The sequence below is a fragment of the Streptomyces cyaneofuscatus genome (assembly GCF_042718795.1).
Lineage (GTDB): Bacteria > Actinomycetota > Actinomycetes > Streptomycetales > Streptomycetaceae > Streptomyces > Streptomyces cyaneofuscatus_A.
In genome coordinates, this window is record NZ_JBHXOX010000003.1 from 1 (window position 1) to 57671 (window position 57671).

43 protein-coding genes (1 of these 43 running past the window's edge) are annotated in these 57671 nt (G+C 72.7%); 21 read left to right on the top strand and 22 right to left on the bottom strand.

Translation table 11 applies throughout. The annotated features are described in order from the left end of the window. Positions 1 to 98: 98 nt before the first annotated feature. Together ACFWRT_RS03265 and ACFWRT_RS03270 are read right to left on the bottom strand one after the other, a co-directional pair. Positions 99 to 1841, bottom strand: coding sequence for an FAD-dependent monooxygenase (locus ACFWRT_RS03265; RefSeq protein WP_380952746.1), 1743 nt, complete (start codon positions 1839 to 1841; stop codon positions 99 to 101). Between the two features lie 295 nt (positions 1842 to 2136). Then, positions 2137 to 2586: an SRPBCC family protein gene (locus ACFWRT_RS03270; protein ID WP_380952747.1), complete on the bottom strand. Its 450-nt coding sequence runs from the start codon at positions 2584 to 2586 to the stop codon at positions 2137 to 2139. A 454-nt stretch (positions 2587 to 3040) separates the two neighbouring features. Here ACFWRT_RS03270 and ACFWRT_RS03275 point away from each other — a divergent pair, with 454 nt between their 5' ends. After that, positions 3041 to 3670, top strand: coding sequence for a TMEM175 family protein (locus ACFWRT_RS03275; RefSeq protein ID WP_380952748.1), 630 nt, complete (start codon positions 3041 to 3043; stop codon positions 3668 to 3670). Positions 3671 to 3708: 38 nt separating this feature from the next. On the opposite strand, the gene ACFWRT_RS03280 is transcribed toward ACFWRT_RS03275, so the two are convergent. Next, positions 3709 to 4290 (bottom strand): snapalysin family zinc-dependent metalloprotease, encoded by a 582-nt coding sequence (locus ACFWRT_RS03280; RefSeq protein ID WP_380952749.1) that lies wholly within the window; start codon positions 4288 to 4290, stop codon positions 3709 to 3711. A 349-nt stretch (positions 4291 to 4639) separates the two neighbouring features. On the opposite strand from ACFWRT_RS03280, the gene ACFWRT_RS03285 reads away from it, so the two are divergent. From ACFWRT_RS03285 to ACFWRT_RS03295, 3 genes are all read left to right on the top strand, one after another. Beyond that, complete coding sequence (locus ACFWRT_RS03285) at positions 4640 to 5545, top strand: NAD-dependent protein deacetylase (protein ID WP_380952750.1); 906 nt, start codon at positions 4640 to 4642, stop codon at positions 5543 to 5545. A gap of 128 nt (positions 5546 to 5673) precedes the next feature. Further along, entirely contained in the window at positions 5674 to 7089 is a 1416-nt protein-coding gene (locus ACFWRT_RS03290) for an NAD-dependent succinate-semialdehyde dehydrogenase (protein ID WP_380952751.1), read from the top strand. 187 nt (positions 7090 to 7276) lie between these two features. Further along, complete coding sequence (locus tag ACFWRT_RS03295) at positions 7277 to 8104, top strand: aldo/keto reductase (protein ID WP_380952752.1); 828 nt, start codon at positions 7277 to 7279, stop codon at positions 8102 to 8104. A 79-nt stretch (positions 8105 to 8183) separates the two neighbouring features. On the opposite strand, the gene ACFWRT_RS03300 is transcribed toward ACFWRT_RS03295, so the two are convergent. From ACFWRT_RS03300 to ACFWRT_RS03315, 4 genes are all read right to left on the bottom strand, one after another. Beyond that, positions 8184 to 9206, bottom strand: a complete 1023-nt coding sequence (locus tag ACFWRT_RS03300; protein WP_380952753.1) for an ABC transporter substrate-binding protein — start codon at positions 9204 to 9206, stop codon at positions 8184 to 8186. 15 nt (positions 9207 to 9221) lie between these two features. Continuing rightward, on the bottom strand, positions 9222 to 10007 hold the full coding sequence (locus ACFWRT_RS03305; RefSeq protein WP_380952754.1) for an ABC transporter ATP-binding protein: 786 nt from the start codon (positions 10005 to 10007) through the stop codon (positions 9222 to 9224). Then, positions 10007 to 11116, bottom strand: a complete 1110-nt coding sequence (locus ACFWRT_RS03310) for a FecCD family ABC transporter permease (protein WP_380952755.1) — start codon at positions 11114 to 11116, stop codon at positions 10007 to 10009. Before ACFWRT_RS03310 ends, ACFWRT_RS03305 begins: the two co-directional genes overlap by 1 nt. A 263-nt stretch (positions 11117 to 11379) precedes the next feature. After that, a complete protein-coding gene (locus ACFWRT_RS03315) occupies positions 11380 to 11622 on the bottom strand; it encodes a hypothetical protein (RefSeq protein ID WP_380952756.1) in 243 nt (80 codons plus the stop codon). Positions 11623 to 12110: 488 nt separating this feature from the next. Here ACFWRT_RS03315 and ACFWRT_RS03320 point away from each other — a divergent pair, with 488 nt between their 5' ends. Both ACFWRT_RS03320 and ACFWRT_RS03325 read left to right on the top strand, forming a co-directional pair. Next, positions 12111 to 12446 carry an antibiotic biosynthesis monooxygenase family protein gene (locus ACFWRT_RS03320; protein WP_380952757.1) on the top strand — a complete coding sequence of 112 codons (336 nt, stop codon included), beginning with the start codon at positions 12111 to 12113 and terminating at the stop codon, positions 12444 to 12446. 285 nt (positions 12447 to 12731) lie between these two features. Next, positions 12732 to 25013: an amino acid adenylation domain-containing protein gene (locus ACFWRT_RS03325; protein WP_463287513.1), complete on the top strand. Its 12282-nt coding sequence runs from the start codon at positions 12732 to 12734 to the stop codon at positions 25011 to 25013. Between the two features lie 241 nt (positions 25014 to 25254). Here ACFWRT_RS03325 and bla read toward each other — a convergent pair whose 3' ends face one another. Beyond that, entirely contained in the window at positions 25255 to 26214 is a 960-nt protein-coding gene (gene bla, locus ACFWRT_RS03330; RefSeq protein WP_380952759.1) for a class A beta-lactamase, read from the bottom strand. A gap of 175 nt (positions 26215 to 26389) precedes the next feature. Here bla and ACFWRT_RS03335 point away from each other — a divergent pair, with 175 nt between their 5' ends. The 3 genes from ACFWRT_RS03335 to ACFWRT_RS03345 are packed head-to-tail and all read left to right on the top strand — an operon-like array spanning position 26390 to position 28679. After that, positions 26390 to 27274 carry a LysR family transcriptional regulator gene (locus ACFWRT_RS03335; RefSeq protein ID WP_380952760.1) on the top strand — a complete coding sequence of 295 codons (885 nt, stop codon included), beginning with the start codon at positions 26390 to 26392 and terminating at the stop codon, positions 27272 to 27274. Further along, entirely contained in the window at positions 27271 to 28185 is a 915-nt protein-coding gene (locus ACFWRT_RS03340; RefSeq protein ID WP_380952762.1) for a serine hydrolase, read from the top strand. Before ACFWRT_RS03335 ends, ACFWRT_RS03340 begins: the two co-directional genes overlap by 4 nt. Before the next feature lie 50 nt (positions 28186 to 28235). Continuing rightward, on the top strand, positions 28236 to 28679 hold the full coding sequence (locus tag ACFWRT_RS03345) for a pyridoxamine 5'-phosphate oxidase family protein (protein WP_380952764.1): 444 nt from the start codon (positions 28236 to 28238) through the stop codon (positions 28677 to 28679). 92 nt (positions 28680 to 28771) lie between these two features. Here the strand turns inward: ACFWRT_RS03345 and ACFWRT_RS03350 are convergent, their stop codons facing one another. Beyond that, entirely contained in the window at positions 28772 to 29026 is a 255-nt protein-coding gene (locus tag ACFWRT_RS03350) for a hypothetical protein (RefSeq protein ID WP_018512755.1), read from the bottom strand. Positions 29027 to 29333: 307 nt separating this feature from the next. Here ACFWRT_RS03350 and ACFWRT_RS03355 point away from each other — a divergent pair, with 307 nt between their 5' ends. The 3 genes from ACFWRT_RS03355 (at position 29334) to ACFWRT_RS03365 (ending at position 33512) form a co-directional block, all read left to right on the top strand. Then, the gene (locus tag ACFWRT_RS03355) at positions 29334 to 31544 is read left to right on the top strand and encodes a HelD family protein (protein WP_380952829.1); all 2211 of its coding nucleotides are present in this window, start codon (positions 29334 to 29336) and stop codon (positions 31542 to 31544) included. Between the two features lie 190 nt (positions 31545 to 31734). Beyond that, positions 31735 to 32616 carry an SIS domain-containing protein gene (locus tag ACFWRT_RS03360; protein WP_380952766.1) on the top strand — a complete coding sequence of 294 codons (882 nt, stop codon included), beginning with the start codon at positions 31735 to 31737 and terminating at the stop codon, positions 32614 to 32616. Between the two features lie 23 nt (positions 32617 to 32639). Next, positions 32640 to 33512 (top strand): class II fructose-bisphosphate aldolase, encoded by an 873-nt coding sequence (locus ACFWRT_RS03365; RefSeq protein ID WP_380952767.1) that lies wholly within the window; start codon positions 32640 to 32642, stop codon positions 33510 to 33512. Here the strand turns inward: ACFWRT_RS03365 and ACFWRT_RS03370 are convergent. The 6 genes from ACFWRT_RS03370 to ACFWRT_RS03395 form a co-directional block, all read right to left on the bottom strand. Further along, positions 33509 to 34975 (bottom strand): HAD-IA family hydrolase, encoded by a 1467-nt coding sequence (locus ACFWRT_RS03370; RefSeq protein WP_380952768.1) that lies wholly within the window; start codon positions 34973 to 34975, stop codon positions 33509 to 33511. The genes ACFWRT_RS03365 and ACFWRT_RS03370 overlap by 4 nt on opposite strands. A gap of 20 nt (positions 34976 to 34995) precedes the next feature. Then, on the bottom strand, positions 34996 to 35982 hold the full coding sequence (locus ACFWRT_RS03375) for a hydroxyacid dehydrogenase (protein WP_380952830.1): 987 nt from the start codon (positions 35980 to 35982) through the stop codon (positions 34996 to 34998). Positions 35983 to 36038: 56 nt separating this feature from the next. Further along, positions 36039 to 36959: a carbohydrate ABC transporter permease gene (locus tag ACFWRT_RS03380; protein WP_380952769.1), complete on the bottom strand. Its 921-nt coding sequence runs from the start codon at positions 36957 to 36959 to the stop codon at positions 36039 to 36041. Next, positions 36956 to 37942: a carbohydrate ABC transporter permease gene (locus tag ACFWRT_RS03385; protein WP_380952770.1), complete on the bottom strand. Its 987-nt coding sequence runs from the start codon at positions 37940 to 37942 to the stop codon at positions 36956 to 36958. Before ACFWRT_RS03385 ends, ACFWRT_RS03380 begins: the two co-directional genes overlap by 4 nt. A 174-nt stretch (positions 37943 to 38116) precedes the next feature. Beyond that, on the bottom strand, positions 38117 to 39424 hold the full coding sequence (locus ACFWRT_RS03390) for an ABC transporter substrate-binding protein (protein ID WP_380952771.1): 1308 nt from the start codon (positions 39422 to 39424) through the stop codon (positions 38117 to 38119). 215 nt (positions 39425 to 39639) lie between these two features. Continuing rightward, entirely contained in the window at positions 39640 to 40740 is a 1101-nt protein-coding gene (locus tag ACFWRT_RS03395; protein WP_380952773.1) for a substrate-binding domain-containing protein, read from the bottom strand. A 265-nt stretch (positions 40741 to 41005) separates the two neighbouring features. Between ACFWRT_RS03395 and ACFWRT_RS03400 the strand changes: the two genes are divergently transcribed. The 3 genes from ACFWRT_RS03400 to ACFWRT_RS03410 all read left to right on the top strand — a co-directional run bounded on the left by ACFWRT_RS03400 (position 41006) and on the right by ACFWRT_RS03410 (position 44966). Beyond that, entirely contained in the window at positions 41006 to 43417 is a 2412-nt protein-coding gene (locus ACFWRT_RS03400) for a polysaccharide lyase 8 family protein (protein WP_380952774.1), read from the top strand. A 142-nt stretch (positions 43418 to 43559) separates the two neighbouring features. Further along, the gene (locus ACFWRT_RS03405) at positions 43560 to 44069 is read left to right on the top strand and encodes a DinB family protein (RefSeq protein ID WP_380952775.1); all 510 of its coding nucleotides are present in this window, start codon (positions 43560 to 43562) and stop codon (positions 44067 to 44069) included. Between the two features lie 141 nt (positions 44070 to 44210). Beyond that, positions 44211 to 44966 carry a transporter substrate-binding domain-containing protein gene (locus tag ACFWRT_RS03410; protein ID WP_380952777.1) on the top strand — a complete coding sequence of 252 codons (756 nt, stop codon included), beginning with the start codon at positions 44211 to 44213 and terminating at the stop codon, positions 44964 to 44966. 49 nt (positions 44967 to 45015) lie between these two features. On the opposite strand, the gene ACFWRT_RS03415 is transcribed toward ACFWRT_RS03410, so the two are convergent. The 5 genes from ACFWRT_RS03415 to ACFWRT_RS03435 all read right to left on the bottom strand — a co-directional run bounded on the left by ACFWRT_RS03415 (position 45016) and on the right by ACFWRT_RS03435 (position 47734). Beyond that, positions 45016 to 45183, bottom strand: coding sequence for a DUF6381 family protein (locus ACFWRT_RS03415; RefSeq protein ID WP_202546251.1), 168 nt, complete (start codon positions 45181 to 45183; stop codon positions 45016 to 45018). A gap of 168 nt (positions 45184 to 45351) precedes the next feature. Then, a complete protein-coding gene (locus ACFWRT_RS03420; protein WP_380952778.1) occupies positions 45352 to 46359 on the bottom strand; it encodes an iron-containing redox enzyme family protein in 1008 nt (335 codons plus the stop codon). Then, complete coding sequence (locus tag ACFWRT_RS03425) at positions 46359 to 46613, bottom strand: CDGSH iron-sulfur domain-containing protein (RefSeq protein ID WP_380952779.1); 255 nt, start codon at positions 46611 to 46613, stop codon at positions 46359 to 46361. The genes ACFWRT_RS03420 and ACFWRT_RS03425 overlap by 1 nt, the downstream gene beginning before the upstream one ends. Then, complete coding sequence (locus ACFWRT_RS03430; protein WP_380952780.1) at positions 46597 to 47286, bottom strand: HemK2/MTQ2 family protein methyltransferase; 690 nt, start codon at positions 47284 to 47286, stop codon at positions 46597 to 46599. Before ACFWRT_RS03430 ends, ACFWRT_RS03425 begins: the two co-directional genes overlap by 17 nt. Positions 47287 to 47554: 268 nt before the next feature. Next, positions 47555 to 47734: a hypothetical protein gene (locus ACFWRT_RS03435; protein ID WP_119827943.1), complete on the bottom strand. Its 180-nt coding sequence runs from the start codon at positions 47732 to 47734 to the stop codon at positions 47555 to 47557. Positions 47735 to 47969: 235 nt separating this feature from the next. Here ACFWRT_RS03435 and ACFWRT_RS03440 point away from each other — a divergent pair, with 235 nt between their 5' ends. The 4 genes from ACFWRT_RS03440 to ACFWRT_RS03455 are packed head-to-tail and all read left to right on the top strand — an operon-like array spanning position 47970 to position 52166. After that, positions 47970 to 48722 (top strand): (5-formylfuran-3-yl)methyl phosphate synthase, encoded by a 753-nt coding sequence (locus ACFWRT_RS03440; protein WP_380952781.1) that lies wholly within the window; start codon positions 47970 to 47972, stop codon positions 48720 to 48722. An 8-nt stretch (positions 48723 to 48730) separates the two neighbouring features. Beyond that, positions 48731 to 50134, top strand: a complete 1404-nt coding sequence (locus tag ACFWRT_RS03445) for an aldehyde dehydrogenase family protein (protein ID WP_380952782.1) — start codon at positions 48731 to 48733, stop codon at positions 50132 to 50134. After that, positions 50131 to 51219, top strand: a complete 1089-nt coding sequence (locus ACFWRT_RS03450; RefSeq protein WP_380952783.1) for an NAD(P)-dependent alcohol dehydrogenase — start codon at positions 50131 to 50133, stop codon at positions 51217 to 51219. Before ACFWRT_RS03445 ends, ACFWRT_RS03450 begins: the two co-directional genes overlap by 4 nt. 35 nt (positions 51220 to 51254) lie before the next feature. Then, positions 51255 to 52166: a class I SAM-dependent methyltransferase gene (locus ACFWRT_RS03455; RefSeq protein ID WP_380952784.1), complete on the top strand. Its 912-nt coding sequence runs from the start codon at positions 51255 to 51257 to the stop codon at positions 52164 to 52166. Positions 52167 to 52199: 33 nt separating this feature from the next. On the opposite strand, the gene ACFWRT_RS03460 is transcribed toward ACFWRT_RS03455, so the two are convergent. Together ACFWRT_RS03460 and ACFWRT_RS03465 are read right to left on the bottom strand one after the other, a co-directional pair. After that, on the bottom strand, positions 52200 to 53249 hold the full coding sequence (locus ACFWRT_RS03460) for a MerR family transcriptional regulator (RefSeq protein WP_380952786.1): 1050 nt from the start codon (positions 53247 to 53249) through the stop codon (positions 52200 to 52202). A 3-nt stretch (positions 53250 to 53252) separates the two neighbouring features. Continuing rightward, positions 53253 to 53927, bottom strand: coding sequence for a HEAT repeat domain-containing protein (locus tag ACFWRT_RS03465; protein WP_380952787.1), 675 nt, complete (start codon positions 53925 to 53927; stop codon positions 53253 to 53255). Positions 53928 to 54159: 232 nt separating this feature from the next. Here ACFWRT_RS03465 and ACFWRT_RS03470 point away from each other — a divergent pair, with 232 nt between their 5' ends. Continuing rightward, complete coding sequence (locus ACFWRT_RS03470) at positions 54160 to 56088, top strand: HtaA domain-containing protein (protein WP_380952788.1); 1929 nt, start codon at positions 54160 to 54162, stop codon at positions 56086 to 56088. 379 nt (positions 56089 to 56467) lie between these two features. Beyond that, positions 56468 to 57671 carry the 5' portion of a polyprenyl synthetase family protein gene (locus ACFWRT_RS03475; protein WP_380952789.1) on the top strand. The gene runs 56 nt beyond the window's last position, so the window shows 1204 of its 1260 coding nt (coding positions 1–1204); it begins with the start codon at positions 56468 to 56470; the stop codon falls past the right edge of the window.

The following is a 57671-nucleotide window of genomic DNA, read 5'->3' on the forward strand; positions in this document are numbered from 1 at the left end:
ATCCTCCCCACCATCACCCACCCCTCCACCCTCATCACCCTCACCCTCACCCCCGAACACGGCGCCACCATCCACACCCAAGCCACCACACCCACCACCTAGCCCCACCCCTGCACCCCCACCCCACCACCAGGCACGCACCAAAGATCCAGCACATCCTCCAGAGCGTCCCCGCCGTCATCAGCCCAGGCCACGTAACCATCAGGCCGCACCAGCAACGCCCCCACCCCGATTCCCGCCACCGGCTCGGCCCGCACCGTACGCACCCAACGCCCCCGGCCGGGCCCGGGCACACCCGCCCCACCACCGAGCCCCGGCCCGAATCTCAGCAGCAACATCCGGCCCTCCCGCAACAGGCCCACAAGATCCGCAGGCCCATCCTCCGTACGCAGAGCCACATTCCGCAGAAACCGGCCCTCCCACGACGAAGGCCTCGCGGACCGCGCCGGCACAACGGTGTCCTGCCCACTCACCATCAGAGCAAGGCGCTCCGCACCACCCGCCCCGCCCGCGGACAGCGCCTCCCGAGCAGCCCGGGCCGACGGCATCCGCATCAGCTCCACCTGCGCCCGCACACTCTCGACCACCCGGGCCGCCGCTGGCCGCCGCTCCGCGTCATACGAATCGAGCAGCCCCTCACCCGCCGTCTCCCGCACCGCCAGCGCGAGCTTCCACCCCAGATTCACCGCATCCAGCAAGCCGGTGCTCAACCCCTGCCCACCCACGGGGAAATGCACATGCGCGGCATCTCCGGCCAGCAGCACCCGCCCCGCACGGTACGTACACGCAAGCCGCGAGAAATCACTGAACCGGCCCAGCCACCGCGGCTGCACCATCCCGACCTCCCGCCCCAGGATCCGGGAGACCTCCCCCCGGAGCTCCTCCAGGCCCACCGGACGGCCACGGTCCGCCACCGGCCCCGAACCATCCACCGTCCGCACCAGAACCTTGCCGTTCTCCACGCCCTTCACCACCACCCACCCACGCGACGTCCGATGCCACCCCGGCACCAACACCCCCCGCCCCTCCACCCGCACCACACCGGTCAACGCCGACACCGACGCCGCCCTCGTCTCGCACCGCACACCAGCCAGCTCACGCACCGCACTACGAGCACCATCAGCACCCACCACAAACCCCGCCTTGAAGACCCGGCACCCCCCAGGCCCCTCAGCCACCACCCGCACACCCCCACCAAACTGCCGCAGCCCCACCACCCGACACCCCCGAACCACCCGCACCCCCACACCCAGCGCCCGTACCTCGAACTCCCGCTCCAACTGCGCCTGCGCACACTTCAGAACCGGAACCGGCTCACCCGCCGGAACCCCGATCACCAACCCCGCAACACCCCCGAAATGAAACGCACCCCCCACCCCACCACCCACCGGTGACCACGCCCCCGGCACATACCCCCTGCGCACCAGAGACTGCACCGCCCGCGCATGCACCGTCGTCGCCCTCGGCCGCCCCGAGCCCCCCACCCCCGCCTCCAACACGACCACCCTCACCCCGAACCCACCCAACTCCGCAGCAAGCAACAACCCCACCGGGCCCCCACCCACCACCACCACATCAACCCGACCCAGCACCACCAGCCCCCAACCCCCGACACCCCGACACACCCGGACAACACCCAAGGAGCCACGGCCCAACGGCCACTCAGGGCCCACAACCATACCGGCCAACTGGTTCTTTTTTGGCTTACCCTTTACGAAAACTTTTCTCCCACCAACACCAACACCCCGCCAACACCACCCCCCAACCAACACAACCACCCCGGAATATGGCGCCACCCACCCAAACAACCCGCAAAGAACAAACCCACTGCCCCAGCGCATCCTCCATCGCCTCCATCACCGCGAGTTGTTGAAGGAAGCGATGGTTGAACTGATCCGACCAACACCAAAGCGGCATAAACGCTCAAGATCATGCTCGACAGGGTGAGTTGAAGAAATTCACAGAACCGGTGACCGGGTCAGTCAGCGGGACTGACCGGACGAAGTCGTGCTTGTCCGCGGCGGAACCGGCCTTCGGTGTTCATCACAGGCCCGATTCGCCTACTCGACAAGGCGCGGAGCGCCGGAGAGGACGCCCACCGCATCACCTCGTTGATCTTGACTTCCGAACGCTTGGTCAGAGCGCGCGCTCGGCGGCGACCTTGATGCGCCGACCGAAGTCAGGGGCGTCCTTGCGTGACGCGCCACCCGCCAAGGGGAGCAGGAGTTTGCCGATGCCGTGGCCCTCGAGGACGTTGAAGAGGCGCACCCGGGTTCCGCCGCCGGGATCCGGCTCGAGGTCGTAGCCGCCTTCTCGCACAGTGATCGAGTTGTGGGAGGCCTCACGCCGGCGGATGCGTGTCGGGGTGGTCAACTCTGTTATCTCGAAGTCCCGATGGGTCTTCATTCCCGCGTCCTTGACGGTGCTGTGAAAGACGGTACCCGCCCCCGTCGCTCCGTCCGGACTCTTGTCGATCTTGAGCACTCGTGGGCTGAAGTCGGGGTCGTTCCGCCCGTCCGTCAAGTAGGTGAACACAGCGTCGATGGGGCGGTCGATGGTGACGGTGGCCTCGAACTCAGTACTCATACGCCTCTCCCGGAAAGCGTGGTACCGGCCGGGACCGCAGCAGGCGGTGGTCCGGACCGCGTACGTCGGCTCCGGCACGGTCGGCGTCGGTCGCGTGAGGGGGAGCACCCACCCAGATCCGAACTCATACATCGGCGTGGATCGCGTGACCATGCGGGTGCGGGGCGGCACCGGTCGCCGTCCCCCAAGGATACCGCCGACGCCTCTGAGCGGCAGGAATGAACGATACGGCGGACTTCACCCGCAGTGCCGACGGGTCTCCAGGTCTCCGGGAACACACATGCCCCGAGGTGCCCAACCCGGACCTGCCGACGTCCATCAGGGAATAGGGCACCAACCCTTCGCCCGTCGGCTCACGGGTCCGGCTTGACGGCCTGGGCCCGTGATCGGTGATCGGTGAGCGGCGTGCCCGCAGTCGGAGCAATTCGGCGTCGATCCCGGGCCAGGAGCCAGGGTGAGCCGGGTGAGTAACGGCAGCCACCCATCAGCACGCCCCGACCGCCTGATCACGTTGTCGGACGGCATCTTCGCGATCGCCATGACCCTGCTCGCCCTCGATGTGAGGGTCCCGCCCAACCTGGACTCCGAGCAGTTCCACGATGCCCTGCGCGAGAGCTCCCCGCAGCTCGCCGCCTACGCGCTGAGCTTCCTCATCCTGTGCGTCTTCTGGCGCGACCAGCGGCAGATCCTGCTGATGTCCGCGAAGACGGGCGGCCTTTCGCAGCATCTGGCCCTCGCGGTGCTCGGCATGATCGCGCTGGTCCCCTTCCCCACCTCCATCCTCGCCGAGTACGGGGCACGCGAGCCGTGGGCGGTGGTGATGTACGCCGCGACCATCTGCCTCATCGACCTGCTGCAGCTCGCCATGTTCGCGACGCTGAGGGGCCGGCACGGTGTCCGCGCCGTGGGCGAGTGGCGGGACACCGCGGCAGACCTGAGCGCGACGATCGCGGTGTTCGGAGCCTCCGTACCCATCGCCTTCTTCGCCCCGCAGGCGGCCATGTGGTGCTGGCTCGCCCTCTTCCCCGTCAAGGCCGCCCTCGGCCGGCAGGAGGGGCTCCGGAGCGCCCGGCAGGACGGCTGAGACCCGGTGCGATGGGTACGTGCTCGTCCGCCGCGCCGCTACGGCGCGTCCACCAGGATCCGTCCGTCGGCCGGGGTGCGCGAGGCGAGGCCGTTGGCGTAGAAGGATTCGACGCGGGACTGCTCCGTGGCGTTCGGGACCGCGTTCCTGCAGCTGGTTCCGGCGCTCGAGCCTGACATCAGCTGGGAGCACGGGCCGGGTTTGGTGTCCGGCAGGCCCAGGCTGTGGCCGATCTCGTGTGCGGTGATGCGGGTCTTGTCGTGCCCCTGGGAGACCGCCTGGCTGCCCAGCTCCACCCGGACCTGGCCGCCCGGTCGGACCGGGCCGAGTGTGGCCTGCGGCCAGCCGCTGGTGGCCACGATCTGGATCTCGGCGCGTGCGCCGGGCGCGGCCTCGACCAGCCTGACGTTGTCGACGTTCGCGTTCCACGAGGCGACCCCTGCCGCGATCGCCGCCTCCCAGCCGCCCGCGCGGCTGTCGTCGTAGCGGAGTGTCACCACGGCTGCCGCGCTTTCCGTGTCGTACCGAGACGGCGCCTGCGTGGCGCTCGCCGCCGTGACGGTGGTCAGGGTGATCGCCGCGGCGATACCGGCCGCCTTCAGCGCTGTCGATTTCAGCATTGCTGTCCCTTCACTCATGGGGGCTCGGCTCCGGGCGGAGCCGAGAGTGCGGGAGGACGACTGCCGCCAACCTGCCTTTCCGCAGGGCCGGTTGGCGAACCTCCGGGAGCCGCAGAACCTATGCCCACAGAGAGCTATCCGTCATGCCCCTGTCATGCGAGACAGGCCGGAAACAGGCGGTACGGATCGCAACGCGGCAGCACCTACCCGCGCCGGGCTGCAACCGCCGCGCATGGCTCTGGCCGGATAGCGCTGGTCTCCCACGGGTCAGGGGCCGGGACGGTGCGCCCGTGGCGCGGTGGCGGCGCCAGGTGCTGGGGGCCGGCGGCCCGTTCCGTACGCTGGGGGCATGCGCATGCGCCCCACCCTGAGCTGGACCCCCACCGAGGAGCTGTCGCCGGGCACCACCGATCTGGAGCCGGTCGCCGACGCGCTGAGCGATGGCGGTGTACTGGTGCTGAGCGGGGCGGGCATCTCCACCGAGTCGGGCATCCCCGACTACCGGGGCGAGGGCGGAAGCCTGAGCCGGCACACCCCGATGACGTACCAGGACTTCACCGCCGACCCCCAGGCCCGCCGCAGGTACTGGGCGCGCAGCCATCTCGGCTGGCGCACCTTCGGCAGCGCCCGCCCCAATGCCGGGCACCGGGCCGTGGCCTCGTTCGAACGGCACGGCATGCTCTCGGGCGTGATCACCCAGAACATCGACGGCCTGCACCAGGCCGCCGGCAGCGAGGAGGTCGTGGAGCTGCACGGGAGCCTGGACCGGGTGGTCTGTCTCTCCTGCGGCAGCCTCAGCCCGCGCCGCGAGCTCGCCCGGCGGCTGGAAGAGGCCAACGAGGGCTTCGCGCCCGTGGCCGCCGCGATCAACCCGGACGGCGACGCCGACCTCACCGACGAGCAGGTCGGGGACTTCCGCGTGGTGCCGTGCACCGTCTGCGGCGGCATCCTCAAACCCGACGTGGTGTTCTTCGGGGAGGCCGTGCCCGTGGAGCGGGTCGAGCACTGCCGCGCGCTGGTCCGCCAGGCCACGACGCTGCTCGTCCTGGGCTCCTCACTGACCGTGATGTCCGGGCTCCGGTTCGTCCGTCAGGCGGCCCGGTCCGGACAGCCCGTACTGATCATCAACCGGGATCACACACGGGGCGACCGCCACGCCGTCACCCGCGTCGCGCTCCCGCTGGGGACGGCCCTCACCACCCTGGCCGGCCGGCTGGGCATCCCCGCCGACGAGGGGTCGGCCGGGACCGGGTGAGGTCAGCCAGGGACGTGATCCCGATATGGATGCCTTTGGGTGAGTTTCCCGTGCGCTGAGTCGGGAACTCGCAGGGAGGCGGAGCGCAGGGTTCCGCCTCGTGCAGCACCCGTCGTTCTGGAGCTTTCATGTCAGAGCAGCGCAAGAGTCCGTTCGCCACCGTCAATCCGTACACCGGGGAGACCCTCGCGGAGTTCCCGGCCATCGAGGGCGCGGAGGTGGACGCCGTCCTGGAGACCGCCGGCGACGCCTTCGACGCGTGGCGGCAGCGGAGCATCGAGGAGCGTGCCGCGCTGGTCGGGCGCGTCGCCGGGCTGATGAAGGAGCGCAAGGAGACCTTGGCGCGCCTGATCACCCTGGAGATGGGCAAGCTGATCTCCGAAGCCCGCGGGGAGGTGGATCTCGCCGCGTCGATCCTCGCGTACTACGCGGAGCACGGCCCCGCGTTCGCGGCCAGGGAGCCGCTCGACGTCGAGGAGGGCGAGGCGTTCCTCGTCAGTGAGCCGCTCGGGGTCCTGCTCGGCGTCATGCCCTGGAACTTCCCGCTCTACCAGGTGGTGCGCTTCGCGGGGCCCAACCTGGTGCTGGGCAACACCGTTCTCGTCAAGCACGCCGGAATCTGCCCGCAGTCCGCGCTCGCCCTGGAGGTGCTGTTCCGCGACGCGGGCGCGCCCGAGGGCGTCTACACGAACCTGTTCGTGAGCCACGACGAGATCTCGCGCATCATCGACAGCCCGGTGGTGAAGGGCGCCTCGCTGACCGGCAGTGAGCGGGCCGGAGCCCAGGTCGCGGAACGGGCCGGGCGCAACATGAAGCCCAGCCTGCTGGAGCTGGGCGGCAGCGATGTCTTCATCGTGCTCGACGGTGAGAACCTGGAGCGTACGGTCGGCGCCGCGGTGGCCGGCCGGATGGCCAACACCGGGCAGAGCTGCGTGGCGTCGAAGCGGTTCATCGTGCTCGCGGAGGTCTACGACGACTTCGTCGAAGGGATGCGCGGCACGTTCGCGGCACTCACGCCCGGCGATCCGTCCGACGAGGCGACGACGCTGGGGCCGCTCTCCTCCGAGCAGGCCGCCTCCGACCTGGCCGAGCAGATCCGCGAGACCGTGGAGCAGGGGGCTGAGCTGCTGATCGGCGGCGGCCGGATCGACCGCCCCGGGGCCTTCGTCCAGCCGACGATCCTCACCGGCGTCAAGCCCGGCATGCGGGCGTACGCCGAGGAGCTCTTCGGGCCCGCCGCCGTGATCTACCGGGTGGAGGACGAGGACGAGGCCATCGCGCTCGCCAACGACAGCCAGTACGGCCTCGGCGGGTCCGTGTTCTGCTCGGACGTGGACCGGGGCCGCCGGGTGGCCGAGCGGGTGGAGACCGGCATGGTCTGGGTCAACCACCCGACCTCGACCCAGCCCGACCTGCCGTTCGGCGGGATCAAGCGCTCCGGCTACGGGCGGGAGCTCTCGAAGCTCGGCATGCAGGAGTTCGTCAACCGCAAGCTCGTGCGTGTGCTGCCGCCGGACGCCGAGCTGAGCGGCATCGCGGGCTGAGCGGCATCGCGGGCCGAGGAGTTCCCGGGCCCGTCCCGCGCCCGGCCCCCGGTCCGCCTTCCCGCCTTCCCGTCGGCCCGCCTTCCCGTCGGCCCGTCGTGCCCGTCCGCAGGCGGACCGGCACGGCCACCCATCCCGTACACACCCCTCTCAGCGCCTTCCGAGGCGTCGACACCAAGGAGTCACCGTGCCCGCAGTACCCGACATCACCCTCAACAACGGCGTGACGATCCCCCAGCTCGGCTTCGGGACCTTCCAGATCCCGCCGGAGGAGACCCGCGAGACCACGCTGGCCGCTCTGGAGACCGGTTACCGGCACATCGACACGGCCGAGATGTACGGCAACGAGAAGGAGGTCGGGCAGGCGGTCCGCGACTCCGGGCTCGACCGCGCCGACGTCTTCGTGACGAGCAAGCTGAACAACGACGCGCACCGGCACGACGAGGCGCTGCGGGCGTTCGACCGCAGCATGGAAGAGCTCGGTCTGGAGTACCTGGACCTCTTCCTCATCCACTGGCCCCTGCCGGGTTCGGGGGACTTCGTGGAGACCTGGAAGGCCATGGAGGAGATCTACCGGTCCGGCCGGGCCAAGGCGATCGGGGTCTCCAACTTCCAGCCGAACCACCTGCGCCGGCTCCTGGAGGGCAGCACGGTGGTGCCCGCCGTCAATCAGATCGAGGTGCACCCCTACCTCACGCAGGACGCCGTACGGGCCTTCGGCGCCGAGCACGACATCGCTACGGAGGCCTGGTCGCCCATCGCCCAGGGCAAGGTGCTCTCGGACCCGGCGATCACCCGGATCGCCGAGCGGGTGGGCCGCTCGGCCGCGCAGGTGGTGCTGCGCTGGCACCTGCAGCGCGGGGACATCGTCTTCCCGAAGTCGGTGACGCTGAAGCGGATCCAGGAGAACTTCGCGCTCTTCGACTTCGAGCTCACCGAAGGCGACATCGGTGAGATCTCCGCCCTCAACCGTGACGAGCGCACGGGGCCCGACCCGGACACGTTCAACGGCTGACCTGGACGTCAGGTGGTGTGCGAGGGCCCGGCCGCGGGGAGCGATCCCGGGGCCGGGCCCTCTCGTACCCATGGACGCGCTACGAGGCGGACTTCCGCAGGTCCGCCGCCAGCGAGCTGATGGCCGCGGGATTGCGCGGGCTCTCGACCAGGTCCACGTAGTCGAGGACGACGATCCGGTCGTTCTTGATCGCGGAGACGTTCGCGAGCGGCTTGTAGGACTTCAGGAACGTGCGCTTCTGCTCGGCTCTGGTGTCCCCGTAGTTGTTGATGACGATGACCTCGGGGTCGCGGTCGACCACCGTCTCCCAGCCCACCGTCGTCCAACTGTCCTTGAGGTCCTTCATGATGTGGTCGCCGCCGGCCTTGGTGATGATGTCGTGCGGTCCGGCGTACGCGCCCGAGGTCAGCGGCTTGTCCTTCCCGTCGTCGTACAGGAAGACGCGCGGGCGGTCACTCCCCTTCGGCGCCTTCGCCTGGGCGTCGGCGACCTGCTTCCGGAAGGACGCGATGAGGGTGTCCGCGCGGTCCTCCACGTCGAAGATCTTCCCGAGGTTCCCCAGGTCCGTGTAGAGCGCTTCGAGGGGCGGCATGACTCCGCGGGCCTTGCCCTGGCCGTTGCGGCACGATTCGCTCAGCAGGTACGAGTCGACGCCGACGCGCTTCAGCTCGGCGGGGGTGAAGCCCTCGCCCTCGTTGAAGCCGTAGTTCCAGCCGGCGAAGACCAGGTCGGCGCGGGCGCCGAGGACCAGTTCCTTGTTGATGCGCTCCTTGGAGAGCCACGTCGTCTTCTTGTAGCCGTCCTTCCACGGGACGGACGTCATGTCGCCCTTGTCGTCGGGCATCACGTATCCGGCCATGTGGTCCTCGAGTCCGAGGGCGAACATGATCTCGGTGATGCCGACGTCGTTGGTCACGACGCGCTGGGGCGCCTTGTCGTAGCTCTTCCTCTCTCCGCAGTTCTCGACGGTCACCGGGTAGTGCCGGTCGGCCTTCGCGCTGTCGTCCTTCCCGTCCGACTGCGGCGTGACGTCCGCTCCGCAGCCGGTGAGGGCCAGGGCGGCGGCGAGTACGAGGGCTGCGGGACGTATGCGGTTCTGCATGGTGGGCGGGGCTCCTCAGGGGGTGGCGGGGCGGGCTCGGGGGAGGTCGAAGAGCAGTTGCAGCGCGCCGGTCTCGGGGTGGGCGACGCGGTGCGCCCGTACGCCGAAGACCTCGGCCAGCAGCTCGGTGGTCAGGACGTCGTCCGGGGCTCCGGAGGCGACGATCCGGCCGCCGTCGATGACGTGGACCAGGTCGCAGTGGAGGGCGGCGAGGTTGAGGTCGTGCAGGGCGGTGAGCACGGTGAGGCCGCTGCCGCGGACCAGGGCGAGGATCTCCAACTGGTGGGCGATGTCGAGGTGGTTGGTGGGCTCGTCGAGCACCAGGACCCGGGGCTGTTGGGCGAGCGCGCGGGCGATGAGGACGCGTTGCCTCTCGCCGCCGGAGAGGGTGAGGAAGCCGCGTTCGGCCAGGTGGGCCGCGCCGACCCCGGCCAGTGCCTCGGCGCAGCGGCCGCGGTCCTCGTCGGTCACCCGGGCCATCGGGCCCTGGTGCGGCATACGCCCCATCGCCACGATCTCCGCCACGGTGAAGTCGAACTCCGCGACCGCGTCCTGCGGGAGCGCTGCCAGCCGCCGGGCGCCCTCCCGGGTGCTCAGGGCGTGGAAGTCGTCACCGCCGATGCGGACCGTGCCGGACGAGGGGCGCAGGGCCCGGTAGACGCAGCGCAGGAGCGTGGACTTCCCGCTTCCGTTGGGGCCGACCAGGCCGACGAGCTGCCCCTCCCCCGCCCCGAGGGTCACCTCGTCCACCAGGCGTGCGCCGGCGGTCTCGACGGTCAGCGCGTCGATGTCGATCCGCATCAGATGCCTCCGAAGGAGTAGGACCTGCGGCGCATCAGCAGGATGAAGCAGGGCACACCGATGACCGCGGTGAGGACTCCGACCGGGAGTTCGGCCGGGGCCAGCACCACGCGGGAGAGGATGTCCACCCAGATCAGCAGCACGGCTCCCGCGAGCGGTGCGACGAGCAGGACCCTCCGGTGGTCCGCGCCGACCATCATGCGTACGGCGTGCGGGACCATCAGGCCGACGAAGCCGATCGCTCCGCTCACCGCGACGACTGCCCCGGTGACGGCCGCCGAGACCAGGAACAGCTCCTTGCGCAGCCTCCCGGGGTCGACGCCGAGGGCGGCGGCGGTCTCGTCGCCCATGGCGAGGGCGTTGAGGCGCCGGGCCGACCAGCCGAGGTGGGCGAGGCCCACGAGCACCGCGCCGGCGGCGATCGGTACGGAGGCCCAGTTGGCGCCGCTCAGGCTGCCGAGCAGCCACATCATCGCCGAGCGGGCCGCCTCGCCGCGCTCGGCCGCGAACACCATGAAGGTGGTGACGGCCGAGAAGCCGTAATACATCGCGGTGCCCGTCAGGACGAGCCGGAGCGGGGTCAGTCCGCGTTCGGTGCGGGCGACCGCGTACACGAGCAGCATGGCGAGCAGGGCCGAGACGAACGCCGCCGTGGACAGGGCCCAGATGCCCAGCGCTCCCAGCACCCCGAAGATCAGTACGGCGTTGGCGCCGACCGCCGCGCCCGAGGAGATGCCGAGCACGAACGGGTCGGCGAGCGCGTTGCGGACCATGGCCTGGACGGCGACCCCGATGGCCGACAGCCCGGCTCCGACGATCGCGGCCAGCACGGCGCGCGACAGGCGCAGTTCCCAGACGATGGTGTACGCCGACACCTCGTCGGGTCCGATGGCGCCACCGGTCAGGCCCGCCCACAGATAGCGCAGCACCTCGGCCCACGAGAGGCCCGAAGCGCCGAGTCCGGCCCCGCAGACGAGGGAGACGGGGAGGGCCAGGCACAGGACCGCCAGGAGGATCGGCAAGGGTATGCGCCGGGGTGGCGGCAACCCCGTACCTGCGGGGGACGGGCGCGCGGGCTTGGCGGGTATGCGGTCGACAGACGTGGCCACAGGCCGGTCGCTTTCGCCTCGGGCCGTACGTCTGCGCAAGGAGGAGCGGCCCCGGACGGCGGACGCCCGCGCAGCGCCCTTCGCAGTCCACGGCGAATTGTCAGGAGCCTTCTCCGCCACGGGTGATCGGGCTTACGGAACCGAGGTTCCGCCTACCGTTGCGGGTCAGCGCCGGACTTCGACCGGACTTCCCCCGCGGCGAAGTCGCAGCCTATCCGGTGGCCGCGCCTGCCCTGGAGGGAGGGCGAGCGGCGGGAGCGGGGTCAGAGGAGGCCGTCGCGCACGTACTGCGGGATGTTGTCCAGGATCTCGCGGAGCCAGGGGCCGCAGACCGGCGACAGCCGGACCAGGGTGTTCCGGAACACTCCCGGGTCCGCCCGGAACGGGTGAGGGGTGCGCGGCAGGGGCGGGTCGTCGCGGAGGACGCCTTCGGGCAGGACGTCCGACGCCGGGACGGGCGGGTATGGTTCCGGCGAGCCCAGCCGGAGCCATACCCCGAAGGGCAACGGGACGCGGTAGGCCGAGGCGGCGGGGCCGGTGGGCGTCCAGGTCTCCCCGTCTGCGGATGGAGGGGTACGAGGAGGATGTCGGCGTCCGCGCCGGGAACGGGCCGTCCCGGTCCGGCCAGGACCCCGCGCGCCGTGGCGCCGGACCGGCGGGCAGCAGCGCGTCGAGGGCGCGGCCGCCCGGGCTCCGGGTCGGCGGCGAAGGTACCCGGGTCCATGATCACCATGAGCCGAGCCCCGTTCCCGTACACCTGATGGGCGTGGACCGGCAGGGCAACCGGGGAAAGCCGGGCGGTCAATCCGGCGCCGCATCCCGCACACGAAAACGAACAAATGTCCTCCACCGGGGCGGGAGGCATGGTCACAGTCCGCTGGTGACCGGCCAACCCGCTTTCGTACAGCGCGGGTCCTGGGCAGCGTGCCGGTTCCGGCAGCGCGGACCGGGGCCGCTGCTCCCTCCGCCAAGTGTCGTACGGCAGGATGAGGCCATGAGCGTAGTCAAGATCAATGTGCTGACCGTCCCCCAGGAACAACGCGAGACGCTGGAGAAGCGCTTCGCCTCCCGGGCCCATGCCGTCGAGAGCTCCGACGGGTTCGAGTGGTTCGAGCTCCTCCGGCCCGTCGAGGGCACGGACGACTACCTCGTCTACACGCGGTGGCGTGACGAGGCGTCCTTCCAGGCCTGGATGGAGGGCCCGATGAAGGCCGCCCATCAGGGGGGTGGCAGCGGCTCCGAGGGCGGCGAGCGTCCGAAGCCGGCGGCCAGCGGGTCCACCGTGTGGTCCTTCGAGGTCGTGCAGCAGACCGGTCCGGCCGGCGCGTAGTGAGCCGTCGGGTGTCCTGCCCGGCCGCCCGGCCGGGCAGGACACCCGGCATCACCGGTCCGCGCGCCGACCCTCCCCGGTCGATGCCGGCCTGATACCCGCGTCTTCTCTCGCCGGGGTCCGGATCAGACTCAGGGTGCACGCAGATTCCTCCCGCCGGTTGATCCGCTGCGAGCGGGACGTTCCTAAGATCATTACTGGGGGCCGGTGACCGGCCGGGAAATGATCAGTGCGTGCGTCGCCGCGCGTACGGGGGAACGGACTGACGGACCGGTGGACAACGACATGACACTGCTGGATGTACTGCTGGGCTCGGTCCGTGAGGCTCCCGGGCAGGTCGTCGTCCATGTCCGCGGCGACGGCAGCGAGCTGACCGTCTCTCTGCGTGAGCTGCTGGACGATGCGTTGCGGGTGGCCGGGGGCCTCCGGGAGGCCGATGTCGCGGCGGGGACCTGTGTGCCGTTGCTCGTCGATCGCAGCGAGGACTTCCAGCCGATGTTCTGGGGCGCGCTGGCCGCCGGTCTCGTGCCCGTACCGCTGGCTCCCGACGCCCGGCGCGTCCTGCCGGTCTGGGAGCACCTGGGCCGGCCGCCCGTCCTGGTGGACGCGGCGAACGGGCCGGTGGCCGGTGCACTGGCCGGTGACGTACGCGTTCTGACGCTCGATGTGCTGCGGCGGGGGCCCCTGCTGCGGGAACCCGTCGTCGCCGGGCCGGACGACGTCGCCTTCGTGCAGTTCTCCTCGGGATCCACCGGTGCGCCCAAGGGTGTGGAGGTGACCCATCGGGCGGTGCTGGCCAATCTGGAGCAGATACGGAAGGCCTCGGCGCTCGGTGCCGACGACGTCCTGGTCAGCTGGATGCCGTACTTCCATGACATGGGGCTCATCGGTACCCACCTCGCCCCGCTGGCCGCCCGCGCCAAGCAGGTCAAGATCGGGCCGCTGTCGTTCGCCAAGCGGCCCAGGATCTGGTTCGAGGTGGCGGACCGGCACCGGGCCACCGTGCTCTCCGCGGCCAACTTCGCCCTGGCGCTGGCCGTACGGCGGGTTCCGGACGAGGCCGTCGCACGGCTGGACCTGTCGGCCGTACGGCTGATGCTGGTGGGCGCGGAGCCGATCGCACCCGCTGTGTGGCGGGATTTCGCCCGCAAGACCCGCCCGGCGGGGCTCGATCCGGCGGCCGCCCAGCCGGTCTACGGGCTGGCGGAGGCGACGCTGGCGGTGACCTTCCCGCCGCCGGGGGAGGTGGCCGAGCCGCTGGTCCTGGACCGGGTCTCGCTGAGCCGGGGTGTGGCGGTGGACTCGGTGGTGGGCGAGGGGGCCGTAGAGCTGATGGACGTCGGACTTCCGGTGGCGGGATGCGCTGTACGGATCGTCGACGACGAGGGCGCGGAGCTCGGGGACCGGCGGGTCGGGCACATCCTGGTGAGCGGTCCTCAACTGGCCCGCGGTTACCACGGCCTTCCCGGTGTGAGCGCCGAGGTGTTCGCGGACGGGTGGCTGCGTACCGGCGATCTGGGATTCCTGCGGGACGGGCGGCTGTGCGTCACGGGGCGGCACAAAGATGTGCTGTTCCTCAACGGCCGGACCTTCCACGCCCCGGACCTGGAGGCGGTCGCGGCGGCGACCCCCGGGCTGCCGGCCGGTGCTCCGGCGGTGATCGGCTCGACCGATCCCCTGACCGGCGGGGAACGTGTCGTCGTGTTCGTCCCCTGGGCGCGGCCGCCGGGCGAGGCGGCGGAGGTGCTCGAACGGGTCGCCGCGCGGGTGCGCGAGGCACTGCTGCACGACGACGTACGGGTGCTGGCGCTGCCTCCGGGGGCCTTTCCCCGTACGACGAGCGGGAAGCTGCAACGGCAGCGGCTGCGGGAGCGGTTCGAGGCGGGTGTCCACGGAGCGGGTGGTGCGGCTTCGGCCGGTGGTGCGGCTTCGGCCGGTGGTGCCTCTTCCGCTTCCGTACGGGCCGAGGCGCCTCGGTCGCGCGGCGAGGCCGAACAGGTCGTACGGGAGGTGTGGGCGCGTGTGCTGGGGCGGGCCGTCGAGTCGATCGGGCTCCATGAACCGTTCGGCGGCCTGGGCGGGACGTCGCTCAAGGCCATGGAGGTGCTCGTGGCACTGGAGGACGCTTTCGGGCTGACCCTGGCGCCTGCGGTGATCCGGGACCACGGCACCGTCGCCGCGCTGGCCGGGCATCTGCTCACGGCCCTGCCCGCTCCGGGCCCCGGGCCGGTGCGTCCCGCGCCCGCGCCTCATGACCCGCAGGACAAGGACAGGGCAGCCGCCGCGGCCGTCATCGGCATGGCGTGCCGGTTCCCCGGCGCCGACACGCCCGACGCTTTCTGGGGCCTGCTCATCGACGGGGACGACGCCGTCGCCCCCGTACCGGAGGGGCGATGGGACGACCCCGGGGCCCGGCCGGCAGCGGCCCGGAAGCGCTGGGGTGCTCTGCTCGACGACCCCGCCGCTTTCGACGCCGGCTACTTCGGTATCGGCGAGGACGAGGCCCGCGCGCTCGATCCGCAGGCGCGGCTCTTCCTCGAACTCGCCCATGAGTCCCTCGAACGTGCCGGGTACGCGGGGCCCCGGCGGCGCGGGCGCCGGATCGGGGTCTTCGCGGCCGTCGGGGAGAGCGGCTACCGGGAGGTGCTGGACCGTGCGGCTGCCGACGGGTCTCCCCTGCCCGCCACGCTCACCGGGAACCTGCCCAGCCTCATCGCCGCCCGCGTCTCCCAGTGCCTCGACCTCGACGGTCCGGCGCTCGCCGTGGACACGGCGTGCTCGTCGGGGCTGGTGGCGCTGCATCTGGCGCGGCGCAGCCTCCTTGACGGGGAGTGCGACCTCGCCGTGGTCGGCGGGGTCAACCTCCACCTGACGTCGACCGGTCACCGTCTGCTGGAGGAGGCGCAGGCCCTCTCCCCCACCGGCCGCAGCCGCGCCTTCAGCGCCGACGCCGACGGCTTCGTGCCCGGCGAGGGCGGTGCGGCCGTCGTCCTCACGCGCTTGGACGCCGCCCGCGCCGCCGACGACTCCGTACTCGCGGTGGTCCGGGGCACGGCCGTCAACAACGACGGCCGTTCGATGAGCCTCATGGCTCCCAATCCGCTGCGGCAGCGCGAGGTCATCAGCCGTGCGTACGAGGCGGCCGGTGTCGATCCCGCTTCGGTGACCTACGTGGAGGCCCATGGAACGGGCACGGCCGTGGGGGATCCGATCGAACTGCGCTCGCTCGCCCACGCGTTTCCCGTACGGGCCGACGGCGAGCCGCGACTGCTCGGTTCGGTGAAGACGAACACCGGGCATCTGCTCAACGCGGCCGCCCTGCCTGCCCTGGTGAAGGTCGTGCTGGCGCTGAGCCACCGCAGGCTTCCCCCGTCGTTGCACCATGCCTCTCCGTCACCGGGCCTCGCGCCCGCCGGATTCTCCGTGGTGACCGAGGCGCGGGACTGGACCTCTTCCGGACTGCTCGTGGCGGGCATCAACGCCTTCGGTTTCGGTGGCACCAACGCCCATGCCGTGCTGGAGGAGGCCCCGCGCCGCGCCTTGCACGCCGGCGCCTCGCGCGCCGGTTCCTCGTGCGAGGGTGCCTCGCGCGTCGGCTCCTCGTACGAGAGCTCCTCGGCCGGGCCGCATCTGCTGACGCTGTCGGCCCGGAGCGCGGACGGGCTGCGGGAGGCGGCGGACCGGTTGGCCGCCCACCTCGACGAGCACCCGGAGCTGCACGAAGGGGATGTCTGCCTGACCGCGAGCACGTCCCGGGACGACGGTCCCCACCGGCTCGCCGTGGTCGCGGACGGTGATCTGCGGGCCAGGCTCGCGGCGTCCGTGCCGGGCGTGGAGAGCATCGCCCGTTCGCGGCCGCGGCTCGTCTTCCTGTTTCCCGGGCAGGGCGCGCAGTTCCCCGGGCGGGACCGGGCGCTGTACCGGACGGCGCCGGTGTTCCGGGACACGCTCGACGAGGCGTCCGCGCTCCTCGGGCCGGTGTGTGGGCGCCCCCTGGTGGACTGGGGCCTGGATCCGGACGCGGACCCCGAGGTGCAGGCCAGGACGGAGGTGGCGCAGCCGCTGCTCGTCGCCTCCGGAGTCGCGCTCGCCCGGCAGGTGCGGGAGTGGGGTGTGGAGCCGGACGCGGTCGCCGGGCACAGTGTCGGGGAGATCGCCGCCGCCTGTGTCGGCGGGGTGCTGACCCTGCGGGACGCCGTACGGTTCGCTGCCGAACGCGGCCGTCTCATGGGCGCGTTCACCGAGCCCGGTGCCATGATCGCCGTACGGGGAAGTGAGGAGGCCGTCGCCGCGGTGATGGCGGAGGCCGACGGTGATCTCGCCGTGGCCGCGTACAACGGGCCGGGGCTTCAGGTGCTCTCCGGTTCCGTCACAGCGGTGGAGAGGGCCGCCCGCGATCTCGATGCCCTGGGCATTCCCGTACGTCGTCTGCGGGTCTCCCGGGCCTTCCACTCGCCGCTCATGCGCCCGGTCGCCGAGCGGCTCGCCGACGCGGCGCGTGCGCTCACCCTCCATGAACCGTCCGTCCCCCTGATGAGTACGGTCACCGCCGAGTGGCAGCCGGTCCTGGGTCCGGAGTATCTGCGCGAACACGCCCTGCGGCCGGTGCTGTTCGGGGCTGCCGTGGAGCGTCTGGCCAGGGAGGGGTACGACACGTTCGTGGAGGTCGGGCACGGGGCGACCCTGTCCGGCGCGGCACGCGCGGCGGCGGCCGCGGCTGCGGTACGTCAGGGGGCGGACGCAGACGCGGACGGGCGGAGTGGGGCGGCAGCGGGCCGGGACGGTGCCGTGCTCGTGGTGCCCGCTCTCCCGGGCGGCGGCGAGGGCGGCACCTCGGCCTCTGCCGGTGACGGGCGCCGGGCGCTCCTGGAGACCATCGGGCGGCTGTGGTCGCGTGGTGTGCCGCTGGACCGTACCGCGCTCGACGCGGACCACCACCGGGTTCCGCTGCCCACCTACCCCTTCCGGCGCGACCGGTACTGGGCGGATCCGCCCGTGAGTCCGCTCCTGCACCACGTGCGGTGGGAAGAAGCCGGCTTGCCCGGAGCGCCGACGGCGGCCGTGCGTTCCGTCCTGCTGACCGGTCCTGACGCCGCGTCCGTCAGCCGGCTCGCCGGGCAGCTCGCCGCCGAGGGCGTCCGGCCGCACACCGGGGGCGAGGAGCCGCCGGACGCCGTGGTGCTGGTGGCCGGTCCCGCGCCCGCCCAGGAGGACGCCGACGCGCTCGGCCGGGCGCAGGAGACCGCGCTGGCCGCCTTCGGTGAGGCCCTCGCCCGGCTGGACGAGACCCGGGCGCGCCGGATGCTGGTGCTCACGGAGGACGTCCACACCACCGGGGCCGCGCCCGAGCGGCCGCAGCCGGCCCATGCGGTGCTGGCCGGGCCGCTGCTGGCTCTGCCGCAGGAGACGCCGGGCTGCTCGGCCACCGGGGTGGACCTCTGCTCGCTGGACACCCCTGCCCAGCGGTTGGCCGCCGTGCTCGCCGAACTCCGGGCGGGCGGCGCCCCGGGTGGGACCACCACGGTCGCCTGGCGCGCGGGCCGCAGGCTCACCCGGGGGATCGCGCCGCTGGCGGTGAGGGATGCGGCGGCGTCCCCGTTGCCGCCCGACGGCACCTTCCTCATCACCGGGGGCGGCGGCGGGATCGGCGGTGCGCTCGCGCGGGAGCTGGCCGGAAGGGGCCGCCCCACGCTCGTACTCGCCGGGCGCTCCGCCCAGCCCCCCACAGGGCTCGTCGAGGAGCTGCGGGCCCTGGGCGCCACCGTGCGCTACCGCGTGGCCGACGTCTCGGTGGAACGGGACGTCGACACGCTCCTCGCCCGACTGCCCCGTCTGGACGGCCTCTTCCACGCGGCGGGGGTGGTCCGCCCCGGCACGCTGCGGAACAGGAGCGGGCGGGAGACGGCCGACGCCCTGGCCGCCAAGACGCGGGGTGCTTGGCTGCTCTCGCAGGCCCTGCGGCGGCACGGGCTCGCCCCGGCGGTCTGTGTCGCGTTCTCCTCGGTCTCCGCCCTGCTCCCCGGTCTGGCGGGCGCGTTGGGCGACTACGCCGGTGCCAACGCCTTCCTCGACGCGTTCGCCGCGTCGGAGCGACGGGCGGGCCGGCCCTGGCAGTCCGTGAACCTCGCCGCGTTCGCCGAAACGGGCATGGCCGCGGGCCTCGGCTCCGGGGCGGGACCGGGTTCCGCCGCCGTACAGCGCGTCGGCAGCCGGCCGGTGGCCACTGCTCCCGCGCTGGCGGCGCTCCGTACGGCGTGGAGCGTCGACGCGGCGCAACTGGTGCTGGCCGACCTGGCGCCGGCCGAGCCCCGTGTCGATGTCCCGGGGGCCGTGGCGTCGCTGCGTGTGCCGGGGGCGGTGCCCGGGTCCGTACCGGATGCGCAGCTTCTCTCCCCGCCGGTGGCCGCGGATGCTGTTACGCGTACGGGTTCGGGTACCGCCGCGCTGTTGCGCCGGCTCCTGGCGGCGGCGTTGCGGCTGTCTCCCGCCGAGGTCTCCGACGACGCGCCGTTCCTCTCGCTCGGCCTGGACTCGCTCGCCGCCGTCGACCTCGTACGGCAGTTGGAGCGGGAGCTGGGTGCCTCCCTGCCGGCCACGCTCTTCTTCGAGTACCGGACCGTCCGCGAACTCGCCGCGCACCTCGATGCCCCGGCCGGCCCGCCCCCGGCGGCCCCGACATCCCCCTCCCCCGTAACGGACGGGGTGCCGTTCACACTGGACGGGGTGCCGTTCCCGCTCACCCCCGTCCAACTGGCCCTGCACACCAGCGGGCGGCTCCACCCGGACATCCCGGCCCACGGATACGTACGCCAGACCGTCCGGGGCCCCCTGGACAGCGCGCTCCTCGGCCGCGCGCTCACCCTGCTCGCCGACCGGCACACCATGCTGCGGGTCCGCGTCGAGGACCGCACGGACGAGAACGGCACGACCGCGCCCCGGCAGTACATCGCGCCGCCCACCGCCCTGTCCGTCTGGTACGAGGTGCGGGAGGACGCCGGGCGTATCGAGGACCTCGAAAGCGCCCTGCGCAACCGGCCGTTCGACCTCTCCGCCGAGCCTCCCGTACGGGCGGTCCTCACCCGGGAGAGCCCGGACCTGGCCCATCTGACACTGGTCATCCACCATGCGGCCGGCGATGGCTACAGCCTCAACGTCCTCGCCGAGGATCTCTGGTCGCTCTACACCGCCCTCGCCCACGGGCAGGAGCCGGCAGCCGAGCCGTCGCTGCCCGCTCTCGGCACCGACTTCGCGCGGTTCTGCGCCGCTGCCGCCGAGGAGCGCTCCTCGGCGGCCGGTGCCCAGGCTCTCGCCGCCGACCTGCGCTACTGGTCGGAGCGGCTGGCCGGCCGGGGCGAGGCGCTGCGGCTGCCGTACGACGGTGATCCCGACGCCCTCCCGACCGCTCCCCTGGCGACCCATGGAAGCGCCCTCGACGCGCCGCTGACCGCCGCACTGGAGAAGCGGGCCGCCGAGCACGGCGTGAGCCTGTTCCATCTGCTGCTCGCCGCCCATGTGCGGTGCCTGGGCCGGTGGAGCGGACAGAGGGGGGTCGCGGTGAACGTGGCCCGCGCCCGGCGGGACGCCAGGCTGCCGGGTCTGGACCGGCTCGTGGGGCCGCTCGCCGACACCCTCCCGCTGCTCATCAGCAGGAGCGACCCGGACGAGTCGGTGTGGGAGCTGGCCGAACGGGTCGGACGGGTCTGGCTGGAGAGTGAGCGGCATGCGGCGCCCACCAGCCTCGACCTGGCCCGGCTGCTGCCGGGCGGGCCGAGCGGGGCCGGGCCTCGGACGGTGAGCCCGGCCGGGTTCAGCTTCGCCCGCTTCCCGGCCGCCCTCGACGCGCGGTGCCCGGTGGCCGTGCGGCCGACCGCCGCCGGGACCGGCACTCCGGCGACCCGCCTCAGCCTGCTGTGCTGGCAGGACGGCGAGGTCCTGCGCTTCTCCTGGAACTTCCCCGTCCGTCTCTTCGCACCGGAGACGGTGGCGCGTCTGGACCGCGACTTCCACGGTGAGCTGGCCGCCCTGACGGACGCCGAGGCCGCACACCCGGAGCCGGAATCCCGGTCCGCCACGATCGTGGAACGGCTGCTCGCGCGGTTCCGGGCCGCCCCGGAAGCGGTCGCCATCGACACGGGCGCCGAGACCCTGACGTACGGGGAACTCGACCGCGCCTCCCACGGCCTCGCGGCCCGCCTCCTGGCCCACGGCGTCACGCCGGGGAGCCTGGTCGGGCTCCTGACCGAGCCCGGCGCCGACGCCGTCGTCTCGGTCGTCGCCGTCCTGCGCGCCGGCGCGGGCTGGGTGCCGCTGGACTCCGGCCACCCGACCGCGCGCCTCGCGGACCAGCTCACCCGCTCGGGCGCCCGTACCGTGCTCTGCCACGCCGCCACCCGTGCGGCGGGCGAAGCGCTCGGTGATGTCACCCTGGTCTCCGCCGACGGGGCCGAACCCACCTCGCAGGGGGGTGCCGAAGAGCCGGTCGGACCCGTCGACGCGGAGGCGATCGCCTACGTGATCTTCACCTCCGGCTCCACCGGTCGGCCCAAGGCCGTGCCCATCACCTACCGTTCGATGGAGAACTACCTCTCCTGGGCCCTCGGCACCTTCGGGTACGACGAGCACGACCGTCTCGCCCAGACGGCGTCGCTCTGCTTCGACGCCTCCGTCCGCCAGGTCCTCGCCCCGCTGCTCGTCGGGGCGACCGTGGTGACGATGGACCGGGACCTCCTGCGCGACCCCGGCCTCCTGCTGACCCACGTCGAACGCACCCGGATCACCGTGTGGAGCTCCGTACCCACCCTCTGGGAACAGCTCCTCACCGCCGCCGAGGAGCGGGTACGACGCGGAGCGCCGCGACCGGATCTGACCGCCCTCCGGTGGATCCACGTCGGCGGCGAAGCCCTGTCACCCGCTCACGTACGCCGCTGGTTCGATCTCTTCGGCAGCGGACAGCGCATCGCCAACCTGTACGGGCCGACCGAAGCGACCATCAACACCACCTGCCACATCATCGGCGCCCGGCCCGGCGACGACGTACGGCAGCTCCCCATCGGCACTCCCGTGGCCGGAACGGAGGTGGAGATCGTCGGGCCCGACGGGGAGCTCCGGCAGCCCGGCGAAGCAGGTGAGCTCCTCATCGCGGGGATCGGCCTGACCGCCGGATACCTCGGTGAACCGGCCCTGACCGCAGCCGCGTTCACGAACCGGCGAGGACGGCGCTGGTACCGCAGCGGCGACCGGGCACGGGTCGCCGAGGACGGCACCCTGGAGTTCCTCGGGCGGCTGGACGACCAGGTGAAGGTCCGGGGCAACCGGGTCGAGCCCGGCGAGATCGAGGCCGTGCTGCAGGCGCATCAGGACATCACCCAGGCCGTCGTCCTCCTCCAGGACGGCCGCCTCGTGGCGTTCGTGACCCCGAGGACAGGGGCGCACGCGGCGGATGCGGTGGCGCTTCGGCTGTATCTCGCCGGGACGCTGCCGCCGTACATGGTTCCGTCCCGCATCATCTCGGTCGCCAGGATGCCGCTCACCGGCACGGGCAAGATCGACCGGCGCCGGCTGACGGCCCTCCCGGCGGGCGCGCGGAAGGAGGGCGGTGACGGTCCCGTGGAGCGCGCAGACGTCTCCCGTACGGCGCCACTGACGCCGACCGAGGTCCGGCTGGCCCGCATCTGGTCCGTGCTGCTCCAGACCGACGAGGTGTGCCGTGAGGACGACTTCTTCGCGCTGGGCGGCGACTCCCTGCTCGTACTGGAGGTGTTCGCCCGGCTGGAGAAGGAGGGCGGGCCGCTCCCCCGGCCGACCGTGATCTACCGTCACCGAACCCTGGCCGCCCTCGCCGGCGCCGTGGACGCGGCCGCCGCGGATGCGGCTGACCCGTCCGTCGCCGGGGCGTCCGCCGCCGGCGCGGAGACGGGAGGGGCGGAGACAGACGAGGCAGAGGCGGGTGGGCCGGGGCCCCTGCCCTTCCCTCTCACGCCGACCCAGCGGGGCTTCCTGCTGGCCGAGGCCATCGCGCCGGGTGAGTCATCGTCCTGGCTCACGCGGCTGCGCCTGCGGGGCCCGCTCGACACCACCCGGTTCCAGCAGGCGGTGGACGCCCTCGTCGTACGGCATCCCATGCTGCGCACCGTCTTTCCCGCCGGAACACGCCCGGCCGTCCAGCAGGAGCTGCCGCCGTCACTGCGCCTGCCGGTCGACTTCGAGACCGTCACCGCACCGCACGGCATCGAGGAGGCGACCGCAGCCGAACGGACGCGCCGCTTCGAACCCTGGGCCTGGCCCCTGCTGCGCCTGCGGGTGCTCACCCTCGCCCCCGAGGACCACGTCCTGCTGGTGCACGCGCACCACATCATCGGCGACGGCTACAGCGCGGCGCTCCTGATCCGGGAGCTGACGACCGTGTACGACGCGCTGTCCCGGGGCGAGGAGCCGGCCCTGGCCCCGCTGCGCAGCACGTTCCGCGACCACGCCGCCCGTCTCGCCGTACGGGCGGACGCGACCGCCACCATCGGTGCCGGTGCCGATGCCGTCACGACCGGGGTTACGGCGACGCGGGACGGGAGCCGATGGGCGCTGCTGAGCGCGCCCTACCCGAAGCCGGTGCTGAGCGGCGGGAGCAGCGATGAGGCGGGGCGTCACGCGCCGTTCCTCACCCACGGGTTCACCCTCGGGGCCGACCAGGTGGAGAAGCTGCGCGGGCTCGCCTCCCGCACCGGCGCCACCCTCTACGCCCCCGTGCTGACCGCCTACTACCGGGCGCTCGTGGCCGCGACCGGCCGGGAAGATCTGGTGCTCGGCCTCGCCGTCAGCGGCAGGGACCTGGCCCTGCCGGACGCCCACCGGGTGTTCGGCCCCTACGCCACGGCCGTCCCGCTGCGGCCGGCCGGTCCGGACTCCGGGCGGCCTTCGGGCGCGGACTTCGAGGACGATCTGCGGCGGATCGTCGCCGAGGCGACGTCGGCGCAGGTCCATGACGGTCCCGTGCCCTCGCTGCCCGACGGGCTGCCCCTGGCCTCACAGTTCTTCTTCACCTATCTGGACTTCTCCGCTCTCGGGCCGGAGAGCGGGCGGACCCCGGCGGTCGGCCGTCAGGACAGCGTCGGCGAGTACACCCTTCCTCCGGTCGGTACGGATGTGTTCCTGGCGGTCGGACTGGAATCCGGGCAACTGCGGCTCACCGTCCGCGCGTCGGCGTCGGCGTTCACACCGCGGGCGCTGGCCGCGTTCGCGGAGGCGCTACGGGACGCGCTGACGCACGCGGCGGCCGAGCCGGGGCGGGTGCCCAGGCCGGTGACGGTGCCCGGGCCGGTGCACGCAGCAGTGCCCGGGCCGGTGCACGCACCGGTGCCGGTGCCTAGGCAGTGGCTCGCCGGGAGCCGGGCCGTGACGAGCCCGAGTCCGGGCCCGGACGGGCCCGGCCAGGAGCCGCGCATGGATGCCGCGCTCATCGGCTACCTGCCCTCCCCGGCCCACCTCGCCCGGCTGGCCCGCCTGCCGGAGGCGGCGCTGCCCCGCGAGGAGCTGCGGACCCTGCTCTTCCCGGACGGGCGCCCCCGGCTCCTCGAAACCCTGAGCACTCCGCTGGGGCGTTCGGGCTTCGTGTGCGCCCCCCTGTTCGCGGACGAGCTGGCCCCCGGGCCCGCCCTCCTCGGGCACACCGCACACGGCGTGGAACTCGCCTCGTCTCTCGGCGCCCGATCCGTCTCGCTCGCCGGCATGATCCCTTCGCTCACCGGCTACGGGTTCGATGTCCTGCGCGCCATCGGCGGAAGCGGAGCCATCACGGCCGTGACCACCGGCCATGCGGCGACCGTCGTCTCCGTCGTCAAGACCGTCCACGCCGCGCTCGACGCCACCGGTCAGGAGCTGGGTTCCCTCACCGTCGCGTTCGTGGGGCTGGGCTCCATCGGCTCCTCCGCCCTGGAGCTGCTGCTCGGCCAGGCGAAGACCCCGCCCGCCCGGCTCCTGCTGTGCGACGTACCGGGCAGCGGACCCCGCCTGAAGGAGCTGGCCGAACGCCTCCGCGCACGCGGACTGGCCGACGCCGTCGACGTCACCGCGTCGGACGGAGGGCTGCCCGAGGCGGTGTACGGGGCACGCCTGATCGTCGCGGCGGTCAGCGGCGGCGGCACGCTCCTGGACGTCGACCGTCTCGAACCCGGTACGACCGTGGTCGACGACTCGTTCCCGCACTGCTTCGACACCGGGCGCGCCTTCGGCCGGATGGACCGGGCGAGGGACGTCCTGGTCGTGGGCGGCGGGCTGCTGAGCATCGGGACCGTCGAACGGCGGGTGGCCGACGGTCTGCCGGCCGCCGCGGTGGCCGGATACCTCGCCCAGCCCTCGATCCCGGGCACCATCGCCTCCTGTCGGCTGGAGTCCCTGCTCCACGCGTCCGGAACCGACGTGCCCCTCGTCCGCGGCCCGGTCGGCGCGGCCACCGGCCTGGCCTACTGGGCTGCGGCGGAAGCGGGCGGGACGGAGGCGGCGCCGCTCCATCTGCTCACCCGCACCATCGATACGGAGGTGGCCCGCCGGATCCGGCAAGGGGCATTCCCGGAATAGACGCAAGAAGTGTCCGCCCGAGCCCCTCCGGACGGCAGAAGGATCCGGATTGCGGGGCTCCGGAAGGGCGGATTCGCTTCCCGCAAGTCTCCGAGGCGGCACCGAACTTCCGCGCGCGAGATCTTCGGGCTCGACGACCTGGGCCAGCCGCTCCGGTACGTCCTGCCGCTCGGCCGCCACCGGGATTTGCCCGTGCCTTGGCCGCCACCCGGAGCTGCCCGTGTCGTAGAGCCCCGACCGCTCAGGCGAACGCGCCGAGGGCCACCTCGGCGGCCCCGGCGATCAGGGCGTCGTCGGTCTCGGCGTTCTTGGTGTCGCGCCGGGAGAGGACGGCGAGAGCGATCGGGGCGGCGCCGCCCGGGGGCCAGACGACGGCGATGTCGTTGCGGGTCCCGTAGCCGCCGGTGCCGGTCTTGTCGCCGACCTCCCAGCCGTTGGGCGTGCCCGCGCGGATGGTGTGGTCGCCGGTGGTGTTGCGCTTCAGCCAGTCGATGAGGAGGGCCCGCTTCTCGGCGGGGAGGGCGGACCCGAGGGTGTACGCCCGCAGATCGGTGGCCAGGGCGCGGGATGTGCTGGTGTCCCGGAGGTCGCCGGGGGTGGCGTCGCTGAGGGCGACTTCGTAGCGGTCGCAGCGGGTGACGCGGTCCCCGAGTCCGCGCAGGGCGTCCTGGAGGCCACGGGGGCCGCCCAGTTCACGGAAGAGGAGGTTGGCGGCGGCGTTGTCGCTGTACCGGATGGTGGCGTCGCACAGTTCCCGCAGCGTCATGCCGGTGGCGACATGCTTCTCGGTGATGGGCGAGTTGCTGATGATCTCCTCCTGGCCGTAGCGCACCAAGCGCTCCATCTGCGGAAGGGTCTTCCTGGCGAGTACGGCACCGGCGAGGAGGGCCTTGCAGGTGGAGGCGTAGGCGAACCGTTCGTCGGGGCGGTGGGCGATGGTCCGTCCGTCGCCCGTGTCGACCGCGTACACGCCCAGCCGGGCGTCGAACGTCCGCTCCAGTTCGGCGAAGGCGCGGTTGGTGCGGGGCAGGGCCGAGGCCGACGGCGCAGGCCTGCGGCCGGAGGGGCTCGGCCCGCTCCTCCCGTCGGTGGCGGTGTCCGGTCCGGCGGTCGAACAGCCGGTGAGCGGGAGCAGGGCGGCACCGGTCAGCGCGGCGAGTGCGGAGCGGCGTGAGACGTGGGCGTGCGTACGGGAGGGCACGGCGGAATACCTCTCTCTCGGCGGGTGGTCGTGAAGCCTTCTCGGCGGTGGGCGCGAGGCTCGGGCCGCGGCGTCGGCCTCAGCGGAGTCAAACCCGCGGCCGGTCCGCATGTCGAATACGATCTCGGCATCGGAGTGATTCATCGGCCATATCGCCGCATGCCAGGGAGTGGGAGTGCTGACGGAACGGCACCTGGAAATCTTCGTCGCGTTGGCGGAGGAGGAGCATTTCGGTGCCGCCGCCGGGCGGGTGGGGATCACACAGCCGCCTCTCTCCCAGGGGCTGCGCCGGCTGGAGGCGCTGCTCGGCGTCCGGCTGTTCGAGCGGGACCGCGGGGTGTTCCTCACCGAGGAGGGTGCCCTGTTGCTGCCGCACGCGCGGCGCGCTCTGGCCGCCCTGGCGGAGCTCCGGGAGACCGGTGCCCGCGAACACGCGGACGGCCGCCGGCTGCGGCTGGGACTGGCCCCCGAGGTGCCGGCACCGCTGGCGGCCGATGTGGCGGCCGCCCCGGTCCGGGCGGGTGACCGGGCCCGCATCGGCACGGTAACGGCGCCCACCGCCACCCTGCTCTCCGATGTGGCGTCAGGCCGCCTGGACCTCGCGGTGGTCCGGCACCCCTCCGTCCTGCACGGCCTGGCCGCCGGGCAGGTGATCCTGCTGCCGACCTGGATCCTCACCCCGGCCCGTCCGGCGGAGTCCGGTGATACGTCTGCGGGTGCGTGGCCACGGCGGCTGCCCGTCGCGGTACGCCCCCGTGGCGAGGCGCCCGCCGCCCATGACCTGTTCGTCGACACGCTGGCGAGCCGGGGCCGCCGGGTGGAGACGGTGGTGGTCACCGACGAGCGGGCCGGGCTGGCGCTGGTGGCGGCGGGCCAGGCCGTCCTGGTCACGGCGGACGAAGCGCTGACGGCCTCCCGGGTCGAGCGGCGGGAGGCGACCGACCCACCGCTCCCCCTGCGGCTGCGGGTGGTCTGGAACCCCCGGCGTTCCGGTTCCGGGGATCAGGCCGGGACGGCCCGGCTGCTGGAGGACGTCCTCGCCCGTCAGGCGGCACGGTGACCGGCCCCCGGCGCGGCGGCGGGGTGGAGCGGACCATCCGCTCCCTGTTCGACGACGCCGGCGTCCGGGGCTGGCTGCATGTGGCGGACCTGCACCGCCCCTCGGCCCGCGTGGTCGTCGACCCGGACGAGCAGGTGCCGATGGGCTCCGTCTACAAGGTCGTGCTCATGGCGGCTTTCTGCCGGCTGGCCGACGCGGGACGGGTCGACCCACGCCACCGGCTCACGCTGGAGGCCGCCGACCGCGTCCCCGGCCCCACGGGCCTGTCCATCCTGCGCGACCCGGTCACGATATCGCTGCGCGACCTGGTGGTGCAGATGATGAGCGTCTCCGACAACACGGCGGCGCACGCCGTGCTGCGTACGGTCGGCGCCGACGTCGTCGACGCGGTGTGCGCCGATCTCGGTCTGCCGCGCACCCGGATCCACGGAGGGGTCGTCGGTACGTTCGACCGGCTGCTCGCCGATACGGGCACCGGTTCCCTGGACGCGGCCATGGCCCATGTCGCGGACAACGACACCGTCGTACCGCCGGACGTCTACGACCCCGCGTACAAGGCGTCCTCCACACCGGCCGAGACCGCCCGGCTGCTCCGGGCCATCTGGACGGACGAGGCCGCCTCCCCCGAGAGCTGCTCCTTCATGCGCGCGGCGATGCTCACCCAGCCGTGGACGCACCGCCTGGCCTCCGGGTTCCCGTACGACGACGTGACCGTCCACGGGAAGACCGGCACGTTCGGCTCGATGCGCCACGAGGCGGGGGTGGTGGAGCTCGGGGACGGCAGCGTCTACACGGCCGTGGTCTTCACCCAGGCCGCCCGTGCCGACCGGAAGCTCCCGCGCGCGGACGCCGTGATCGGGGCGGCGGCCAGGGCCGCGGTGGAGGATCTCCGCGCGGGCCAGGGTGTCTGACCGGCCGCCGGTCGCGGAGGGCGGCATTCTGGGCGCAGGACATCCGCACGATGGAGGAAACACCTGCGGCTCTGACCCGTGACGAACGCGAACAGTTCCTGGCCGAACCTCATGTCGCCGCGCTGGCCGTGGACGCGGCGGAGGAGGGGCGCGCCCCGCTCACCGTGCCCATCTGGTATCAGTACGCACCCGGCGGCGACCTCTGGATCATGACGGGCCGCGACTCCCGGAAGGGCCGGCTGATCGCCGGGGCGGGCCGGTTCTCCCTGATGGTGGACCGGGTCGAACCGACCGTCCGCTATGTGTCCGTCGAGGGCCCCGTCGTCGCGACGCTCCCCGCCACCCGTGAGCAGTTGGTGGAGATCTCGTCCCGCTATCTGCCCGCGGAGAAGGTCGACGGCTATGTCGACTTCGCCTGGCGGGAGCACGGTGATCAGGTGGTCATCCACATGCGGCCCCAGCGCTGGCTGAGTTCGGACCTCGGCGGGTTCTGAGCCGTCGGCGGACCGGCGACACGGACAGGGCCCGCCCCCGGGAGGGGCGGGCCCTGTTCAGCGCTGGACGATCAGCGTGTCGTAGCCGGGGGTCAGCGGCGGCCCTGCAGGTACTGGGCGTAGAAGTAGCCGTGCTCCGCCGCGATGTGCTCGCGGCTCTCCGTGGCGTGGGTGATGCCGTACGGGCCACCGAGGTTGGTGTACTCGGCGGTGCCGCGGTGTCCTTCGACGGCCCCGTATTCGGCGCCGGCCTTGCCGCCCTCCCACTCGTCGGCAACGGCGGGCGTGGCCGCCATGAGGCCGGCCGCGGCGACGGTCGCAAGAGTGACGGCGATACGACGAAGCATGGGTGCTCCTTCTCAGCAACTGCGTAACGGATGGTGCGGAGCCCAAACCATTACGCAGGTGGGGCGCGGCGACCGGGCGGACACGCACATGCCACGGGCAATACACCTGGACGGCCGCACTCCCCCTCCCGGCGAACCGAGCGGGCCTCCTCGCCACAAAAAAACCCCGGTGCGCAATTGCGCACCGGGGTTTTCGCCGCGTATATTTGATTCTTCTGTGTTCATGCAGAAAGGCCCCACGCGGAGGCCTCATAAGAAGAACTATATCCGTCAGGGAGCCGTTTTGTCAAACCGGGAAGCCGTCGAATTGCGGGAAGAGCAGGAATTCGTCGACCGTGTCCATACGCGCGTCGACGAGCTGCGCGGGGTCACGGCCCGGCATGTCGCGGAGGCGCTGACGCCGGTCGGGACCGGTCTCCAGGCCAAGCTGGAGCGGGATGTGCTCGTCACGGAGCGGTCGGGGCTTCTCGCCGCGCTCGACGCGGTGGACGGCTCACTGTGTTTCGGGCGCATCGACCTTTCCGACGGCACCGCGCACCATATCGGGCGTATCGGGATCCGTGAGGACGACAGCGAGCGCACGCCTCTTCTCATCGACTGGCGCGCGCCGGTCGCCCGGCCTTTCTATCTGGCCACCGGACACGTGCCGATGGGGCTGCGGCGGCGTCGGCACATCACGTCCGAGGGGCGTACGGTCACCGAGCTCCACGACGAGATCCTGGACCTCGGGGACGACGACCGCACGGGTTTCGAGGACCCCAACGGCGACGCCGTGCTGCTGTCCGCGCTGAATTCCGCCCGCACCGGCCGTATGGGTGACATCGTGCGGACCATCCAGGCGGAGCAGGACCGCATCATCCGCGCCCCGCACCGCGGTGTCCTCGTCGTCGAGGGCGGGCCCGGTACGGGCAAGACGGCGGTCGCACTGCACCGGGCCGCCTTCCTCCTGTACGAGCACCGCGAGGTGCTGGCCAAGCGGGCCGTGCTGATCGTGGGCCCCAACCCGGCCTTTCTGAGGTACATCGCGGAGGTGCTGCCCGCCCTCGGTGAGACCGGCGTCCTGCTCGCCACCCAGGCCGAACTCTTCCCCGGCGTCCACGCCACCGGCACGGACACTCCCCGCGCGGCCGCCGTCAAGGGTGGCGCGCAGATGGCGGAGGCGCTCGCCCTCGCCGTACGTGACCGCCAGCAACTGCCCGAGCCCGGGGCGCCGTTGGTCATCCCGCACGACGACGGGGATCTCGTCCTGGACTGGGAGATCGCGTACGAGGCCCGGCAGGCGGCCCGGGACACCCTGCTGCCGCACAACCTCGCCCGGCCGCACTTCGCGTTCCGGATCATCGACGCCCTCACCGCGCAGCTCACCGAGCGCATCGGCGCCGACCCGTACGGCGGGCCCAACTTCCTCGGGCCGGACGACATCGCGCATCTCGGCAAGGCCGTCGCGATGAGCGGGGAGGTCCACGAGGCCATCGAGTCGCTGTGGCCCGAGCTGGCTCCGGAGGAGTTCCTCGCCGGATATCTGGCCGAGCCGGTGTACGTGGGCGACGCGGACGCCGACGCCCTGCGGCGGGCCCCCGGCAGCGGGGCGTGGACCCCGGCGGACGTGCCCCTGCTCGACGAGGCGGCCGAGCTGCTCGGGGCCGACGACAGCGCCGCGCGGGCCGCCGCCGAGGCCGAGCGGCAGGAGCGGATCGCTTACGCGCAGGGGCTGTTGGAGCTGTCGCGGGGGTCGGAGACGTACGAGTTCGAGGACGAGGAGTCCGAAGTCCTCGCCGCCCACGACATCATCGACGCCGAGCGCATGGCGGAGCGGCACGAGGAGGCCGACCACCGCAGCGCGGCCGAGCGGGCGGCGGGCGACCGTACGTGGGCGTTCGGGCACATCATCGTGGACGAGGCGCAGGAGCTGTCGCCGATGGCGTGGCGGCTGCTGATGCGGCGCTCGCCGACCCGTTCGCTGACGCTGGTCGGCGACCCGGCCCAGACCTCGGAGGAGGCCGGCGTCGGCTCATGGGAGAAGATCCTTCAGCCGTACGTCGGTGACCGCTTCGAGCATGTGACGCTCGGCGTCAACTACCGTACGCCCGCCGAGATCATGGAGCTGGCCGCCCGCGTCGTACGGGAGCGGAACCCCTCCTTCGTGGCGCCCGGTTCGGTGCGGTCCACCGGCGAGGAGCCGTGGGTGCGGGACGCCGGGGAGGATCTGGCGGGCGCGGTGGCGAAGGCTGTCGACGAGCTGACGCCCGAGGAAGGGCGCCTCGCGGTGATCGCTCCGCGCGCGCTGCACGAGGAGATCGCCGCGCCGCTGGAGGAGGTCACCGCCGGGGCCGAGCCCGACCTCACCCGCCCGGTGGTGCTGCTCGACCCGCGGCAGGCCAAGGGGCTGGAGTTCGACCATGTGCTGGTCGTGGAGCCCGGCCGGTACGGCACGAGCGACCTGTACGTGGCGCTGACCCGGGCCACCCAGCGGCTGGGCATCATCCATCGGGAGGCACTGCCCTCGGCACTGCGCTGATCACTGCCGCCCCCCCCTTCCCCCCTCCGTTCCCCCCACCCGTTCCCCTTCCCGGCGTCACGCCCCCCGGTCCGCACCGGGGGGCGTTTCCGTTCCTGTCGCGCATGCCCGCAGCCCGCACTGCTTGATAATGCTCGAAACGCGGGCCTAATATGCAGCTTCGAGCATCCACAGGGCATGGGGAGATCAGATGACGCATGTGGCACGGGAGTTGGCCAGTCAGCCCGAGTGCTGGCGGCGGGCGGCGGGAATGGCCGGCGGACTCGCGGGGCAGCTCCCCGCTTCCGGCGAGCGCATCGCCGTCGTCGGCTGCGGCACCTCGTACTTCATGGCCCAGGCCTACGCGGCCCTCCGGGAGGGCAGTGGCCAGGGCGAGACCGACGCCTTCGCCGCGTCGGAGTTCCCGGCCGGCCGCCGCTACGACCGGATCGTGGCGCTGAGCCGCTCCGGCACCACGACCGAAGTGCTCGGCCTGCTCACCCAGGCCAAGGGGACGCGGCGGACCGTGATCATCGGGGATCCCGACTCCCCCATGGCGACGATGGCCGACGACACCGTGGTCCTCGACTTCGCCGACGAGCGGTCGGTCGTGCAGACGCGGTTCGCGACCTCGGCGCTGACCCTGCTCCGCGCCCACCTGGGCCTGCACACCGACGCGGTGGTGGAGGACGCCCAGGTCGCGCTCGCCGAGCCGCTGCCGGCCGGTCTGGTGGAGTGCACCCAGTTCACCTTCCTCGGGCGGGGCTGGAGTGTGGGGCTCGCCAACGAGGGGGCGCTGAAGATGCGGGAGGCGGCGCTGTCCTGGAGCGAGGCGTATCCGGCGATGGAGTACCGGCACGGCCCGATCAGCATCTCCACCCGTTCCACCGCCACCTGGATGCTCGGCGACGCACCGGCCGGGCTGTCCGACGAGGTCCACGCGACCGGCGCCCGGTGGGTGGCCGGCGGGCTCGACCCGCTGGCGGAGCTGGTCCGGGTGCAGCGGCTCGCGCTGGCGATCGCTCAGGCCCGCGGCCTCGATCCGGACCGGCCGCGCCACCTGACGCGCTCGGTCATCCTCAGCACGGCCTGACGGCCCCTCACCCCGGAGTTGCCATGCCCATCGCCGCCACCGGCGAGCTGATCGCCGACGCCGCAGCCCGGCACGGTGCGGTCGCCGCGTTCAACGTCATCACCCTGGAGCACGCGGAAGCGATCGTGGAGGGAGCGGAGGCCGCGGGGTCGCCGGTGATCCTCCAGATCAGCGAGAACGCGGTCAAGTACCATGGCGGCCGGCTGCGGCCATTGGCCCGCGCCGCACACGAGAGCGCCCGGGCGGCCGCGGTTCCGGTCGCCCTCCACCTCGACCACGTCCACTCCCCCGAGCTGCTGCGCCAGGCCGCGGAGTGCGGGTTCAGCTCGGCGATGTTCGACGCCGCCCGGCTGCCGTACGCGGAGAACCTGGCGGCCACCCGCGCCGCCGTCGCCTGGGCGCACGGGGAAGGGCTCTGGCTGGAGGCCGAGCTCGGGCAGGTCGGCGGCAAGAACGGGGAGGCTGCGCTGGACGCGCATGCGCCCGGCGCCCGTACGGACCCGGAGGAGGCGCTCGCCTTCGTCGCCGCCACCGGGGTCGACGCGCTGGCGGTGGCGGTCGGCACCTCCCATGCCATGACCTCGCGGGACGCCCGCATCGACCACGGCCTGCTGGCCCGGCTCCGCGACGTGGTGCCGGTGCCGTTGGTGCTGCACGGTTCGTCGGGCGCTTCGGACGACGAGCTGGCGCGGGCGGTCGCCGGAGGGATCGCCAAAGTCAACATCGGCACCGCGCTGAACATCGCGATGACCGGAGCGATACGGGAGCGCCTCGCGCAGGACGAGCGGGGCGTCGATCCGCGCGCGTACCTCGCGCCGGGGCGGGACGCGATGGCGCGGGCGGTGAACCGGCTGATCTCCGTGCTGCCCGCGCCCGCGGCGCAGGCAACCGCCTAGAAGACCGTGAGGTGCGCAAGGCTCTCCAGCACTCTGCGGCCCGGGACCGCGCTGACCGGGGTCGCGGAGGGCACGGCCACCACCCGGCAGCCCGCCGCCTCGGCCGCCGCGATGCCGGTGGGGCTGTCCTCGACGACCAGGCAGGCGGCGGGCGGGAGGTGGAGGCGGGCCGCCGCTTCGAGGTACGGGTCCGGGTGGGGCTTGGAGCGGTCCGTCTCGCCGTCCGCCACCGTCGTACGGAACACCTCGGCGCCCAGCGTCTTGAGCACCGCGTCCACGACCCGGCGCGGGGAGGCCGAGACCAGGGCGGCGGGGATGTTCCCGTCGGCCAAGCGGTCCAGCAGCTCGCGGGCGCCGGGGCGTAGCCGTACCCCCTTCTCGACCGCCGTGAGGAACGTGTCCTCCAGGTCGGATTCCAGGACCCGTTCACTCACGGCCCCTGGGCTCAGCGTCGCCAGGTAGGCCGCCGTGTCGGCGCAGGTGCGGCCGAGGACGCCGGCACCCTCCTCGTCGGTCAGGGTGTGGCCGTGGGCGGCGGCGACCTCGCGGGCGGCGGCGAGCCACAGGGGTTCGGTGTCCACCAACGTGCCGTCCATGTCGAGGAGGACGGCCTGCGGCACGGTCGGTACGGCGGTGCCGTCGAGGGTCCAGTGCGCGTCGGGGGTCCGGTCGAGCGCGGCGTACACCTGGGCCGCGACGTCCTCGTGCCGGACCGGGCGCAGCGGGCGGGCGCCCGCCGTGATGTCCGGGCCCGCGCAGGCCAGCCATGCCGTGCGTTCGGCCTCGCTCGCACCGCCGTGGCCGCCCTCGTCCCGGTGCCCGTGGTCGGTGACGACGAGGACGGTCCAGGCCTCGTCGGCGTACGTCGGGCGGGCGCGCAGGGCGGTGAGGAGGCGGCCCAGGCGGCGGTCGGCCGACGCGATGGACTCCTCGTACGCCGGTCCGCAGCCGAGGTGGTGGGCGGTCTCGTCGGGGGCGCCGAGGTAGACGAAGGAGGCCTCGGGGTCTTCGTGGGTCAGGACGGTGACGGCGTCGCGCACGGTGGCCTCGTCGGCGTCCTCCCAGGCCTGCGGGGTGTCGGCGGCCGGTGCGTGGTGGGTGAGCCGGGTGGGGCGGCGGAACATCGGCCCGCCGTCGGCCACGGTGACCAGCGGTTCCCAGGCCGCCGCGACATAGGTGCGGCGGCCGTCCTGGCGGGCCAGGCGGGTGGTGAAGTCCGGGAAGACGCCGAGGCGGTGGCCGGTGAAGTCGTTGGACCACACGGCGTGTTTGGTGACCCGGACGCCGGTGACGATGGTCGCCCAGCACGGGCCGGACATCGTGGGGGTGGACTCGGCGACCGTCACGGGGGCCAGGAATCCGGAGTCCGCGACCGTATCGAGGTGGGGGGTGGGGACACGGGCGAGGGTGTCGAGGCGTACGCCGTCGATGCCGACGACGAGCACACGGCGGGCACGGGGCATGGAGTGCCGTCCTTGAGGGGTCAGGCCTGCTGGTGCAGGGTGCTCGGGTCCACCGCGTGGGCGAACGGCAGCCCGTGGGCGTACCGTTCGAGCTCGTCGACCGCCGCGTCGGCCAGCCGGTGGAGCTCACCGCCCTGGGAGCCGGCGATGTGCGGGGTGAGCAGCACGTTCGGTAGGTCGTACAACGGCGAGTCCGGGGGCAGCACTTCGGGTTCCGTGTGGTCGAGTACGGCGTTCAGCCGGCCGGTGACCAGCTCCTTGACCAGCGCGTCGGTGTCGACCAGCGAACCGCGTGCCGTGTTGACGAGGGTCGCGCCGTCCCGCATCAGCGCGAGGCGTCCGGCGTCGAACAGGTGCCGGGTCTGCGGGAGTTCGGGGGCGTGGAGGGTGACCACGTCGCTCTGCGCGACGAGCGCGTCCAGATAGGTCAGTTCCGCGCCGAGAGCCCGCGCGCCCTCCTCGTCCAGATACGGGTCGTGCACCAGGAGGCGCAGGTCGAAGGGGCGCAGCAGTTCGGCGACGCGCCGGCCGATACGGGAGGCGCCGACGATCCCCACCGTACGGCGGTAGTTGCCGATGGAGGGGAACTCTCGCAGGAGGTTGACCCGGCTCCTCGCCTCCCGGTAGACGCGGGCGCTCTCCAGAACGTGCTTGTTGGCGAAGAGGATCGCCGCCACCGTGTACTCCGCGACCGGGAGGGAATTGGCGGTGGCGGCCGTGGAGACGGTGATACCCCGGTCCCAGACGTCCTGGGTGATGTGGTGCTTCACCGAGCCCGCCGCGTGCACGACGGTCCGCAGGCGGGGCATGGCGCTCAGGGCGTCGGCGGTCAGGGGCGGGCAGCCCCAGCCGGTGAAGAGGGCCTCGGCGTGCTGGAGTGCCGTGCGCTGTGCCGGGTCGTCGGCGCCGAAGTCGGTGACGAGCAGGGCCGGTTGGACGTCGGCGACCTGCGCGAGGCGCTCCAGTGCCTCCGGGCGGAGGATCGCGTCACGGGTCTCCCCGCTCATCGCCAGGACGGTACGGGGGCGGGGGCGCGGCCGGCTGGAGGAGGGGGCGGGGCGGCTCACTTGACGGCTCCTGCGGTGAGGCCCGAGCGCCAGAAGCGCTGCAGGCAGAGGAAGGCGACGATCAGCGGGACGACGGCGACCAGGGAGCCGATGATGACCAGGGGGTACAGCTCCGGCTGCTGGTAGACGTTCTGGTTCCACATGAACAGGCCCAGGTTGACGGGGTAGAGCCGCTCGTCGTTGAGCATCATCAGCGCGCCGTAGAAGTTGTTCCAGTTGGCGGTGAACGAGAACAGGAAGATGGTGACGAAGCCGGGCGCGAGCATGGGAAGGGCGACCTTCGTGAAGGTCTTGAGCTCCCCCGCTCCGTCGACCCGCGCGGCTTCCAGGACCTCGCCGGGTACGTACCCCTCGGAGAAGACGCGGGCCAGGTAGACGCCGAACGGGTTGACGAGGCTCGGGATGAGCACGGCCCAGTAGGTGTCGACGAGGCCGAGCTCCGAGGCCATCAGGTACAGCGGGAGCTGGACGACGGTGGAGGGGATCAGGACGCCGACGAGGACGACACCGAACAGCTTCTCCTTGCCCCGGAAGACGTACTTGTCGAAGGCGTAGCCGCAGGCGACGGAGACCAGGGTGGAGAGGACGGCCGCGACCAGCGTGTAGAGGAGGCTGTTGAGCAGCCAGCGGCCGTACAGCCCGTCGTTGTACGCGAACAGGGCCTCCAGGTTGGACAGGAGGTGGAAGTCGCCGAGGCTGAACGGGTTGGTGGCGAACAGGTCGCGGTAGTTCTTGGTGGCGGCGATGAGCAGCCAGGTCAGCGGCATCAGGGTGTAGACGGCGACGACTGCCAGGACGGCGTTGACCGCGACCTTCGAGGTGAGTCCGCCGGTACGTGGCGGGCGCCGGGGCGGGGAGGGCCGGCGGGCGGGTACGGGCGCGGGTGGTGCGTCGGGGGTGGCTGTCTGGGTGCTCATGAGGCCTTCCACCGGTTGCCGAGCTTGGTGACGACGAAGGACAGCAGGCCGGCGACGAGGGCGAGGATCAGGGAACTCGCGGCGGCCAGGCCGTAGTCGTGGCCCTTGAAGGCCGCGGTGTAGATGAACATGGTCGGCGACCAGTCCTCGCCCATGGTGTTGGCCCGGAGCTGGACGAGTTTGGGGGCGTCGAAGAGCTGGATGGCGCCGACACAGGTGAAGAGCAGGGTCAGCACGACGGTGGGCCGGATCATCGGGAGCTTGACCTGGAGGGCGGTGCGCAGGGCACCGGAGCCGTCGACGGTCGCGGCCTCCAGGACCTCGCGCGGGACTGCCTGGAGCCCGGCATAGAAGATGATCATGTTGTAGCCGGTCCACTGCCAGGCGGAGATGTTGACGACGGAGTAGATCGCCTCGTCCTGGCCGAAGAAGTTCCAGTTCGCGCCGAGGGCGTCGAGGCCGTCGGTGACCGGGCTGAGGCCCGGCGTGTAGAGGTAGAGCCAGATGAGCGAGGCGATCAGCCCGGGCACCGCGTGCGGCAGGAAGTAGGCGATCTGGAAGAAGCGGCGGGCCCGAGCCATCGCGGAGTCGACGAGCAGGGCGAGGATGAGCGCGCCGCCGACCATGGCGGGGATGTAGAGGACGCAGTAGAAGGCGATGTGGCCGAAGGAGCGGAGGAAGGCTTCGTTGCCGAGGGCCTCGGTGAAGTTGCCGAATCCGGCGAAGACCCGTTCGGTGCCGCCGAATCCGAGGCCGGAGGACTCCTCGCGGAAGAGGCTCATCCAGGCCGCGTAGAACATCGGCAGGACGGTGACGGCGGTGAACAGGGCGAAGAACGGCACCATGAACAGGGCCACGGCCCGGCGCTGTCCGCGCCGCGCGCCCGGGTCGCCGGGGCTCTTCGGCGCGACGGGGCCGCCCGACGGCGGGGCAGCCCGGCGGGGTGGTGGGGTCGTGACCGGCCGGGTGAGGGGGGCTGCCACTGGTGCTCCTTCGGCAGGATGAGTGGGGAGGGGAGATGCGGGCGGCCGGGGCGGGGCGGTGGAGCGGGGCGGGGCGGCGGAGTCTCCTGGCTGCCGAACTCCGTCGCGCCCCGCCGGCCGGGCGCCGGTCCGGGCTACCGGGCTACCGGGCTACCGGGCTACCGGGCTACCGGGCTACCGGGCGAGCTTCAGGCCGCGGTCCGTGACCGCGCTCTCGCCCTTCGCCTGTCCGGCGCTCAGCATCTTGGTGTGGTCCCCGCCCGCGGCCATCTGCGCCGAGGTGACCTGCTGCTGGACCGGGCCCCAGGTCCAGCCGGGCACGATGGTGCCGGCGGCCTCACCGGCGAGCCGGTAGACGTCCTGGTCGCCGAAGTAGGAGCTGTCGAACTCCTTGGCCGCGGCGGCCCGCATGGACTCGTTGGCGGGCAGGGCGCTGCTAGGGGTCTTGAGGGAGGAGAGGCGTGCGGTCATGGCCTTCGGGTCGGTGGTGACCCACTTGATGAACTCGGCCGCCGCCTCGGTGTGCTTGCTGCCCTTGGGGACGATGTAGGAGGTGCCGCCGTACATGCCGGTGCTCGGTGTGCCGTCCCAGGTCGGGAGCGGGGCTATGGCCCACTTGCCCTTGCTGTCGGGGTAGCTGACGGGGAAGTTCCCCGCGCTCCAGGCGGCGCCGATGATGGTGGCGACCTTGCCGGTGGCGCGCTCCTTGGTCTCGCCCTCGCCCCAGAGCGGGGTCTTCGAGGCGAGGCCGTCCTTGAGGAGGCCGTCCCAGTAGGCGGCGACCTTCCGGGACGCCGGCTCGTCGATGTTCACCTTCCAGGCGTCGTCCTTGGTGCCGTACCACTGGGCGCCGGCCTGCCAGGCGAGGCCGGAGAGGAGGGCCGGGTCGCCGCCGCCGAAGTTGGTGATGGTGAGGTCCGGGTCGCCCTGGTGGATCTTCTCCGCGGCCGTGCGGTACTCCGCCCAGGTCTTGGGGACCTCGACTCCGTACTTCTTGAAGAGGTCCTTGCGGTAGTAGAGCTGGATGGGCGTCACGTCGAAGGGAACGGCCCAGGTGGAGCCGCCGAGGTTGACCAGCGACTGCACCGCCTCGGGGAACTCCTTCTTCACCAGCTCGCCGGAGCTCGGGGTGAGGTCCTCCAGGTTGCCCTCGCTGGCGTACTCGGGGAGGGCGGAGTAGTCCATGGTGGCGATGTCGGGGGCGTTGCCGCCCTTGACCGCGTTGGAGAGCTTGGTGACGCCCTCGGGGCCCGCCGGGACGAGCGAGAACTTCACCTTGATGCCGGGGTGCGTCTTGTTGAACGCCTCGGCCGTCTCCTTGGCGCCCGCGGTGGCCGACCAGAAGGTGAGCGTGGCGGGCTTGCCGTCGCCGGGGTCCGAGGCGTCCGAGCCCGAGCCGCCTCCGCAGGCGGTGGTGAGCAGGGCCAGTGAGGCGGCGGACGCCACGAGGGCGAGGCGGGTGGTGCGGTGCGTACAAGGCATGGACCGGCTCCTACGGGACCTCGAACTGCGGGAGATGAGGCGAACGGCACACATCATTTTGCGCAGAACCGATCACCGTCAAGAGCAAATGACCAATTCAATCGAATCGATCATATGGCGATGTGCGGGCGGCCCGCCTGTGTGGTGCGTCCGGGCAGACGAAAAGCCGTACCCGCAGGGCCTGTTGACCCGGGGTACGGCTGGGGTGCGTCAGGTCAGGCGCCGGCGGCGGCCGCCCCGCAGGAGACCCGGACGCGCAGCGTGGGCAGGATGTCGAGGTGGCGGCGGGCGGTCGGGCCCTCGTCGGACACGCCCAGCCGGGAGAGCAGGAGCCTCGCCGCCGCCGCGCCGACCGCGTGCTTGTCCGGCGCCACGGCGGTGAGCGGCAGGTCGGCCAGGCTCGCCACCTCGTCGTCGTACGCGATCACCGCGAGGTCCTCCGGGACCCGCACGCCCCGGGCCTGGAGGCGCGGGATGAGCACGATCGCGTCCGCGTCGCTGTGCACGATCGCGGCGGTGACGTCGCCGCCCGCCACCCCCTCACTGAGGTACTCCAGCGTCCGCTCGAAACGGTCGGTCTCCGAGCGGGACGGCACGTCCTGAAGCGGCGAGGCGGCGACCGGGCTCAGCCCGAGGGCTGCCACGGCGGCCGCGTAACCGGCCCTGAGCCGGGGGGCGGTGGGGCTTTCCTGCACGGCGAGCGCGATGGACCGGTGGCCGAGTCCGGCCAGGTGCGCGACCGCCTCCGCGGCGCCGTGGGCGTGGTCCGAGCGCACCCGGTCGAGCCCCGCCACCGGGTGGCCGAGCGGGGCCCAGCGCTCCACCAGCACGACCGGGGTCTCCTGCCCCGCCACCCACAGCCCCTCGCCCGGCTCCGGGTGGCCCCGCTCCCAGCTGGGCGTCAGGAGGAGGCCGTCGGCGCCGGTGGAGAGCAGGCGGCGGGCCTGGGCCTCGTCCTCGTCGGGGAGGTACCGGGAGAGCCCGATCGTCAGGCGCGCGCCCGCCGCCTCCACCGCTTCCCGGGCACCGCGCACGACGTCCGCGTAGTAGTACTCGGTGGTGGGCACGACCATGCCCACCACCAGACCCTCGACGGAGGGCACGGCGGCGGGGGCAGGCCCGGGCGTCCCGGAGGGCCGGACCACCGCGCCGTGCAGCCGCTCCACCAGCCCCTGGGCCGCGAGCGTCTCGACGTCCCGGCGCAGGGTGACCGCGGACATGCCGAGCTCCTCGGCGAGTTCGGCGACACGGAGGCTGCCTCGTTCGTGGACGAGCTGGAGCACCCGCTCGTGGCGCTGGTCGACATGGAGTCGCATGGATCCCCTTGGTCTCTCGTCGGTCATCCGGGACGGCTGTGACGGCACCCCTCAACCATATCGATCACATCCGCTCGAAACGATCCCACCGTCGGCTTTGCCTCTGCCGGGCGCCAGCACGGCCATGCGCCCGAGTCAGCGCTGTACACCCCCACCGAACCGATCGACACGATCAATTCAGTCAGAGTTGTTGAGCGGATCGCCGGACGGCTGTTAGAAAGTGCCTGCCCGCTCAGAACAGTCGGATCCAGCCCGGAGCTCCCCCATGACATCTGCCTGGTCCCGCCGTACGTTCCTCGCCACCTCCGCCGTGCTCACCGCCGCCGGCGGCAGCGCCTTGGTGCTGGCCGCGCCCCGCACCGCCACCGCGGCGGACGACGATCCTTACGCCGCTCTGCGCGCCACCTGGAGCGCCCTGATCCTCGGCGAGGGGTTCAGTCCGACCGCCGAACCCTTCAGGAGCCGGCTGGCCGCGCTCGGCACCCAGGCCCGGTCGTGGCTGGACACCATGGCTCCGGCGAACGGGGCGCTGTGGCCGGACGCCGTGTACGCGGACCCCGACCCGGACACCGACCCCGAGTCGTACGGCTACTCGGCGAAGATGGCCGACAGCTTCCTCCGCCTCAACACGATGGCCCAGGCCTACCGGCAGCCGGGCACCGGGCTGACGGGGAACACCGGCCTGCGCGACGCGATCGTCACCGGCCTCGAACACCTCAACAGCCAGGTCTACAAGGCCGGGCAGACCCGGTACGGGAACTGGTACAGCTGGCAGATCGGCGCGCCCCAGGCCCTGCTGGACGTGTGCGTACTGATGTACGACGCCCTCACCCCGGCGCAGCTCGGGCGCTACTGCGCGGCCGTCGACCACTTCGTACCGGACTCCGCCGTGGCCTCGTACACGGGCACGAGCACCGGGGCGAACCGCGTCGACCTGTGCCGGGTGCTGGCCCTGCGCGGGGTCGTCGGCGGGACGGCGGCCAAGATCGCGCTCGCCCGGGACGCCCTCTCCCCCGTCTTCCCGCTGGTCGGCAAGGGCGACGGGCTCTACGCCGACGGCTCGTTCATCCAGCACACCACCGTGCCCTATACCGGCAGCTACGGGTCGGTGATGCTCGGTGGGCTCGGGCTGCTGTTCGCCCTGCTCAAGGGGACGACGTGGGAGGTGACCGACCCGAAGCGGCAGGTGGTGTTCGACGCGGTGGAGAACGCCTGGGCGCCGTTCCTCTACAACGGCCTCGTCATGGACTCCGTCGCGGGCCGCGCGATCAGCCGCGGCGAGGTCGACGACCACCGGCGCGGCCACCCCATCCTCGCCTCCATCGTGCTGCTCGGGCGGGGCGCATCGGCCGCCGAGAACGCCCGGTGGCGCTCGCTCGTCAAGGGGTGGGCGCAGCGCGACTACTACAGCCCGCCGCTGAGCAACCCCTCCCTCAACCTCACCGCCCTCTCCCGCCTCAAGTCCGTCCTGGACGACACCTCGCTCACCCCGCTCCCCGAACCGGAGGGCCACCGCCTCTTCCCCGACATGGCCCGGGCCACCCACCGCCGCCCCGGCTGGGCCGCCGCGCTCTCCATGGCCGACAAACGGATCACGTACTACGAGAGTGGCAACGGCGAGAACCTGCGCGGCTGGCACACCGGCTCCGGGATGCTCTACTGGTGGGGCGACACCTTCGCCAACGGCCAGTACAGCGACGCGTTCTGGCCCACCGTCGACCCGTACCGCCTCCCCGGCACCACCGCCTCGCGCACGCCGCTGGCCGACGGGGCGGGCGGCGACTGGGGCGTGGCGCTCCCGGATGTGAACTGGGTGGGCGGGGTCACCGACAAGAAGCGGGCGGCGGTGGGGCAGTACCTCAAGGGGCTGTCCAGCACGCTGCTGGCGAAGAAGTCGTGGTTCTTCCTGGACGACACGGTGGTCTGTCTGGGCGCGGGTATCCGCTGCCAGGACGGCGCGGCGGTGGAGACCACGGTGGACAACCGCAATCTGGGTCCGACGGGGAACGCGCCCTTCACCGTCGACGGCTCGGCGAAACCCGTCACCCGCCCGTGGTCGGCGACCCTGACCGACGCCTCCTGGGTCCATCTCGGCGGGCACGGTGGCTATGTCTTCCCGGGCAGGGCGACCGTCAAGGCGCTGCGCGAGAACCGGTCCGGCCGGTGGCGCGACATCAACTCCGGGGGCTCCACGGAGACGCTGACCCGCACCTATCTCACCCTCTGGGTCGACCACGGCCAGAACCCGGCGGACGCCTCGTACGCCTATCAGCTGCTGCCCGGCGCCTCCGAGCAGCGGACCGCCGCCCGGGCCGCCGACACCGGCTGGCTGCGGGTGCTCGCCAACACCGATGACCAGCAAGGGGTTTCGGTGCCTTCGCTCGGGCTGACCGCCGTCAACTTCTGGTTCGGCGGAAGCGTCGGGCCGCTCAGCGCGGACGCCCCCTGCTCCGTCATGGTCACCGAGCACCCGGACGGCACGGCCACGCTCTGCGTCAGCGACCCCATGCGGATGCGGACGAGCCTGACCTTCACCTGGAACAGGGCCGTCGCCTCCGTCGTCTCGAAGCCGTCGACCGTGACGTCGGCGACCACCGGGACGTCGCTGCGGCTGGTGTTCGGCGATCTCTCGGGGACGCGCGGGGCCACGCAGACGGTGAAGGTGCGGCTGGCCTGACGGCCGGAGGCGGGGGGGGCTGGCCTGACGACCGGAGGCAGGGGGGCTGGCCTGATGACCGGAGGCGGGGGGGCTGGCCTGACGACCGGAGGCAGGGGTTGGGGATACTGACCGCCGGTACAGCGGAATGAGGGATGCGGCCATGACCGATGATCACCGAGTGGGACCCCCGTCCCTCGGCAGCGAGCGCGAGACCCTCCGGGCCTTCCTCGACTACCACCGGGCGACCCTCGCCATGAAGTGCGAGGGGCTGACCGACGAGCAACTGCGCGAGAAGTCGATGGAGCCGTCGGCTCTGTCGCTGCTCGGCCTGGTCCGTCATATGGCGGAGGTGGAACGAGCTTGGTTCCGACGGACGTTCGAGGACCGGGACGCCCCGATGGTCTGGTCGGAGAAGGTCGACTTCCAGGCGGCGTACGACGCGAGCACGTCGACCCGGGCGGAGGCGTTCACCGCGTGGGAGGCCGAGGTCGAGACCTCTCGGCGCATCGAGCGGGAGGCCGGCTCCCTGGATCTGGTGGGCTACCAGCCCCGGTGGGACGAGGAGGTGTCGCTCCGGATGGTCATGGTGCACGTCCTTCTGGAGTACGGCCGCCACAACGGGCACGCGGACCTGCTGCGCGAAGGGGTGGACGGGACGGTGGGCGCGTGAGGCCGTACGGAGGTGGGACGGTGGGTGCGTAAGGCCTTCGGGGCGGTGGTGCGTAAAGCCTTACGGAGCCGGTCACGGGCCTGGTCGGCGGGGTTTCCGGGCCCCGTCGTCGCCCGGCACCGGGCTCGTAGACTCGCCCGCATGACCCAGCAGCAGATAGCTCCGGCCCTTGTTCCCGCGTTCGCGCCCGACGGCACGCTGCGCGCGTCCATCAATCTCGGCAACCCGATCCTGGCCAACCGGAACCCGGCGGGCGGCGACCCTGTGGGGGTGTCGGTCGACCTCGCGTACGCGTTCGGGCGGCGGCTCGGGGTGCCCGTCGAGCTCGTGGTCTTCGAGAAGGCGGCCGCCTCGGTGGAGGCGGTGAAGGCGGAGCAGGCGGACCTCGGCTTCTTCGCCGTGGACCCGGCGCGGAGCGAGGGGCTGCTGTTCACTGCTCCCTATGTACTGATCGAGGGCAGCTATCTCGTAGGCGAGTCGTCCGGCCTGGCCGGCAACGGGGAGGTGGACGTCGAGGGGACCCGTATCTCGGTCGGCTCGGGCAGCGCCTACGACCTCTTCCTCACCCGGGCGATCGAGCACGCCGAGATCGTGCAGCTGCCAGGCGCACCCGCGGCGCTCGCCGCCCTGCGGGAGGGTGAGGTCGAAGTGGCCGCCGGGATCCGCCAGTTGCTGGAGGGCGAGGCCCGGCGCGCTCCCGGCGTACGGGTGCTGCCGGGGCGCTTCATGGTGATCCAGCAGGCCATGGGCATCCCGGCCGCCCGGGGTACGGCGGCGCAGGAGGTGCTGGCGTCGTTCGTGGAGGAGATGAAGGCGAGCGGGTTCGTCGCCGACGCGCTGGAGCGGCACGACATCGACGGGGCGCTCGTGGCCCCCGCCGCCCCGCTCCCCGTCTGACCCGCCCCGCTCCCCCTCCGACCCGCACCTCACCGCGGCGAGGTGCGGGTCAGCTCCTCTCCTGGCCCGCCGCCTCCTCGCCGAGCAGGCGGCGGGCCTTCTCCCGCAGGCGCTGCCGGTGCTCGGGGTCGGTCGCCCGGTCGGCGGCGCGGCCCAGTTCCTCGGCGCGTTCGCGGGTGCGGCGGGCTCGTTCCAGGGGGGTGTCGGGCAGGTTCATGGGGTGTCCTCCGTCGTGGTTCCTCCGTCGGCAACAGGGTGTTGCGTGCGCGGTCGGAGCCCCAGCGTCACCGGAGTCCGGCCGGATCGCATCTCCTGGGGTCACGTACGGTGACCGCGCACGTAACAGGGCCCCACCGGGCGGTGGGGCCCCTGGTGCCGCCGCCGGTCAGTCCAGCGGGCCGCGCAGGGCTGTGGAGTTGCTCCGCCAGGCGGCGAGCAGCCGCGTAGCGAGGCGGTCCTCCAGGAGTCCGGTGGCCTCGATACCGAAGGCGATGTCGGGTTCCAGGTGCGGCTCGTCGGCGAGCAGCCCCCCGATGACATCGCGGCGTACGACCTGTTCGTGCACCGCGTCGGCCTCCACGTGTTCGTCGTAGAACCGCTGGGCCGCCGGTCCCGCGCCGACGCGTTTCAGCGCTGCGGCGAGCCGGCGCGAGCCGGGAGAGGAGGTGACCTCGACGGCGGCGAAGTGGCCGACGAGAGCGCCCCTGAGGGAGCGGTGCAGCCCGAACAGGGACATCAGGTTGACGGTGGCGAGCACGTCGGCGGGGGCGGCGTCGAGGTAGTGACCGTACGCCGTCTCCAGCGACAGGTCGCTCATCAGGTCGGCGTACAGGCGGGCGTGGATGTCCGCCTCCCGTCCCGCGCCGAACTCGTCGAACTCGACCGCCACCATGGCTGCCTTGGCCCGTCCGTACAGCCGGGGGATCACCCAGGCGTGCGGGTCGGCCTCCTTGAGGTGGTAGAGCGAGCGCAGGGCGGCGTACTCGCGCAGGTGCCACAGCTCGCCGTCGTGCTGAAGGAAGTGGCTGACGCTGTGGCCGTCGTCGCCGACGGGCTCGACCAGCAGACCGGCCAGCGCGGTGTCCGCGGTCCCGTCCGTGCGGGCACCGGCGCGGAGCGCGGCGAGGAAGGGCTGCTCCAGGGAGCGGCGCAGTCCGAGGAGGGCGGGGTCCCACTCGTGTTCCTCGTCCACGTCCTCGAAGCCCTGGTAGTGGAGTTCGTACAGGACGTAGAGGGCGAGCTGGAGGTCGTCGCCGAAGGGGTCCGCGTCTCCGGCCGCGTGGGCCCGGGGGCTCTCGCCCGTACGCAGAGCGGCGATGACTTCGCCCGACAGCGGTCCGCGCGGGGCGGGCAGCGGGGGGCTCCGGCGCCTCGGCTCACGGTGGGCGGGCATCAGGCGGCTCCATCGCTACGGTCGGTCGCGTCGTCCGGGTGCGGTTCCGGCTTCACCCGGCGGCGGTGGCTGGTGTCGCACCAGGGGTACGTACGGGTCTTGCGGCAGGTGCAGATCGCGGCGGTGAAGCGGCGGGAGGTGTACAGGGTGCCGTCGTCGCCGACCACCTCGACGGGCCCCTCCACCAGGAGCGGCCCGTCGGAACCGAGGGTGATGCGGGCGGGACGGCCGGACCGTTCAGGGCTGCTCGGCACGGATGACCACCAGCTTCTCCTCGTCGGTGTGGGCGTCCAGCAGGCCCCGGCCCCGCAGCCACGGGAGCCGGGAGAGCAGGACGGGCCCGAACGGCACGCTCGCCGTGTCGCTCACCTCGGCCGTCAGCCCGCCGCGTGACAGGTGCCGCAGGGTCGCCTCCGTACCGGTCAGGTCGGAGTGGACCATGAGCAGGACGCCTCCCCTGCGCAGGAGGTAGGGGGCCGCGTCGCAGATGCGGTCCACCACCGCGCGCCCGTCGTGCCCCGCGTCCCAGGCGCGGGCGTTCCCGCGCCGGGGCGGCGGGCCCAGCGGCGAGGGGACGTACGGCGGGTTGCTGAGCACCAGGTCGTACATCCGGCCCGGCACCGGGTCGGCGAGGTCGCCGCGGTGGACGGTCACCCGCTGCCCCGCGAGCCGGGCGTTCAGGCGGGCGGTGAGCACGGCACGGCGGCCGACGTCGATGGCGGTCACGTGGGCGCCCCGGCGGGCGGCGGCCACCGCGAGGAGGCCGCTGCCGGTGCCGAGATCGATCACCTCGGAGCCGGGGCGGAAGGTCTCGCGGGCCAGGGCCCGCAGCAGCAGGTGGGTGTCGTGCTGAGGCGCGTAGACACCGGGCAGGGTGCGGACGCCCTGCCGCCGGAAGGCGGCCGACGTGTTCACAACAGCGGTCACGGATACCTCCTGCACGCGTCGGGCGCGTGGATCGTGGGTCGTGCCACCCGTCAAGGCTCCGCTTCTTCGGTCCGGGGCGCCAATCGTGAGCTCGCGGAGCGTGACCGGGTCCCGGACCCGGCCGAGGGGGCGAGTTCCCCTGCCGCACCCCTTCACACCTGCGAAATCCTGTCGGCGGCAGGGCGGCGGGAAAGGACACGGCACATGACAGGGCGGGGCCCCGTACACGCCTGTACGGGGCCCCGCCCTGACCAGCTTTCCTCCCGCGTCAGCGCCTGCGCGACGACCCGGTGCGCAGGCCGGAACCGACCCCTGCCACATGCAGGGCGAGCAGCGCCAGACCGATGAGCATGACGTTCGTCGACGCGAACACATCGTTCGTCGAGATGTCCGCCGCATTGATCAGGAAGGCGATGAAGAACAGAACGGCCGCGGCTATACCGAGCATGATGGTTTTTTCCTTCCGAAGTGTGGTGAGAGCCATGTGCCCATGAATCGCGGGGTTAGACAGCCGAGGGCGCACCAAGGGGGCGTGAACACGTCACGGCAGTGACCCGTTCGCCATCCCGCGCGCCCTGCCGGGGATCACGGGCCACGGCCAGGATGAGCCGACCGCACAAGATCCCGGCGCATCCGCGCACCCGCCCCAGTGGCGGGTGGCCCTGCGGTGGAAGGAATCCACGTTGCTGCTTCTCATCTCCCCCGACGGTGTCGAAGAAGCTCTTGAGTGCGCGAAGGCGGCGGAGCACCTCGACATCGTCGACGTCAAGAAGCCCGACGAGGGCTCACTCGGCGCGAACTACCCGTGGGTGATCAGGGAGATCCGCGGCGCGGTCCCGGCGGACAAGCCGGTCTCCGCGACCGTGGGGGACGTGCCGTACAAGCCCGGCACGGTGGCCCAGGCGGCGCTCGGCGCGGCCGTCTCCGGCGCCACGTACATCAAGGTCGGCCTCTACGGGTGCACGACGCCCGACCAGGCGATCGAGGTCATGAGCGGGGTGGTCCGGGCCGTGAAGGACCACCGGCCGGACGCGTTCGTCGTCGCCTCGGGGTACGCCGACGCCCACCGGATCGGGTGCGTCAACCCGCTCGCGCTGCCGGACATCGCGCGCCGCTCCGGTTCCGACGCGGCGATGCTCGACACCGCGGTCAAGGACGGGACCCGGCTCTTCGACCACGTCTCCCCGGCCGCGTGCGAGGAGTTCGTCCGGCTCGCCCACGAGGCCGGTCTGCTCGCCGCCCTGGCGGGCAGTGTGAAGGCGGAGGACCTCGCGACGCTGACCCGCATCGGGACGGACATCGTGGGCGTGCGCGGCGCGGTCTGCGAGGGGGGCGACCGCAACACCGGCCGGATCCAGCCGCGGCTGGTGGCCGCCTTCCGGGCGGAGATGGACCGGCACGCCCAGGCGCACGCGACGACCGTGGCCGCGCTCTGACCGCCGGCGTGCGCCACCGTGAACCCGGCGCCGGGGCCCCCGGCGAGCGCTTCGCCGTCCTTGATCCGGCGACGGGCGAGGCCTTCGGCGAGGCGCCCGACCAGCGGCCGGACGAGCTGGACGACGTCGTCGCCCGCGCCGACGAGGCGTGGCGGGGCTGGCGGTCCGACCCCGCCGCCAGGGCCGCCGCCCTGCTCGCCTCGGCCGACGCCGTGGAGGCGGCCGGGGCGGAGCTCGCGCCCCTGCTCACCCGCGAACAGGGCAAGCCGCTGGCCGAGTCGTACGCGGAGGTCGCCCGTGCGGCGGCCCGGCTGCGGCACTTCGCCGGTATGGCCCCCGAGGTGCGGACGATCGCCGACGGCAGGCCGGTGCACAGCGAGATCCGCTGGCGGTCGCTCGGGCCGGTCGCCGCCGTCGTCCCGTGGAACTTCCCGCTCCAGCTCGCTTCGGCGAAGTTCGCGCCCGCGCTCGCGGCGGGCAACACGGTGGTGCTCAAGCCCTGCCCCTTCACCCCGCTCGCCACCCGGCTGCTGGGATCGGTCCTCTCCGCCGCCCTTCCCGAGGGCGTGCTGAGCGTCGTCACCGGCCGTGAGCCCCTCGGCGCCCTCCTGGCGTCGCACCCGGGGATCCGCCATGTGACGTTCACCGGTTCGGTGCCCACCGGGCGGGCCGTCGCGGCGGCCGCCGCTCCCGGCCTCGCCCGGGTCACCCTGGAGCTGGGCGGCAACGACGCGGCCGTCCTGCTGGACGACGTGGACGTGGAGCGGATCGCGGACCGGCTGTTCTGGGCGGCGTTCCGCAACTGCGGGCAGGTGTGCATGGCGGTCAAGCGCGTGTACGCCCCGGCGCGCCTGCACTCCCAGGTGGTCGAGGCCCTCGCGGAACGGGCGAAGGCCGTCGTCGTCGGGGCCGGTGTCGACCCGGGTACGGAGCTGGGGCCGCTCAACAACGCCGCCCAGCTCGCCCGGGTGGAGCGGTGCACGGACCGGGCTTTGGCTGACGGGGCCCGTGCCGTGGCCGGTGGCCACCGGCTGGACCGGCCGGGCTATTTCTACGCCCCGACCGTCCTGGCCGATGTGCCGCCCGACAGCCAGGTGGTGACGGAGGAGCAGTTCGGCCCGGTCCTGCCGGTGCTGCCGTACCGGAGCCTCGACGAAGCCGTCGAGGCGGCCAACGCCACCCGCTTCGGGCTCGGCGGGTCGGTGTGGGGGACCGACCTGGACCGGGCGGAGGAGGTGGCCGACCGGCTGGAGTGCGGGACGGCGTGGATCAACCACCACGCCGAACTGTCCCTCGCCCAGCCCTTCGCCGGCATCAAGGACAGCGGGGTCGGCGTCGCGGGCGGGACGTGGGGGCTCTACGGGAACCTCAGGCCGTTCGTCGTGCACCGGCCACGGGAGGAGGGCCGATGAGGTTCGGTGCGGCGGTACTGCGCTCGTACGAGGACCCGTTCACCGTGGAGGAGGTGGTCCTGAGCTCGGGGCCGGCCGAGGACGAGATCCTGGTCCGGATCGCGGGGTGCGGGATGTGCCGGACCGATCTGGCCGTCCGGCGTTCGGCGGGCCGCTCACCGCTGCCGGCGGTGCTCGGCCATGAGGGGTCCGGGGTGGTGGTGGAGACCGGCGGCCCGGACACCGGGCTCGCCGTCGGCGACCATGTCGTGCTGAGCTTCGACTCCTGCGGGCACTGCCGGAGCTGCCTGGGCGCGGCCCCCGCCTACTGCGACCGGTTCGCCCCGCTCAACCTCTTCGGCGGGCGCCCGGAGCACGCGGCCCGGTTCACCGACGCGGCCGGGGGCGCTCTGGCCCCCCGGTGGTTCGGCCAGTCCTCCTTCGCCGCGTTCGCGGTGGTCCCGGCCCGCAACGCCGTACGGGTCGATCCCTCGCTCCCCCTCGCCCTGCTGGGGCCACTCGGCTGCGGCTTCCTCACCGGGGCCGGAGCGGTCCTCAACTCCTTCGGCGCGGGCCCCGGCGACACCGTCGCGGTCTTCGGCGCGGGGGCGGTGGGGCTGGCCGCGGTGATGGCGGCGACCGCCGCCGGGGCGGTGGCCGTGGCGGTCGACCGGCATCCGGAGCGGCTGGCCCTCGCCGAGAAGCTGGACGCGGTCCCGGTGCACGCGGACTCCGCCGATCTGCCGGGCCGCATCCAGCGGCTGACGGACGGCGGCGCGCAGTACGCGCTGGACACCACGGGTTCCGCGCCGTTGATCAACGACGCGTTACGGGCCCTGCGCCCGAGGGGCCATCTCGGCCTGGTGGCCCGGCTGCACACCGCGCTGTCGCTGGAGGCGGGGACCCTGGACCGGGGCCGGAAGCTCTCGCACATCTGCGAGGGCGACGCGGTGCCGGGGCTGCTCATCCCCCGGCTGACCGGGCTGTGGCAGGCCGGGCGGTTCCCCTTCGACCGGCTGATCCGTACGTATCCGCTCGCCGACATCAACGAGGCCGAACGCGACTGCGAGGCGGGCCGGGTGGTCAAACCGGTGCTGATTCCGTGAGGCCCGCGAATTCCACGTACCGAGGGAGTGTACACATGGTCGACACAGCGCGCCGGAACACCGGCGCGGAAGGCGGCGTGGCCGGAGGGGTCGGTATGACGGCTCTGCTGGTCGCCGCGGCGCGGGCGATCGAGACCCACCGCCCCGACAGCCTGGCCCAGGACGTCTACGCGGAGCACTTCGTGCTCGCCGCCCCGGCGTCCAAGGGCTGGCCGGTCCGCCCGAGGGAGGTCCAAGACGGGGACCGGGACCCGTTGTGGGGGCGGTTCGCGCGCTACTTCGGGCTGCGGACGCGGGTCCTTGACGACTTCCTGCTCCGGTCCGTGCACGCGGGGAACGTGCGCCAGGTGGTGCTGCTCGGGGCGGGGCTGGACGCGCGTGCGTTCCGGCTCGACTGGCCTCCCGGCTGTGTGATCTTCGAGATCGACCGGGGGGAGGTGCTGGCGTTCAAGCACCAGGTGCTCGACGGTCTGTCGGCCACCCCGAAGGCGACGCGCGTACCGCTCCCGATGGATCTGCGCGCCGACTGGGCGGGCGCCCTGCCCGGCGCGGGCTTCGACCCGGCCGCGCCGAGCGTCTGGCTGGTCGAGGGGCTGCTGTTCTACCTGCCTCCGGCCGCCGAGACGTATCTCATCGACACCGTCGACCGACTCAGCGCCGGAGGAAGCGCGCTGGCTTTCGAGGTCAAGTTGGAGAAGGACCTCCTGGCGTACCGCGACAGCCCGCTCTACACGTCCACGAGGGAGCAGATCGGCATCGACCTGCTCACCCTCTTCGACCTTGCTCCCCGCCCCGACTCCGCAGGCCGTCTGGCGGACGCAGGCTGGTCCACCGCCGTCCACACCCCCTTCGACTTCACCCACCGGCACGGACGCGGACCGCTGCCGGAGGAGAACGACGCGCTGGCCGGCAACCGCTGGGTGTTCACGGACAAGCCCCGGCCGTAGACGGTCGCGTACGCGGCGTCCCGAGGCGATCCGTCAGCGGGCGTCGCGCAGGTGAAGGAGGTACGTGGCGGTCAGGGCGACGGCACGGTCCGCGTCGTGCGACAGCTCCCCGAGGGCGCGGTACGCCTGCGGGCCCGGGATGCCCGCCAGCGCCTGGGTCAGCCGTCCGCGGGCGGGCGCCGGGGTGGTACCGCGGGCGAGGCGCTCGACGAGCCGGTGCGCGATCCGGTCCGCCGTCACGGTGTCACCTGCCAGCACGCTCAGCGCGTCCGCCGCGTCGGTGTCGTTCCTTCCGTCCGCGACCAGGTCGACGAGCGTCGGGACGGCATCGGTCTCCCCCCGCGCCCCCAGCGCCAGAGCCGCGTGACCCCGGACCACCGGGTCGGCGTGCGCGAGGGCGTCCCGCAGATGGCAGGCGGCCTCACCGCCGGGCAGCACGGCGAGGGAACGGACGGCGCGTTCGCGCACCGCGGCCACCGGTGAGCCGATCCCCTCCGCCAGCAGGGCCGAGGCGCCGCCGCCCGATCGTGCCAGCGCCCAGCGAAGGGCCCCGGCGACGTTCGGATCGCTCTCGCCGAGCGCCGCCTCGACGAGGGCCTCCACCGGCACCGGCACCTCGTCGGCCGAGGAAGCCGAGGAAGCCGACGAAGCTGAGGAAGCCGAAGAGGCCGAGGCGAGTGCCGCACGCTGGCGTGCGTCGGCGCTCTTCGATCCCAGTGCCTGGAGCAGCGTGACGACCTGGAGGGCGTCCTCCCAGCCGGCGGGCTCGGCGGCGTGGATCCGGCGCAGCCGCGTGAGCAGCTCGGTCTCCGCCGCGATGCGTTCGCGCGTCCGGCGGATCAGGTCGTCGACGAGCGCGGACGGCGTGAAGTCCGCGTCGTCGAGCGCGCGCTTGACCTCACGCAGCGAAAGACCCAGCGCCCGCAGGCTCTCGATGTGGAAGATCCGCCGGATGTCCTCCTCGGAGAACTCCCGGTAGCCGGAGCCGGTACGGCCCGAAGGGCGCACCAGGCCGAGCGACTCGTAGTGCCGGAGCATGCGGGCACTGACCCCGGACCGTCGCGCCACCTCACCGATCAGCACGCCCTACCGTCCGTCCTCCTGGCCGGTGCCGCCGAGGGCGACGACGCGCTTCGCCTCATCGATCGCGAAGGTGAACCCGGTGTCCGGGTCGCGCAGCAGCCGTTGCGTGGCGAGCGCGTGGACGCGGACGCGCGGGTCGGGGGCCGTCGTCGCGGCGAGGACCACGGGCTCCATCGTCTTCCCCAGCGCGACCAGTGCCCGGCTCAGGCTCAGCTGTGTCTCCCGTTCACCGCGACCGAGCTGCGTCGTCAGCACGCCGGCCAGCGCGGCCTCCTCGCCCTCCGGTACGAGCACGGCCGCGGCCCGCCAGGCGCTCCGGGCCACCTCGTCGTCGGCGTCGGTCAGCAGCGACCGGGTGATCGCCGGCCACGCCCGCCGGTCCCCGATCTTGGACAGTGTGTGCAGGGCCTGGCTCCGTGCCTGCGCACGCTCCGAGCGGAGTTCACGGAGCACCACCGGGAGGGTCAGGTGGACCGGGTGGCGGGTGAGCGCCCAGGTCAGCAGGTCCCGTACGAAGAACTCGGTCTCGATCGCGCAGCGCTCGACGAGCCGGTCGACGTAGCGCGGGTCGGGCGCCGTCCCGACCGCCAGGGCGGCTCGCAGCCGTACGGACGTCACGTCGTCCTCCAGTGCCCTGAGCGCCCGTGCCGCCGCTGTGTCCTGTCCTGTGACCGTCATCGCGACCACCTCCTCCGCTCGCAGTGAAGACCTTGTCACGGTGTCAAGGTCAAGCGGAGTGGACATCGGGCACCTGGCGGTGACATTTAGGTAAGCCTCACCTAATATGACGACTGTCGTCTTCGGGCCCCCACGCGAGAAGCCGGTATCCCCCCCCTTCTTTGTCATTCGTCCAGGCACGGCTGCCCCCAACCGCTGTGCCGTGCCCTCCCCCGAAGGAGACATGCAGAGCATGTCCATGCCCCGCCGCGGCCACCTCGCCGCTCTCGCCGCACTCACCGTCGTCTCCCTGGGCACCGGCGTCCTCGCCGTTCCCGCCGCTGCCGCCGCCCCGGGCGCCGTCGTCGCAGCCCAGGCCGAGCAGGCCGGGACCACGTCGGCGGCCGCCCCGATCCTGGTGTCCGGTGGAACCTCCTGGGGCCTCAAGAAGTCCTGGTTCGACTACGTGACGCGCTTCGACGGCTCGGTGACGGTGGCCGGCGGCGCCACCAAAAGCGCTGCCGGGGTGATCGGTTACCCCGTCAAGCACGGTTCGGTGGACCCGGCCAAGCGCAACGCCGATGTCCGCTTCGGCGGCTCGGTCACCTACTCGGTGCCCGTCCACAAAATCACCGCCATCACCCTCGCCAACCCCCGGATCGTCCTCAAGAACGGTGTGGGCTCGCTCTTCGTGGACCTGACCACGGACCTGGAAGCCGGCAAGGACCCGGTCACCACGGCCGGAGTGGAACTCGCCGAGCTGCGGGCGTCGGCCGGCGCCCTGAACGGGGCCGCGCTCGACTGGACCGGGATCACGTCGAAGCTCACCGCCAAGGGCGCGGAGATCTTCGCCTACCAGGGCCAGCCCATGTACGAGCCCGGCTCCGCGCTGGACCCCGTCGCCATCGCCGGCACCACCAGTGTCCCCACCCTGACCGTCAGCCAGGTCACCAAGCTCGGCGCGGAGACCCAGGTCACGGTCGAAGGCAAGGGCTACCAGCCCGGCCGCGGCGTCTACCTGGCGCAGTCCGTCGCCCTGGACGGCACCACGTACCCCAGCCTCTACGGCAACGCCGCCTGGGTCCGCGAGGTCGGCGTCGACGGCACCTTCACCGTGACGGCGAAGCTCACCGAGACGTTCACCTCCGGCACCACCACCGTCGACTGCCGGACGACCGCCTGTTTCGTCACCACCTTCAACTCGCACGACCGCAACGACCCGACCTGGATGCCCTCGCGCGCCCAGGACGTGGCCCAGCAGCTCTGGTTCGGCGACGCCGTCCCGGCCGCCGTCGTGACGCAGCAGCCCCTGTCGCGTACCGCCCGCTCGGGTGCCGACGCCGTCTTCACCGCCGCCGCCACCGGTTACGACTCGGTCCGCTGGGAGCGCAGCGCCGACGCCGGCAAGACCTGGAGCACCGTCTCCGGCGCCACCTCCACCACGCTGACGGTCAAGGCGAGCGCCGCCCTCAGCAAGCACCGCTACCGCGCCGTGTTCGTCAACGCGTCCGGCGAGACCGCCACCTCGGCCGCCACGCTCACCGTGTCCGCCGTGCCCGCCCGGATCATCTCCTTCAACGCCTCCCCCGAGCCGATCGGCAAGGGCAGCAAGCTGAAGATCGCCGCCACCCTCCAGACCGCCGGCGCCACGAGCAACGCCTGGAGCCCGCTGGCGAAGGCGTCCGTCGTCATCGAGTTCCAGGCGAAGGGCGCCAAGTCCTGGAGCAAGGCCGCCACGGTCATCACCAGCACCAAGGGCGCCATCGCGACCTCGGTCACCGCCAAGACGGACGGCACCTGGCGCGCCCGTTACGCGGGCACCGCCGACCGCGCGGCGGCCGTCAGCGGCGCCGACTACGTGGACGTCAAGCTGCGGACCACCATCTCCGGCTTCAACGCCTCCCCGGAGCCGGTCCGCAAGGGCCGCACCATCACGGCCAAGGGCACCCTGCGCAGCCTGGACGGCACCTGGAAGAACACCTCGGGCCAGTCCGTGAACGTCCTGTTCCAGGCCAAGGGCTCCAAGAAGTGGAGCACGCTGGCCACCGTGCGCACGAACGGCAAGGGCGTCTTCAGCAAGGGCTTCACCGCCAAGAAGGACGGCACCTGGAAGGCCGAGTTCAAGGCCACGGCCGCTCGTCTGGGCACCACGGGCCCGGGCGACTACGTCGACGTCCGCTGACCCGCACCCGCCGTACACCCTCCCCGTACAACCCTCACCGGACGGCCGGTCACCGCAGGCAACTCGCCCGCAGGTGACCGGCCGTCCGGCCGTTCGCCCCGCCCCGCCCAGCCGGACCCGCACAAGAACCACGAGCCGCTCCCCCGCCTTCCGCGAGCCACTTCCCGTAGGCCGAACGGGCGGGCCGTCGCCTCCCGGGGCGTCTCCCCGGGTGTTTCTCCGCCGGGAGCGTGCCGCTGTCGTGATCGTCTCTGTCCACCACCTCCTTCCCAGCGCGGCCGACGCGCCCGATCAGTCCTGCCTCACCGCATCCGAACGGGGTACGTGTGCGGAAGGAGTGGCGAACGGTTCGCCGCCCACCTGACCGGAAGGACGTGAGATGGCCCGCATCCCGGCCGTGGAACACTCCTTCGCCGCCTGCCCGCTCCCGCCGTCCCCCGGCCCCTCGGCAACGACGGCCGGGGCCGTCGACGCGGACGTGGCCGCCGCCGTCCTGCGTACCGCACGGGCGGTGCTCGCGGAACGGGTCGCCCAGGCGTCCGAGATCGACGCCTCGTTCGCCGGGGACCTGGCCGGGCGGGTCGCCGACTTCACCCTCGACGGGGGCAAGCGGATGCGGCCCCGGCTCCTGTGGTGGGGGATGCGGGCCTGCGGTGCGGCGGACGCCGGGTCCACGGCGGCCGCGCTGCGCCTGGGGGTCGCGCTGGAGCTCATCCAGACCTGCGCGCTCATCCACGACGACGTGATGGACCGCTCGCGGCTGCGCCGGGGGAAACCCGCCGTGCACATCGCCCTGGCCGGCCGGGCGGGGCTGTCCCCGGACTCGGAGCGGGGCTCCGCGTTCGGCACCTCCGCCGCCGTGCTGGCCGGGGACCTCGCGCTGGCCTGGGCCGACGACACCGTAGCGGAGACGGCGCTGCCCGCCCCCGTACGACGGCGGATCGGGGCCGTCTGGCGCTCCCTGCGGACCGAGATGGTCGCGGGTCAGTACCTGGACCTGCACGGCCAGGCCACCGGGGGCTCCTCGGCGGCGCGGGCGATACGGACCGCCTGTCTCAAGAGCGCCCTGTACTCCGTCGAGCGGCCCCTGGCGATCGGGGCCGCCCTGGCCGACGCCGACGAACACACCACGGCCGCCCTACGTTCGGCCGGCCGGTGCGCCGGGATCGCCTTCCAGCTCCGGGACGACCTGCTCGGGGTCTTCGGAGACCCGGCGCGGACCGGGAAGCCGTCCGGCGACGACATCCGCGAGGGCAAGCCGACCTACCTCCTCGCCGTCGCCCGGGAGCGGGCCGAGGCCGCCGGCGACGAAGGGGCGCTGGCCGTCCTCGGCCACGCCGTAGGCAACGCCGACGTCACCGAGCGGGACCTCGCCGACGTACGCGCGGTCTTCGAGTCGTCCGGCGCGCGCGCCCATGTGGAGCGCAAGGCGGAGCGCCTCCGCGACCACGCCGTACGCCGGCTGGGCGAGGCCGTCGACCTGGACGCGCACGGCGGGCGGCAGTTGCTCGGCTTGCTGCGCACGGTCTCCGGGGACCCGTCCGGGCCCGGCTCGCCGGCTCCCGACGACACGGGCGGGCACC

Excerpts from the sequence above, each read along its gene's own strand:
- ACFWRT_RS03265 (WP_380952746.1), bottom strand. The coding sequence starts at position 1,841 with ATGCGCTGGGGCAGTGGGTTTGTTCTTTGCGGGTTGTTTGGGTGGGTG.
- ACFWRT_RS03270 (WP_380952747.1), bottom strand. The coding sequence starts at position 2,586 with ATGAGTACTGAGTTCGAGGCCACCGTCACCATCGACCGCCCCATCGAC.
- ACFWRT_RS03280 (WP_380952749.1), bottom strand. The coding sequence starts at position 4,290 with ATGCTGAAATCGACAGCGCTGAAGGCGGCCGGTATCGCCGCGGCGATC.
- ACFWRT_RS03285 (WP_380952750.1), top strand. The coding sequence starts at position 4,640 with ATGCGCATGCGCCCCACCCTGAGCTGGACCCCCACCGAGGAGCTGTCG.
- ACFWRT_RS03290 (WP_380952751.1), top strand. The coding sequence starts at position 5,674 with ATGTCAGAGCAGCGCAAGAGTCCGTTCGCCACCGTCAATCCGTACACC.
- ACFWRT_RS03300 (WP_380952753.1), bottom strand. The coding sequence starts at position 9,206 with ATGCAGAACCGCATACGTCCCGCAGCCCTCGTACTCGCCGCCGCCCTG.
- ACFWRT_RS03305 (WP_380952754.1), bottom strand. The coding sequence starts at position 10,007 with ATGCGGATCGACATCGACGCGCTGACCGTCGAGACCGCCGGCGCACGC.
- ACFWRT_RS03320 (WP_380952757.1), top strand. The coding sequence starts at position 12,111 with ATGAGCGTAGTCAAGATCAATGTGCTGACCGTCCCCCAGGAACAACGC.
- ACFWRT_RS03325 (WP_463287513.1), top strand. The coding sequence starts at position 12,732 with ATGACACTGCTGGATGTACTGCTGGGCTCGGTCCGTGAGGCTCCCGGG.
- ACFWRT_RS03345 (WP_380952764.1), top strand. The coding sequence starts at position 28,236 with ATGGAGGAAACACCTGCGGCTCTGACCCGTGACGAACGCGAACAGTTC.
- ACFWRT_RS03350 (WP_018512755.1), bottom strand. The coding sequence starts at position 29,026 with ATGCTTCGTCGTATCGCCGTCACTCTTGCGACCGTCGCCGCGGCCGGC.
- ACFWRT_RS03360 (WP_380952766.1), top strand. The coding sequence starts at position 31,735 with ATGACGCATGTGGCACGGGAGTTGGCCAGTCAGCCCGAGTGCTGGCGG.
- ACFWRT_RS03365 (WP_380952767.1), top strand. The coding sequence starts at position 32,640 with ATGCCCATCGCCGCCACCGGCGAGCTGATCGCCGACGCCGCAGCCCGG.
- ACFWRT_RS03370 (WP_380952768.1), bottom strand. The coding sequence starts at position 34,975 with ATGCCCCGTGCCCGCCGTGTGCTCGTCGTCGGCATCGACGGCGTACGC.
- ACFWRT_RS03375 (WP_380952830.1), bottom strand. The coding sequence starts at position 35,982 with ATGAGCGGGGAGACCCGTGACGCGATCCTCCGCCCGGAGGCACTGGAG.
- ACFWRT_RS03380 (WP_380952769.1), bottom strand. The coding sequence starts at position 36,959 with ATGAGCACCCAGACAGCCACCCCCGACGCACCACCCGCGCCCGTACCC.
- ACFWRT_RS03390 (WP_380952771.1), bottom strand. The coding sequence starts at position 39,424 with ATGCCTTGTACGCACCGCACCACCCGCCTCGCCCTCGTGGCGTCCGCC.
- ACFWRT_RS03395 (WP_380952773.1), bottom strand. The coding sequence starts at position 40,740 with ATGCGACTCCATGTCGACCAGCGCCACGAGCGGGTGCTCCAGCTCGTC.
- ACFWRT_RS03400 (WP_380952774.1), top strand. The coding sequence starts at position 41,006 with ATGACATCTGCCTGGTCCCGCCGTACGTTCCTCGCCACCTCCGCCGTG.
- ACFWRT_RS03405 (WP_380952775.1), top strand. The coding sequence starts at position 43,560 with ATGACCGATGATCACCGAGTGGGACCCCCGTCCCTCGGCAGCGAGCGC.
- ACFWRT_RS03410 (WP_380952777.1), top strand. The coding sequence starts at position 44,211 with ATGACCCAGCAGCAGATAGCTCCGGCCCTTGTTCCCGCGTTCGCGCCC.
- ACFWRT_RS03415 (WP_202546251.1), bottom strand. The coding sequence starts at position 45,183 with ATGAACCTGCCCGACACCCCCCTGGAACGAGCCCGCCGCACCCGCGAA.
- ACFWRT_RS03420 (WP_380952778.1), bottom strand. The coding sequence starts at position 46,359 with ATGCCCGCCCACCGTGAGCCGAGGCGCCGGAGCCCCCCGCTGCCCGCC.
- ACFWRT_RS03435 (WP_119827943.1), bottom strand. The coding sequence starts at position 47,734 with ATGCTCGGTATAGCCGCGGCCGTTCTGTTCTTCATCGCCTTCCTGATC.
- ACFWRT_RS03450 (WP_380952783.1), top strand. The coding sequence starts at position 50,131 with ATGAGGTTCGGTGCGGCGGTACTGCGCTCGTACGAGGACCCGTTCACC.
- ACFWRT_RS03455 (WP_380952784.1), top strand. The coding sequence starts at position 51,255 with ATGGTCGACACAGCGCGCCGGAACACCGGCGCGGAAGGCGGCGTGGCC.
- ACFWRT_RS03465 (WP_380952787.1), bottom strand. The coding sequence starts at position 53,927 with ATGACGGTCACAGGACAGGACACAGCGGCGGCACGGGCGCTCAGGGCA.
- ACFWRT_RS03470 (WP_380952788.1), top strand. The coding sequence starts at position 54,160 with ATGTCCATGCCCCGCCGCGGCCACCTCGCCGCTCTCGCCGCACTCACC.